Origin of the sequence: Helcococcus ovis, from assembly GCF_004524775.2 — a bacterium.
GTDB lineage: Bacteria > Bacillota > Clostridia > Tissierellales > Peptoniphilaceae > Helcococcus > Helcococcus ovis.
On record NZ_CP119081.1, the window covers coordinates 519,043 to 576,713 of the forward strand.

Genomic DNA, 57,671 nt, shown 5'->3' on the forward strand with positions numbered 1-57,671 from the left:
CAGGATAAAAATATCTATATGTGTCGATGAATCCTGCATTTAACAATTCGGTAAATTTATTTCTTTCCTCATCTGTAAAACCGGCATTTTTACGATTAGATTTTGGATTTGCAAGGTCGATTTCTTTATGAGCAACATTTAAATCACCGCATAAAATAACGGGTTTAGTTTTGTTAAGATTTAATAAATATTCCCTAAAATCATCTTCCCATTTTTGTCTGTAATCTAATCTGAGTAATCCTCTTTTTGAATTTGGTGTGTAACAGGTTACCATATAAAAATCCTCAAATTCTAAAGTGATAACTCTACCCTCTTTATCGTGTTCTTCGATACCTATACCATATGATTCACTTAAAGGTTTTTCTTTTGTGAATATTGCTGTACCGGAATATCCTTTTTTTTCTGCATAGTTGTAGTATTCAAAATATTCTGGTAGGTCCAGTTTTAATTGACCTTCAGACATTTTTATTTCCTGCAAACAAAGAATATCTGGATTTTCTTGATTTACATAATCCATAAATCCTTTGTTCATAACAGCTCTCAGTCCATTAACATTCCATGAAATTAACTTCATTTATTCTCCTTACGTTTTTTTTCAATAGCTTTTTGATATATATCTAATAATATCTTAGCCTGATTTAAATGATCATTTTCTATAGAATATTTTAACACATTTTGTTTTAATTTTTCAGCTTCTTCATTACTTAAACTTAAAATTTTGTTAAAAATTTTATTGAAATCTTCATAGCTATCCCATTGATACCCATTAATACCTTTTTTTATTTGATCTTTATTAGGTTTATCAAGTTTAATAATTGCAGGTAGTCCACAGGCCATTGCCTCAAGCATTGAAATTGAGTGCATCTCTGAAAGTGAAGCTGTTGTATAGTAATCCATTGCATGCAAATATTTAGAAATTTCAGTATTTGGCACCGAACCAACTAAAATAATTTTATTTTCAAAATTATTTTTTATAATTTGTTTTTGTATTTCTTCAAATTGTGGTCCATTACCAATGATAAATAATTTAGCTTTTTCTTCCGGGAAATCAGATTTTATCCAATTATTTATTAATTCCTTAATATTTTTTTCATCACCAATTCTACCTACAAATACAAATGCTTTTGCATCATCATTTAGATTATATTTTTCTCTAAATTTTACTCTAAAATTCTTTGTTTCTTCAGTTTCCCTAAAATTCTCAAACTCTACTGCATTATCAATAACTACTACTTTTTTGTTAATACCTTGTCTATCCATATAGCATTGAGCTTTAGGAGATGGACTCGTAACAACGTCAGCTTTTTTATAAAATTTTCTAAAATACTTATCAGATATTTTTTTTGAAAATTCTTCAAAATATTTTAATCCAACGTAGAATAAAAATCTGTCATATTCTGTATGTAAAGTATAAATTGCAGGAATATTGAGCTTTTTTGCAACTCTTAAACCAGTAGCTCCAATTGCGAATTCATTTTGAATATGGACTACATCCGGCTTAAATTCTTTAGCTATTTTTATTCTTGAAAAATGTATAGGTAATGCAATTCTATAATTATATATTTTCTTTAGCATAATACCTGGTACATAAACAACATTATCCTTAAATTCAATTTTAGTTTGTTTTTCTGAACCTACGGTAATTACCATTACTTCGTGCCCCAATTTTTCGTATGTGTCTTTTAAGATTTTCGTTTGTGTTGCCACACCGTTTATATACGGTGGATAAGTTTCTGTGAAAATTGCTATTTTCATACATACCTCCATGTTTAATTTAGATTATATCACATAATTGCAATTAGCGAATTATATTTCTATTTTGTAACATTGTAGTATATAATAAAATAAAAACATTTAGGAGAAATAATATGATTTTAGAAATCAAAAATAACTTTAATATTGCTGAAATTGACACGTTTGGTTCATATCTAAATCTATTAAAATTTGATGAAATAGATATCATATTTCCAAAGCAAGAAATTTTGGAAGGAAATGATAAAAAAATTAGAGGCGGGTCACACGTTTGTTTACCACATTTTGGAGCAAGTGATAAAGTAGGAATGGATAGACATGGTTTTGGAAGAAGCTCGGAATGGGAAGTAGTAGAATTAAGAGAAAATTATTTAAAACTTCAATTGGTAAAAAATATAAAACAATGGGAAAATTTAATTTCTACAATGGAGTATATACTTTTGGATAATTTTTTAGAAATCAGATTAGTAGTTAAAAATATCGGAAAAGAATCCTTATTTGTAAGTCCTGCATTTCATCCATATTTTAAGTATGAATCCGAAAATGAAATTTACATTAACGGGGAAAAATTTGATTTTAATTTAGAAAAATTACAAAACACTATATTTTATGGTAAAGTTAATACCTTAAAAACATCAAATTATGAAATAGTATTTGAAGATAAAAAACTTTCAAAATATGTTTTATGGACAAATGGAACTGATAAATACTTATGTGTAGAACCAACATTTAATTTTCAAGCTTTAGCAGACGATAAAGAATTATGTGAAATTAAACCTGAATCCGAAACTGAATTTTTATTTAAGATAATTAAACGATAATAAGATATTTTCTATTATACTTATTTTGTATAAACGAAAAATTGATTGCTTTTAAAATGAAAATTCAATTATTGTAACTCATTTTGCTTAAACGAAAAATTGATTGATTTTGACTGTATAATTTTGGGTATAACCATTTAATATATGCTGTTAAAATGTAATTTTATGTGTCCAGCTTATAGGTAGTAGTTTATATAAAAAAATAAAGAGCAGCACTTAGATATATCTTTAAACCAAAAAGGTGCCCGAGAATACTTGTTCTAAGTGAGTGTCTCTTTATTTTTTATTAATATTTGTATATGTTCAGTAATATAAATATGTTTATTTTACTAACATCTTTGCTAAAACGTGAGGATTACCACAACCTGTTGTTAAAACTAAATCATTATCAGTTATTTCTGATTGTAAATATTCTTTCGCAGATTCAAAATCCGGAATATATTTTGCGTTAACACCATTTTTCAATAATTTTTCGACTAAATCTTTTGAATGTATTGTTGGGTCAAATTCTTCTCTAGCCGGGAATATATCTGTGACGATTACTTCTTTTGAATTATAGAATGAATCGGCAAATTCATCTAATAGTGCTTTAGTTCTTGAAAAAGTATGCGGTTGAAAAACTGTAATTATATTTTTTTCAGAGAATGCATCTATTGTTTTTAGTGTTGTTTGGATTTCGACCGGATGGTGACCGTAATCAGTCATGATAATAGCTCCATTGTATGTCCCAATGGTTTCCATTCTTCTATGAAGTGATTTATATTTTTTTATACCATCTTTAACGTCTGAAAGTTTTACATTGTTTTCATATGAAGCTATTATGGCGGCGATTGCGTTGTAAATATTATGAATCCCGGAAACATTAAGTTCAAATTCTTCAATTGAACCATCTTTCATATTTAGTTTAAATTTGGAATGACCAATCTCATTGTATTCAACGTGTTCTAAATAATAATCAGCTGATTTATTGTGTAGACCAAAAGTAATTACCTGTCCTTTCACGTGTTCTAGAAGTCTATGTGTATTTTCATCATCTATATTTATAATTGCTTTAGAATTTTCGTCTAGGTTTTTCATATATCCGATAAATGTTTCTACAATATGATTTAAATCTTTATAGTAGTCCAAATGGTCTTCATCTATATTTAAAATTACAACAGTTGATGGGTAATAATTTAAAATATTTCCTTTAAATTCACACGCTTCTGAAAGTAAAATATCACTATTTCCAATTTTTACATTTCCTTCAATTTCATCTAGTATGCCACCTAATAAAATTGACGCATCGTTATCTGAATTTACAAGGATTTTTGCAATCATAGATGTTGTTGTAGATTTTCCATGAGATCCTGAAATTGCAATTGATCTTTTATAGTTACGCATCAACGCACCTAAAAATACACCTCTGGAAATGACTTCTTTACCGGTATTTTTTGCAGCGATAAGTTCTTCATTATATTGAGGAATTGCATCAGTATATATGAATAAATCTTGGTTAGTTATATTTTCTTTTTTTTGTCCAATGAAAATTTTAATATTATTTTCTCTTAAAGTCTTTAAATAATCGGAATTATCTCTATCAGAACCACTTATATCATAACCTTTTATTTTTAGAAGTAGAGCTATACCACTCATACTTACTCCACCAATTCCGATAAAATGTATTTTTTTATATTTTTTTTCTTCTAAATTAAAATTAAACATAATATCCCTTCTTTCAATTATTTAATTATAGCATATTTGTTATTTATTTAAAAATTTTATGTATATTTAATTTTAATTATGATAAATATTGTGTATAATAGAGTTATTAGAAATTGCAAAAAAAATTTAAGAGGAGTATTATGGATAAAGTCATAATAATGGCAGCTGGTGAAGGTACGAGAATGAAATCAAATATTTCAAAAGTGCTTCATAAGTTATGCAATAAAACATTATTATCTTATGTTATTGAGTCGTCTCAAGAAGCAGGGATAGACGATATAATAGTTATTGTAGGAAATAATGAAGATGCTGTTAAAGAAATTTTTGGAGATAGTGTAAAATATGTAAGACAATACATTGGAGAAAACTATCCATATGGTACGGGATATGCAGTTAAATTAGCAGAGCAATATATCAATGAAGGAGATAATATATTAGTTCTTTCAGGTGATGCACCTTTGATTAAATCGGAAACTATACGAAATTTAATTGATTTTCATAATGAATCAAAAAATGATGCGACAGTTTTAACTGCTATTTTTGAAAATCCATTTGGATATGGTAGAATAGTTACTGATAAAAATGGTAAATTATTGAAAATTGTAGAACATAAAGATGCTAACGATAATGAAATTTTAATTAATGAAATTAATTCGGGAATTTATTTATTTAATGGAGATAAGCTAAGATACGCATTAAATAAACTAGACACAAATAATTCTCAAAAAGAATTATATTTAACTGATGTTTTTGAGATTCTAAAAAAAGAAAAATTAAATATTTCAACATTTAAGGTAAAGGATACTGAAGAAATAAAAGGTATAAATACTAAAATCCAATTATCTGAAGTAGAAAAGATAATGAGAAGGCGTATAAATGAAGAATATATGTTAAATGGAGTTATTTTAGAAAATCCTGAAACAATTACAATTCAAAAAGGTATTAGAATTGGACGAGATACGGTTATTGAATCAAATGTTAAAATTTTAGGTGACACAATAATTGGAGAAAATTGTTTAATAGGAATGAATTCTAGAATTGAAGACTCAAAAATAGCTGATGATGTAAAAATTTTATCTTCAGTTATTGAAAAAGCCATTGTAGAAAAAGGTGCTGATGTAGGACCATTTTCAAGATTAAGACCAAAAGCACACTTAAAAGAAAGAGTTCATATCGGAAACTTTGTTGAAGTGAAAAATGCTGTTGTTGGAGAGGGGACAAAAGCTGGACATTTAACTTATATAGGGGATGCTGATTTAGGTAAAAATATAAATGTGAGTTGTGGAGTTATTTTTGCAAATTATGATGGCAAAAACAAATTTAGATCAACTGTTGGAGATAGTGCATTTATTGGATCAAATGTAAATATAGTTTCTCCGGTTAACATTGAAGAAAAAGCATTTTTAGCTGCAGGATCAACAATAACAAGAGAAGTAAAAGCAGGACAATTATCAATAGAAAGAGCTGAACAAAAAAATATAGATGGATATTATAAAAGAAAATTTGAAAAATAAAAAATTTAAGAATTATTAATGAAATATATTGGAGGAAAAATGCTTATTTCAGAAAATGAAGTTAAATTATTTAGTGGTACATCAAATAGACCACTTGCAGAAAAAATTTCTAAAGAATTAGGGTTACCTTTAGGAAATTTACATATCAGTCATTTTGCTGATGGTGAAATTGCTGTTAAAATAAATGAAATTGTAAGAGGTAGGGATGTATTTCTAATTCAGCCAACTTCAAAACCTGTAAACGATAATTTGATGGAAGCATTAATAATTATTGATGCATTGAAAAGAGCTTCAGCTCATAAAATAAACTTAGTTATGCCATATTATGGTTATGCCAGACAAGATAGAAAATCATCAGGAAGAGAGCCTATAACAGCTAAATTAGTTACAGATTTAATTCAAGCTGCCGGAGCAGATAGAGTTGTATGTGTTGACTTACATGCTGATCAAATTCAAGGATTTTTTAATATCCCTCTTGATCATTTAACAGCTAGACCGGTTATTGCTGAATATTTTGAAAAAGTAATAGCAGAAAGTGGAAAAGATAATTGGACAGTTGTTTCTCCTGATTTAGGTGGAGTTACAAGAGCTCGTAGATTAGCTGATGTACTTGGGTTACCAATTGCTATTATTGAAAAATCAAGACCAAGACCAAATGAATCAGAAATCTTAAATGTAATAGGTGAGTTTAAGGGAAAAAATTGTATTATAGTTGATGATATGATTGATACAGCTGGTACAATTGTTAACGCATCTGAAACATTGAAAAAAGAAGGAGCTGAGGAAGTATATATCACAGCATCACATGGTGTATTATCAGGACCCGCAATTGATAGAATTAAAAATTCATGTGTAAAGCAATGTGTTATTACTGATACAATAGATCATCCCGAACTTGAAGATATCGAAAATATAACTATTTTATCAATGGCACCTATGTTAACAGAAACAATTAAAGCAATTGCTACATACAAATCTGTTTCTGATATTATGAAAGAAAAGAAGTAATGTATTTAATTGTTGGATTAGGAAATCCCGGAAGAAAATATGATGGTACAAGACACAATGTGGGATATGCTGTTATAGATTCTTTAGCAAAATATTTAGGGGTTGAATTAGATAAGTTAAAATTTAAGGGAATTTTCACAAAGACTAATTATAAAAATGAAAAAATAATTTTACTGAAACCAGAGACGTATATGAATGCCTCTGGTGATTCAGTTCAACCGTTCATAGATTATTTTGGAATTGATATAAAAAATGTAATAGTCATTGTTGATGATATTGATATAAAATTTGGTACAGTAAGAATAAGAAAGAATGGTTCGGCAGGTACTCATAATGGTCTAAAATCTATAGTTCAAAGAACTGGAAAAACAGATTTTCCAAGGATAAAAGTGGCTGTAAATCAAAAACCTTCATATATGGATTTGGCTGATTTTATTTTATCTAAATTTAGTACATCTGAGCAAAAAGTTATTTCTAAAGAGATTGAAATTGCAAGAGATGCTATATTAGAAATAATTGAAAAAGATATAGATTCATCTATGAATAAGTACAATCCAATTATAGTGGAATAAAAGTATGATAGAAAAAGCTTATGATAGCTTATTTAAGGCTATTAATGAAAATTACAATTTAATATATTCTTATGGAATAATAGAACAATCTACAGGTCATTTTATTTATGAGTTAAGTAATAACTCAAATAGACCTGTTTTTGTGCTGTGTGAAAATGATGTAATCGCTAGAAAACTTTTTGAAAATTTGCAAAACAACAATCTTAAAGTAGACTATTTTCCTGATATAGAATTAAATTATCAAAATATTGAAGATTTGGATTATACAAATAAAGCATTTAGGCTTAAAACGATTATAAATTTAGTTAATGGAGAAAAAAATATTATCGTTTCAAGCATATCAGCTGTGACTAGAAAAGTATATTCTAAAGAGAATTTTATAAAAAATAGTTTTGAAATAACTATTAATTCTGAAGTTGATATTAATGAATTATCAAAAAGATTAATTAAATTAGGATATAAAAGAAGAAATATTATTCAGTCAAAAGGCGAATTTGCAATTAGAGGGGATATAATAGATATATTTCAAATTTCTGATGAATATCCAACAAGATTAGAATTATTTGATGTTGATGTTGATTCTATTAGAAAATTTAATGTAAATACTCAAATGTCTATAAAAGATATTGAAAATTTTACAATATATCCTATTCAGGAAAATTACTTTGATATTGATGATATAGATAAAATTATAAAAGAAATAGATAAAGATCTTCAAAAAACAAATAAGAACTTTGACATTGAAATTTCACAAAAAGTAAATGCTAAATTTGAAAAAATAAAGGAACAACTTGAATACCAACATGATATAGATAATATTGATTTAATTATACCGTATATGAATGATAAAAGTGGCGATCTTTTTGATTATATATCAGACAATTATTTAATTTTATTGAATGATTACACTTATATTAATAATAATTTTAGGAAATCAGAAAAGTTTAGAATTGAAGATATTCAGTCAAGAATTGAAAGGGGTGAACTTTTATATAAACACCAAAATATTTTCTATACCTTATCTTATATTGAAAATAAATTAAAAAATTATAAAATTATAAATATTTCAGGTTTATTAAAAAATATCGGAAATCTTCAACCTGATAAAATAATAGAATTTAAGGTAAGACAAAATCAGTCATATCATGGGCATTTTGATGATTTTATTCATGACTTAAAATTTTCATTATCAAATGGATATACAATAAAAATATTTACACCAAATATTGATGATGCTAATAGTTTAAAGATTAAATTATCTGAATTTGACTTGAATTCAGATATTATTGAAAATATAAAAATATCAAATAAAAAAATTAAAATAATTATTGGTTATTTAGAAAGTGGATTTGATTATTTTGAAGAAAAAGAAAAATTTATAGCGTATTCACAAATTTTCAGGAAAGTAAAAAAACAAAAATCAAAGACTGTAAAAAACAAGGATATTATAAACTATTCCGATTTAGTCCATGGAGATTTATTAGTTCATGATAATTATGGTATTGGTAAATTTGTTGGGATAAAAAATATAGAGATAAATAATATAAGAAGTGATTATATCGAATTGCATTTTAAGGATGATGCAAAATTATTTATTCCAACTACAGATATGAGTATGGTTTCTAAATTTGTTGGTAATGGTGATAAAAAGCCGGCACTTTCAAAATTGGGAGGAACAGATTGGAAAAAAGCTAAAAATAAAGCAAAAAAAGCTATTGAAGCAATTGCGGAAGATTTAGTAAAATTGTATGCGAAAAGAGCTGAAATTAAGGGCTTTGAATACTCTAAAGATACTCCATGGCAAAGAGAGTTTGAGGATTCCTTTCCATATCAAGAAACTGATGCACAATTAAGATCAATTTCAGAGATTAAAGAAGATATGGAATCTGATAAAGTAATGGATAGATTATTATGTGGTGATGTAGGGTATGGTAAAACAGAGGTTGCATTAAGAGCTGCATTTAAGGCTGTTATGGATGGTAAGCAAGTTGTAATGCTTGCACCGACAACAATTCTTGTAAATCAACATTTTCATACAATGAAGTCCAGATTTGAAGATTTTCCTGTAAATATAGATTATTTATCTAGATTTAAGACACCGGCACAAAAGAAAAAAGTGCTTGAAGATTTAAGAAAGGGAAATATCGATTTTATAGTTGGTACACATGCCATACTTTCTGATAATGTAGAGTTTAAAAATTTAGGATTATTGATTGTAGATGAGGAGCAAAGATTTGGTGTAAAGCATAAAGAAAAAATAAAAAAAATAAGTGAAAATATTGATGTTTTAACTTTGTCAGCTACACCTATTCCTAGAACACTTCAAATGTCTTTGTCCGGTATTAGAGATTTATCATTATTAGATGAATATCCGGCAAATAGATTACCTGTAAATACTTATGTAATTGAATATGATGAAGAGTATATCAGAGAAGCTATTTTAAGAGAAATGGCGAGAAATGGACAAGTGTATTTTGTATATAATGAAGTTAAAACTATACATAAAATGTATGAAAAGCTTAAAGAAATTGTACCTGAGGCTAGTATTGTGATTTCTCATGGACAAATGAGTACAAGAGAACTTGAAAATATTTTGGATGATTTTACAAATAATAAATATGATATTTTACTTACGACTACTATTATTGAAACCGGTATGGATATACATAATGTAAACACAATTATAATATATAATGCTGACAAGATGGGTTTGTCACAGTTATATCAATTGAAAGGTAGAGTTGGTAGATCTGATAGAAATTCATTTGCCTATTTTACTTATAAGCAAGGTAAAATAATGACTGAAATAGCAGAAAAAAGACTTAAAGCTATAAAGGATTTTTCTGAATTGGGTTGCGGTTATAAAGTTGCAATGAGAGATCTTGAACTTAGAGGAGCAGGCAATTTACTTGGAGAAAGTCAAAGTGGGCACATAGAATCCGTAGGTTATGACTTATATGTAAGAATGCTTAAGGAAACAATTGACGAAATAAAGGGTATTGAAGTTAAAAATATTGATAGACAAATAAAAATTGATTTAAATATTGATGTATATATTCCGTCTGAATACATAAAAGATGAAAATGAAAAAATTAATATATATAAGAAAATTTCATTTATTGAAACATCCCAAGATCACTATAATATAATTGATGAGTTAACTGATAGATTTGGGGATATTCCTCAGCCTGTTCAAAACATTGTTGACATATCGTATATTAGATCATTAATGTTATCTAATAATATTGATGAATTAATAGAGGTTGATTCTGAAGTAATGATGAGGTATACTGAGTTAGATGTTTTTGATTTTGAAAAATTAAAAATTTTGTCACAAGCATACAAAGGCACTATGAGATTTAGTTTAATAAATAGTCCAAGCATATATATACCTAAAGAAAAGGGATATATGATAAAATTAATAGAACTATTTGAATTAATAAATAATATAAATAAAGGAGAAAATTATGAAAAAAATTAAATTATTAAGTATAATTTTAGCAGCAACTGTGTTTATTGCGGGATGTCAAGCAAAAACGGGGAAAAATGGAAGTGAAAAATCTGATGTATCAAAAACTAAAGATGTAAAAAGCTCAGATTTAAGTAAAGTAAAAATAACAAATTTAAGAGAAAATAAAAATGTTTTTATGGATATAAATGGTCAAAAGGTTACTTTTGATAATTTTTATAAATATTATGATTTGTATTCAGGAATTTTGGCAATGCAAAGAAATTTAACTGGAGAATTATCAAATTTATTGGTAAGAGATAAAATTATTAAAGATGAATTAAAAGCGAAAAATATTACTGTTTCAGATGATGAAGTAAAAAAAGAAATAGATCTATATGTTAAAAATTTAGGTGGTGAAAAAGAATTTGGTAAATATTTGAGTGTTTTGGGTATTAAATTGGATACTTTTATAGAAAATATAAAAAATAGTTTATCAAATAAAAAGCATTTAGAAAATTTTAAGAAAGAAAATAAAGCGACAGATGATGAAATAAAAAAATATTATGAAGCAAATAAAAATTCTTTAGATAATGTAGATGCTAAACATATTTTAGTAGATGATGAAAAAAAAGCTAACGAAATTTCTAAAAAACTAAAAAAAGGTGAAGATTTTGAGAAATTATCAAATGAAAATTCAAAAGATAAAGCAGCTAACGCAAAAGGTGGACAATTGGGAAAAGTTACTAAAGCAGCGTTCGAAGCTAATTTTGTAGAAGCAGCATTTAAGCTTAAAGATAATGAAGTATCTGCACCGGTAAAAACTAAATATGGTTATCATGTAATAGTAGTAAATAAAAATAATGTAGGTTTAGATAAAAACAAAGAAAAAATAAATGATATTTTAAGTGGTCAAAAGTATAATAAATATGTAGAACAAAAAGTGAAATCTACAAAAATAGATTTCTATGATTTTAATGGTAAAAAAATTGAAAATAAAAACTAAAAAATTACAAAAAAAGTAATAAAAGTATTGAAAACACTTGATATTGTAGTTTTATATGTTATAATTAAAGTACAGTTTTATATGACTGAAATATTAGGAGGAAAAAATGAATAAATCAGATTTAGTAGCAAAAATTGCTGAAAAAAGTGGATTAACAAAAGTTGATTCAACAAAAGCATTAGACGCATTTTTAGAAACAGTAACAGAATCATTAAAGAAACAAGAAAAAGTACAATTAGTTGGTTTTGGTACATTTGAAGTTAGAGAAAGAAAAGAAAGAGAAGGAAGAAATCCAAGAAATCCTGAAGAAAAAATTCATATTCCAGCTTCAAAAGCTCCAGTATTCAAAGCTGGTAAAACATTAAAAGAAGTTGTAAATAAATAATTTATTTATATATTAATTGACATTGGTTTATCCAATGTCTTTTTTTATATTTAATAAAGGGTATAATATAGATATAGTAGTGAAAAAATTTTAATTTTTAGGAGTTTATATGAAAAAAATAACTAAAATTTTAATAAAAAAAAATAAAATTGTTATATTAATTTTTTCTGTTATTACAATTGTAATGGCAATTATGGCTTTAGGAGTTAAAATAAATTTTTCACTATCAAAATATTTACCAAATAACTCAAATTCTGTTATATCAATGAATGAAATGGCTAAAGAATATGTTGAGCCTATACCAAACTTAAGAGTTATGTTAAAAAATGTAACTGTAAAGGAAGTTTTAGAATATAAAAATAAGTTAATTAATTTACCGGAAGTAAAATTAGTTATTTGGTTGGATAAATTTGAAAATACATCTAAGCCAATTGAGTTAATGGATAAAAATTTATTGAATAAATACTATAAAGATGGTAATGCATTGTTACAAGTTTCAGTGAAATCAAACAACTCTAAAGAATCTCTTGATAAAATTAAATCGTTATTAAAATTCGACACATCATATGATGGAGAATTAGTTTCTGAGTCAGCAGCACAAAACTCAACAAAAGATGAAATTTCAAAGATTACACTTTTTGTGTTACCAGCATCACTTTTAATATTATTGTTAGCAGTTAAATCCTGGTTTGAGCCAATTATTATCATGATAGCAATTGGTGTAGCTATTATAATAAATATGGGAACAAATATATTTTTAAGAGAGGTTTCATTTATAACTCAAGCAGTTAGTGGAATACTGCAATTTGCTGTTTCTTTAGATTACGGTGTATTTTTATTACATGAATTTAAGCATCAAAAAACTTTAGTTAAAGATGCTGATATTGCTTTAGAAAATGCAGTAGTAAAATCTTCATCAGCTGTTATTTCATCTGCACTTACAACAATTTTTGGATTTATTGTTTTAGTATTTATGAAGTTTGGGATAGGTATAGATTTAGGTTTAGTTTTAGCTAAGGGTGTAATTTTTAGTCTAATTTCTGTAATATTCTTACTTCCAGCATTAATAAAACTATTTAGTAAATTAATTGACAAAACTCAACATAGAGATTTTTTACCAAATTTCAAAGGTTTATCAAAATTTGTACTAAATTTAAAATGGATTATTATTTTTATTATTTTAATTGTGCCAATAGCATTTTTAGGACAACAAAAAAATGATTTTACATATGGTATGGGTGAATATAGAGAAGATTCTATTGAGGGAAAAGATCAAAAAAGTATAGAAAAATATTTTGGAAAAGATGTACCTATAGTATTGTTAGTTCCTAATGGTGAAATTTCTAAAGAATTAAAAATGATTGATGAATTAAAAGAATTGAAATTAATAAAGAATGTACAATCATATACTGAATATGTTGGTAATGCTATTCCGTTAAAAATACCACCTGAAGTACAAATAAAATCTTTGATAAGCAAAAACTATTCAAGAATTATACTTAATACAACAAGTGAAAATGAAGGTGAAAAAGCATTTAATCTTATCTATAAGATTAAAAAAATTGCAAATAAATATTATTCAAATTATGAAATTCTAGGAAAGAGTGTTGTTTTGCAAGATATGAGTAAAATAATAAAAAAAGATAATTCTTTAGTAAATTTGCTCGCAATAGTTTCAGTTGCAATGGTAATATTAATAAATTTTAAATCTTTAATTTTGCCAATTATACTGGTGTTTACTATAGAAGCATCAATATGGATAAATTTATCAATTCCATATTTTACAAATACAAAGTTAAGTTTTATAGGTTATCTGGTTATTTCATCTATACAATTAGGAGCTACTGTTGATTATGCTATATTATATACAAATAACTATCTTGAAAATAGAAAAAAAATGAATAAGAAAGAATCATTAATTAAAGCTGGACAAAAGGTATACGGTTCAATAATTCCACCGGCATTAATACTTATTACCTCAGGATATGTATTATCATTGATATCATCAATTGGACTTGTAAGTGAACTTGGAAAAGTTTTAGGAAGAGGAGGAATATTTTCACTGACATTAGTAATATTTTTACTACCGATATTATTATATTTTTTTGATTTTATTATTGAAAAAACAACATTAAATGCTAATTTTAGGAAATGAGGAGGAGTAAAATGAATTTTAAAAAAATTATATCAGTAATTTTATCATTTGTTGTATTTTTTTCTGTACCATTAAATTTGTATGCAGCAAATAACACGAAAAAAGATGAAATAGTTTATATATCAGTTTCTCCTAATGGTGAAAAAAAGGGGGTATATGTTGTAAATGGATTTAGTTTAGAAAAAGACGGGATAATAACGGATTTTGGTAAATATGAAAATATTAAAAATCTTTCAACACTTGATGAAGTCAAAAATGTAGGGGATCAAATAACAGTTACTACAAAAAAGGGAAAATTTTTCTATCAAGGAGATAATCCTAATAAGGAAATACCGTGGAATGTGCAATTAAAATACTATTTAGATAACAAAGAATTATCAACAAAAGATATATTAGGAAAAAAGGGTTTAATAACTATAAAAGGTAGCATATTGAAAAATCTAAAAGCTGATAAATTTTATTCTAGTTACTATATTGGACAATTACAACTAAGTATTGATTCAAAACATACAATAGTAAAAGAGGCTAAAGATGCAACATTTGCATTTAATGGTGGAATACAGCTGTTAAATTATACAGTTTTGCCGGAAAAAGAATTAAATTTTGAAGTAAAACTTGAGAGTACTGATTTTCAAATGAATTCATTTACATTTTCTGCTGTACCTTTTAATATGAATTTTGATATGCCTGATATTAATCAATTTACTGATAATTTATATCAATTAGAAAGAGCTATATCTCAAATTGGAAATGGCTCAACTAGACTATTAAGTGGGGCAAATCAATTAAATAATAACAGTAAATTATTATTTAATTCTCTTTATGAAATATATAAAGGGATTGATAGTACTAAAATTGGACAAAATCAGTTAAAAGATGGAGTCTCTCAATTTAATGGAGGATTACAAAAATATTCACAGGGAATAGATGAATTAGTCTCAAAAATAGGACAATTAGGTTTTGGTATGGACCAATTGAAATTTGGGCTAGGTGAAGTGTACAAAGGCACAAATCAATTAAATGAAGGCTTAAAGAAATATTCTGATGGTATTACTAAATATACTAATGGGGTTTTAAATTTAGATTTAGGATTTGAAAAGTATATTATGGGAATAGAAACTATGGGTTTAGAATCTAAAAAATTAATTGATGGAGGGAAAAAACTTGTAGATGGTTCTTCTCAAATTTTAGATGGGTTGTCATTTTTTGATAAATTACAGTTTTTAAATGAATTATCGGAAAATGATATGAAAAATTTAAAAAATATTATAAATGAAATACTTAATTTTTGGACGGATATTCAATCTAAAATTGAAAATTTATCATATGAAGATTTGAAAAAATCATTAAACAAAATAAAAGATGATATTAATAATTTGATTATAGAATTTGATGCACAAAATATTTCTACTGATAAAGAAGATTTAATTAAAAAGTTAGACATAAAAGATAAGGAAAATGAAGATGTAAAAAAACTTTTAGATGAAGCAATAAGACTGGGAAATATTATTAAAAAGCTTAAGGAAAAGTTTAGTATAATAAGTAATTCAATAAATAATATTATAATCACTGACGATCAGATTTATAAATTAGTAATGCTTATAAAAGAATATAATTTTGAATTAAATAAAAAATTATTACCTTTGAAAAAAGCACTTATAGAATTTGATGAAGTAAAGTCATTAGAAAAACTTAAAAAATTAGCTGGTTTTAAGACACAATATCAAAAATTTCATAATGGTTTAGTTGAATATACTAATGGAACAAATGAATTAGTTAATGGAATAAACGACAAATTAATTCCTGGGGGTAAAGAAATTGGTGATGGAATTAATAAATTAAATTCAAATGGTTTAGAACTTGTAAGTGGAATAATAGGGCTAAAAGATGGATCTTCAAAATTAAATGATGTAATTAAAAGTATACTAGATAGATTAAATTTTGGAGAAGATTTATCACAAGTTAGTCAATTAAAGACTGGTATGGATTTATTAGTTGAAAATCATAATAAAATTTTACAAGGTGAGACAGATTTATCATTAGGATTAAATAGGCTTTCTTCAGGAGTTCTTCAATATTACAATGGTTTTGGACAGTACAATAACGGTTTTAGTCAATTTATAGATGGACTTAGCGAATTTGAAAATGGCACATCAAAATTAAAAAATATGACTGATGGTATGACTGAAAAAGCTAAAAAAGAGATTGATGAGAAATTAAAACTGTTTAGTAAAGAAGGTTTTAAGCTAAAAAGTTTTGTAAATGACAAAAATGAAAACTTAAGATTGGTACAATTTGTTTATGTATCTAATGCTATTGAAAAGACATTAAAAAATGAAGAAAAAATAATTGAAAAGACTCCTACATTTTTTGAAAAACTTTGGGATATAATTACATTTTGGAAGTAAAAATATGGGCTGATACGTATTTCGTAGCAGCCCATATTTTTAGTTTCGGGTTATTTCATTAATGAATGAAGAATTTTTAACCTCATTTATAAAGAGTTTTTTTGGATAAAGCAGGGTTAAATTATATTTTGCTCTTGTAATTCCAACATAAAATAACCTTCTTTCCTCTTCTAAAATTCCTAATTCTTCATTTACCGATTCGGAATAAGATGAAGGAAATTCTTTATCAACTAAATCTATTATAAACACATTATCAAATTCTAAGCCTTTTGAACCATGTATAGTTGAAAGTGTTAAATTTGAAGAATTGATGCCGTGATTTTTTTGTTTCTCGATTAAATTTCTGACTTTATTTTCAAATTCTGAAACAGATTTAATGTCTTTAGAAATATTAATCAAAGTATCTATAATTCTATCATAGGAAATCATGGATCCTGTTGTTCGTCTAGAAAGTTCTTTTACATATTCATAATAATCCATACTTCTTAAAACAAATATTACAGCATCTGAAAAATTTAATGAAGATAATTTATCCATGTAATATGAAAGTAAGTATATTTTCTCTAGGAAAAAATTATTTATTCCTTCAACGTTTTTTAATCGTTCTATGACATCATCACTTTCATCCATGAATTCCAATTGTTTTACAAATTCCTTTTTTATAAATAAATTTAATTTATAATAAATTTTTTTAAATAAATTTAAGTCATATTGATCCTTAGAGAAATTTATAATATCAATAATATCATTAATTATTTGATGTGAATAAAAAGCGTTAGTACTATCTTTTATATAAAAATCAACATTATCTGGAATATAATTAATAAAAGATATTGCCGAAATATTATTTCTGTATAATATTGCAACTGTTTCATTTAAGCAAAGTTTTTTTAATGCCTTATCAATAATATATTCAATTTGCTGCTTTGTATTTTTAGTAGAAATTATATTTACATTATTGCCTTCAGAATTATTTGATTTTATAACTTTTAAATATCTTTGTTTGTTATTTTTTATTAATTTATTTGAAAATTTTATTATATTTTGAGTAGATCTATAATTATTTTCCATATAAAAAATTTTAGCATCCGGATAAACATTAGGAAAATCAAGTAATTGTTTAGAATTAGCACCTCTAAATCCATATATTGATTGATCATCATCTGCTACAATAAATAAATTATTATTTTTTTGTGATACCAAGCTGATGATTTTCAATTGTACGTATGATGTATCCTGACCTTCATCAATTTGTACATAATGAAATTTATTTTGAAGAAAATCTAGTGCTTGTTTATTAGTTTGAAGTATTTTCAAGGCTTCAATAAGTATATCATCAAAATCAAGTAAATTTTTATCTTTTTTGAATTTTTCATATATAGTGTATACTTTTTCAAAACCATTAAATATAGCGGAATACATCTTTTTATATTCATTATAATCCATTAATGTATTTTTTAAAAAGCTAGATACTCTAAAAAAACTTTCCAATTGTTCATCATTCATATATTTTTTTCTAACATGTAAAAATATTTGCTGGACAATAGAGTATTTATTATATTCTTTTGATGATTCTATAATCATAAAATTTGATAATTTATTTGAAAATTTTTTTATTATACCGTATGCAAAAGAATGAATAGTTGAAAAATGAATGTTTTGATCACCGTAGATTTTTTTATATCTAATTTCCATATCTTTAGCTTGAGTCTTAGAAAATGTCATTGCCAAAATATTTTCAGGATTAATTCCATTGTTTATTAAATTATTTATTCTTGCTAATAATACTGTAGTTTTACCGGAACCGGGGACTGCCAATACTAATGCTGGACCTTTTTTATGATTTATTACTTTTAATTGATTTTCTGAAAATTTCATAATAACTCCTCAAAATAATATTAATATATAAAACAAAAAAAATAAAATATTAATTTTTTGTAATAACAGATAAGATTTTATCATTAAAAAAATTTTTATGTGAATTAATTACATCAATTAAATTGAAAATCTAAATATGGAGATAAAAAATATTTTTAATTAGTTTTATTATATAGTTAAAAAGGCTAACTCAATTAAGAGAAAGCCTGTTTGATTAATTACATATTTTAAATTTTATTTTGAAAATTATCTTTAACGATAACATCATGTGCTCCACCTTCAACAATAGAAGTGGATGAAACAAGAGTAATCTTTGCCTTTTCTTGTAATTCTTTAATGCTCAAAGCACCGCAATTACACATGGTTGCTTTAATTTTATTGATTGTTAAGTTTACATTATCGTGTAATGATCCTGCATAAGGAACGTATGAATCAACACCTTCTTCGAATTTTAGATTTGAAGCTCCACCAAGATCATATCTTTGCCAGTTTCTAGCTCTATTTGAGCCTTCACCCCAATATTCTTTAACAAAATTACCATTTATATTTATTTTATTTGTAGGTGATTCATCAAATCTGGCAAAATATCTACCAAGCATTATAAAATCAGCACCCATTGCAAGTGCAAGAGTCATATGATAATCGTGAACAATTCCACCGTCCGAACAAACAGGAACGTAAATACCGGTTTTTTCAAAATATTCATCTCTAGCTTTAGCAACTTCTATAACCGCAGATGCCTGCCCACGACCAATACCTTTTTGTTCTCTTGTAATGCAGATAGAACCACCACCAATTCCGATTTTAATAAAATCAGCACCGGCATTTGCAAGGAAATCAAAGCCCTCTTTATCTACCACATTTCCAGCACCAACTTTTACACTGTCACCATATTTTTCCCTAATCCATTTAATAGTGTCTTTTTGCCACTCACTAAAGCCCTCGGATGAATCTATGCATAAAACATCACATCCGGCTTCAACTAGAGCAGGTACTCTTTCCATATAATCTCTTGTATTGATACCGGCACCCACGATGAAGCTTTTATTAGAATCTAAAAGTTCATTTGGGTTTGATTTGTGCATGTCATAATCTTTTCTAAATACAAAGAATTGTAAATTTTGATTATCATCAACTATTGGTAAAACATTTAATTTATGTTCCCAAAGTATATCATTAGCTTGACTTAGAGTTAGACCAACATTAGCATATATTAAATTTTCAAATTTTGTCATAAACTCTGTAACTTTAATATCAGTAGTCATTCTCGAAATTCTATAATCTCTACTTGTTACAAGTCCCAAAAGTTTACCTTTACTTGTACCATCTTCAGTTATAGCTATTGTTGAATATCCATTTTTTTCTTTTAGCTCAAGTACATCAGCTAAAGTTGCATCGGGAGATAAATTACTATCACTTACTACAAATCCCGATTTATATGATTTAACTTTTTTAATCATATTTGCTTGAGATTCAATGGATTGAGAGCCAAAAATAAAAGAAATTCCACCTTCTCTAGCTAAACTAACAGCCATTTTATCATCTGATACGGCTTGCATTATTGCTGATACAAGTGGAATATTCGCACTAATTTTAGGTGTTTCACCCTTTTTAAATTTTGTAATAGGTGTTTTTAAACTAACATTTGATACCATGTGTTGTTTCGATGAATAACCAGGTACTAATAAGTATTCACTAAATGTTCTTGATGGTTCGCTAAAATAAAATGCCATAAAATATCCTTTCTTATTTACTAAATATTTCCAAAATTAAAATTTAATATATTTAAATTTGTGATTAATTTTATCATTTATGTTTGTTAAAGTCAAAGGGATATTTTTTATATATCATTTATTTTCATTTTTTGAATTATTTTATCCGTTCTAAGCATTACAGATTGTAATTATTTACATTAATAGTTATAATTATTTTAAGGAGGAATTATGGATTTTGAAAATCGTAAAATTTTAGTAAAAAAAAGTAGAATTAATAAAAATAAAATTGTTAAAAATATTTTATATATTATATTTTTTATTATAATGGCATTACTAGCTAAAAATTATATTTTTAAACAAAAAATAAATTCTGAAATTGTTTATGTTTTTGATAAATCAAACAATAATGTTATATTTGAAAAAAATAAAAATAAAAAAATATCTCCTGCAAGTCTATCAAAATTATTTTTGACAGATTATATTATAGAAAATTATAATTTAGATACTGTAATTTCACCTTCTGATGGAATATTAGAATATGTACCTAAAAATTCATCTTTAGCTAATATTGAATATAAAGAATATACATTAAGAAATTTAGTTGCAGGATTATTAGTTCCTTCAGGTAATGATGCTGCATATGTTTTGGCTGATTTTTGTGGGAAAAATTTAGATAAAAGTTTAAGAGATATAAAAACTAGGTTGGACTTATTTCAAGAAAAATTCAATATATTTTTGAGAGATAGAGGATATGAAAATACTAAAATATACAATCCATCTGGTTTTGATTATGAATCATATACTACTTGTGAGGATTTAAATAATGTTGTTAATAATATTATTCAATATAAGTTTATAAGAGAAGTTATATCAAGTTATGAATATATTGCTAGTTTACCTGATGACACCGATATTGCTTGGATAAATACAAATAAATTTTTAGATCCTAATTTTAAATATTTTAGTAAAAAAATTAAAGGAACTAAAACCGGTTCATTAGATGGGATAAATAATTTGATTTTATTGTATAATAAAGGTGATAGAGAATATATCATTCATATATTAGGTTCAAAAACTGATAAACAAAGATATGAAGAAGCCAATGAAATTATAAAAAGAATTATTGAAAAATAAAAAATAGTCATGTTCTAATTCAATTTTTTGTAAAAGGGCATGACTATTTTTCATTTAATTTTATTCAACTGAGTAATTATCAAAGTAACCTTTAATGTAAATTACAGGAGTACCTTTATCTCCTGAACCCGACATTAAATCACATAATGAGCCGACAAGGTCTGTAAGTTGTCGAGGAGTTGTGCCTAATTTTGCATTTTGTGTAACATCATTATCATCTTTGGTTTTGATTTTTTCTTTCATTGCTTTAATTGCTTCTTCACCTGACAAATCTGCCAAATCATTATCTGCAAGATATTTTATTTTAACTTCATTTGGTCTACCGATTAAACCATCAGTAAATCCGGGAGATACAACAGGATCAGCTAATTCCCATATTCCACCAATAGGATCCTTAAATGCACCATCACCATATACTAAAACTTCAATTTTTTTACCCGTTCTTTTCATTATTTCTGCTTGAACATCATCAACGAATTTTTTAGCATCTCTAGGGAATAATTTTAGTGAATCATCGCTAGCTGCGTTTGAACCATATAGTCCATAGTGTTCGTTATATCCGGAATTGTTTATTGGACTTGACATAATATCAGCAAGTGTATACACAGAATTAATACCATGTTCCTTGAAATATTCTTTCATGTATTCTCTATCATGTATATTTGCTACAAGTATAGATTTTGAGTTTTTTGCAATATCTTCTAGATTGTTTGAGTATAAGATTTCTACTTGACCTTTTTGAAATACTGATTTATATATTTCAACATAATCAAGTCCTGTGAATGGGTGAAGGTATTTTTTACCTAAGATATTTAGATAGTCCTCTTCGGTTAGAGTATCTTTGTAGATGTTTACATTTTTTTTCATTATTTCATATTTATCCATAAGTAGATTTCCTACTTCATCACTTGGATATGAAAGATAAATTTTAACTTTTTTATTTGTATTTGCGATAGCTTTTAGAATATTTAAAAATCTGTTTCTGCTTAAAATTGGATGCACTAAGCTTATTTCATCATTATACTTACTGTTTAAGTCTTCAGTAATGTATGATAATTTTACATAGTTTCCCTGTGTCCTTGCCAATAAAGATTCAGTAATACCAATGATGTCAGTATTTGAAACCTCGATTTTTTGTTGCTCTATAACTTCTGTAAAACAATCACTCACGATTTTTACTAAATCATCACCTTGTTTTACAATTGGTAGCCTTATTCCTAATGAACTTGTACCTATTAATCTACTCATTTATGCTCCTTATTTGTTTAATACTAATTTGTGTAATTCCAATGGTAGGATATATTCACCATTTTTGTAAACTCTCATGTTTCCACCTGAAATTTCGTCTATAAGAATAATATTTTGATTTTCATCAATACCAAATTCTAATTTAATATCATATAAATCTAAACCTTTTTCTTTTAGAATTTCAAATATTTCATCGGAAATTAATTTAGTTTGTTCTACAATTACATCATATTGTTCAAAAGTCGCAATATTTAATAAATTTAGAGTTTCTTTTGTAATAATTGGATCTTGAGCTTTATCGTCTTTTATTGTAATTTCGACAAGTCCACCCAAATCCTGAGCTTCTTTAACATATTTTCCATATCTTTTGAAGAATGATCCAACAGCCTTGTATCTGCAAATAAATTCTAAACCATGACCAAATACTTTGGCTTTTCTAACTTCCATAGTATTTTCTTCAATATTTGAATCTACATAATGAGTTACAATTCCTTTTTCCTTTAATTTTTCAAAGAAAAATTTTGTTAGTTCTAATCCTGCTTTTCCTGACCCTTCGATCGAAAGTCCAATTTGATTTTCACCTGGATCGAATACGCCATCTTTACCTGTTACATCATCCTTAAACTTTAATAAAATGTTACCATTTTCAAGTTCAAAGAGTGTCTTAGTCTTACCTTGATAAATTAATTTCATAATTTTCTCCTTTTTGACAAAACTTTTACAAGAGAATACTACATTAAATTTGTTTAAATTTCAACTAAAATTTAAATAAAATTATTTTGTAAAAAATAATTGCAAATAAAAAAATATTTGATATACTAGTCTTGTAATTGTAAAAAATAAAAAAATAAGGAGCAAATAATGCCTAAAGTTGCTGTTGTTATGGGATCTTCTTCTGATTTTGAGACAATGAAAGAGACTTGTCAGCTATTAGAAGAGTTTGGTATAGAATACGATAAAAAAGTTGTTAGTGCACATAGAACACCTGATTTGTTAATAGACTTTGCAAAAAACGCAAAAAATAACGGGTTTAGTGTAATTATTGCAGCAGCAGGTGGAGCCGCACATTTACCGGGCATGATTGCATCTATGACTATTTTACCTGTTATAGGTGTACCTATAAAATCAAGCACATTAAATGGTATTGACTCGCTTTTATCAATTGTTCAGATGCCTTATGGGGTTCCTGTACATACTATGGCTATAGGTGTAGCTGGAGCTAAAAATGCAGCTATAAGTGCATTATCAATTCTTGCAATTGAAAATGATGAGTACGCTCAAAAATATGAAAAATTTAAAACTGAATTAGAAAATATAGTAAAGGATATGAAGATATGATGAGTACTATATTACCTAAAAGCACTATTGGAATAATCGGTGGTGGTCAACTAGGAAGAATGTTAGCTATGTCTGCAAAAGAGATGGGATATAAAATAGCTATATTAGATCCAAGTGAAGACGCCTGTGCAAGAAAATTTGCAGATTTTTTTATACATAGTGCTTTTAGTGATTTTAAAGGCATAGAAAAGCTATGCGAATTAAGTGATGTAATCACATTTGAATTTGAAAATATTGATTTGGATGTATACAGGCAAATTGAGAACAAATACAATGTTGTTCAATCATCAAAAATTTTAGAAATATCACAGCATAGACTTAAAGAAAAAGAATATGCAAAAAAATTAAATATTCCTACAGTTGAATATTTTAGTTCTGATGATAAAAATATTAAACTTGATGGAAAATATATTATGAAAACATTGAGATTTGGATATGATGGCAAAGGGCAATCATTGATAAACTCAATATCTGAAATACAAGAAAATACTATTTTAGAAAAATTTATTTCATTGGAAAAAGAAATTTCTGTAGTTGCTTGCAAGGATATTCAAGGCGTAAATATCGTAGCAGTAGTAGAAAATGAACATAGAAATAATATTTTATATAGATCTAAAATTCCTGCAAATATAAGTAAAGAACAGTATGAAACAGCTGTGGAATACACAAATAGGATTTTGTCAGGCATAGAATATTACGGTGTTTTAACTGTAGAATTTTTTATAAGTAATGGAAAGGTAATTTTTAATGAAATTGCTCCAAGAGTTCATAATTCAGGCCATATAACGATGCAATCTGCAAATAAATCGCAGTTTAGAGCTCATATTGAGGCAATTTGTGGATTATCGGTAGGAAAAATAACAAATAAGGAAACGACTTTATACAATATTTTAGGTCAGAATGAAAAATATTTTATAAATTTAGTTAAAGATAGACAATGTTATTTGCATTTGTACGAAAAAGAAGCCCGTAACAATAGAAAAATAGGACATATTAATTTTGAGGGAAATGTTTTTTTGGAGGATAGTTTTGAATAAAAGAATTTTTGTAAAGAAAAAAAATAAATATGATGTACAATCAAAAAATTTAATGAATTTACTAAATTTAGAGTTTGGAATATCAATATCAAAATTAGAAAAATACGTAATTTATGATATTTTTGATATTGATGATGAAATTTTTGAAAAATCAAAAAAACTTGTATTTTCTGAAGTTATGATAGATGAGGTATATGATAATATTAATTTAGAAAAAAATAAATATATTGCATATGAAACTTTGCCGGCACAGTATGATCAGCGTTCAGATAGTGCTATGCAATGCTTAAAATTAATAGACAATAAAAATAAATCTGTTATAAGAACAGGTACATTAATTGTATTTGATAAGGAATTAAACGAAATACAATTACAAAAAATTAAAAACTTTTTAATCAATCCAATTGAATCTCAAGAAAAAAATCTAAATAAATTAGAATTTATTATCAATCAAGAATCTAAAAAAATGTTAGATTTAACAGGATTTAGAATATTTAATAATCAAAAATTAGAAGAAATCAAGGAAAAATTATCTTTAGCACTTGATTTAGAAGACTTAAATTTTATTCAAAAATATTTTGTGAAAGAAGATAGAGATCCTACAGAAACAGAATTGTACGTTCTCGACGTGTTTTGGTCAGATCACTGTAGACATACTACTTTTGAAACAAGTCTAGATGAAATATCAATTAATTCAAAATTATTCCAAGAGGAAATGCAAGAAGCATTTAATTATTACATAAAAATTAGAGAGGAATTAGGCATTACAAAACCAATAAGGCTTATGGATATGGCATCTATTATTGGAAAATATCATACAAAGATATTAGGCGATAAAAATATAGAAATAAGTGAGGAAATAAATGCCTGTTCATTTTTTACTGAAATAGAAAATAAAGGACAAAAGGAAAAATGGTTAATTCAATTTAAAAATGAAACTCATAATCATCCCTCAGAAATTGAGCCATTTGGTGGGGCTTCCACATGTATAGGTGGAGCGATTAGAGATCCATTGTCAGGGAGAAGTTATGTTTACCAAGCAATGAGAGTATCAGGTTCAGGTAATATTTTGCAAAATAGAGGATATACATTAAAAAATAAATTACCTCAAGTTGATATCTCGAAAGGTACTGCACAAGGCAACAGTGCATACGGTAATCAAATAGGATTGGCAACTACATTTGTGAAAGAAATTTATGATGATTCATATGTTGCAAAAACAATGGAAGTAGGAGCTGTAGTAGGAGCGGTTAAGGTTGATAATTATAAAAGAGAAACCTTAGTTCCCGGGGATATTGTTGTTATGATTGGTGGGAGAACTGGTCGTGACGGTATACAAGGTGCTTCGGGTTCATCAATAGAGCATAATGATAAATCTCTTGTGAATGCATCAAGTCAAGTTCAAAAGGGGAATCCGGTTGAAGAAAGGAAAATTCAAAGATTATTTAGAAAACCGGAAGTTACAAAATTAATAAAAAAATGCAATGATTTTGGTGCTGGTGGGGTTTCGGTTGCTATTGGAGAATTGTCAGAAGGAATTGAAATTTTTCTAGATAGAGTTCTTACAAAATATAAGGGATTGAACCCTACAGAAATTGCAATCAGCGAATCTCAAGAAAGAATGGCTGTCGGGATTTCCAAAGATGATTACGAAAATTTTGTAGCAGAATGTGAAAAAGAAAATCTTGAATATGTTCATGTTGCAAACATAACTGATAGAAATAGACTAGAAATGTATTATAATGGCGAATTAATTGTAGATTTCAAGTCAGAATTTTTGGAAACAGCCGGAGTTAGAAAGCATTCAAAAGCTGAATTAAGAGATAATGATTCAGAAAATCCATTTGTAAAAAGAGAATTTTCAAAAGATAAATTTTTAAAAGAACTTTCAGATTTAAATGTATCAAATCAAAAAGGAATGGTGTCTATGTTTGATTCTACAGTAGGTGCTATGACAGTAATGATGCCATTTGCAGGAAAGACAAAATTAACGCCTGTACAAGCTAGTGTAGCAGCTATTCCTACTTTGTATAGTACACCGGATACTGCAACTGTATTGACATATGGATTTATCCCTAAAATTTCAAAATATTCACCATTTTTATCAAGTATTTATGCTGTGCTGGAATCTTTGGCAAAAGTTTATGCAATTGGTGGGACTAAAGAAAGTTTATATTTTTCATTCCAGGAATATTTTGAAAAATTACTTGATAATCCTATAAAATGGGGAAAAGTTACACAATCTCTTTTGGGAAGTATTGTTGCTCAAAGGGAAATAGGAAGACCTTCTATTGGTGGCAAAGATTCAATGTCAGGTACATTTAATGATATAAATGTAGTTGAAACATTAATATCATTTGCATGTGCACCTGTAAAAATAAAGGATGTTATAACTCCTGAATTAAAAAAAGTGGGTAATAAACTCTATTTGATAGATATTGAAAAAACAGATAAAGGATATCCTAATATCAAAAAAACAGTTGAATTATTTGGGAAATTAAATCAATGCATAAAAGATGGAAAAGTTGTTTCTGCATATGTTCAAGAGTATGGTTCAATGGCATCATCATTATCAAAGATGGCAATAGGTAATAATCTAGGATTTACAGTAAATAGTGAAAAAGTATTTAATTTTAATCCTGCATCCATTGTTGTAGAAACTACTGAAAAACTTGATTTTGAATTAATAGGAGAAGTTACAGAAAATATTTCAATAAATGGTGTGGAAATAAGTAAAGAAGAGATATATCAAGCATATATGAATACATTAGAAGAAATTTATCCAACTTATTATAATTTGGATAAAGATAAAGTGGAAAATATTTCTAATGCTTGTGAAACTAAGAAATATTATAAAGAAAAATTAGATAAGGTAAGAGTAGTAATTCCGGTATTTCCAGGTACAAATTCAGAATATGATACTCAAAAAGCATTTGAAGAGGCTGGAGCATTAGTTTCGCAGGTTGTAATTAGAAATACAAAAGCAAATGATATTCAAAATTCTATAGATGAATTCGTAGAAATGATTGAAAAATCTGAAATTATTGCGTTTCCGGGAGGATTTTCCGCCGGAGATGAGCCTGATGGTAGTGCAAAATTTATTGTAAATATTTTGAAAAATGAAAAAGTTAAAAATGCAATTCATAAACATTTAGCCGACAAAAAATTAATTTTAGGTATATGTAACGGATTTCAAGCATTAATAAAATCAGGATTATTGCCATATGGAGAAATAAAAGACTTAGGTAGTGACGATTTAACATTGTTTAGAAATGAAGGATTAAGACATATTTCTGATACTGCAATAACTAGAGTTGCCAACACAAATTCACCATGGACTCAGAATTTTGAAATTGGACAGAAACATGAATTAGTCTTTAGTCATGGAGAAGGTAGACTGACGGGAAAATTAATTGAAAAATTTAAGCATTTAGCTGCATTTCAATATATTGATGAGGATGGAGATGCAACATTGAATGGTAAATATAATGTTAATGGATCACTTTATGCTATTGAAGGGATGATTAGTGAAAATGGTCTTATTTTAGGTAAAATGGGTCATAGTGAAAGATCAGGACATAATTTATATAAAACAAACACTATAAAAGAAAGACAAGATATATTTTCTAATGGGGTTAAATATTTTACAAGGGGTTAAGTAAATGTTTGGAATTTGGAATAACAAAAATGCGGTAAATTTGACATATCTAGCATTACACAGTATGCAGCATAGAGGACAGGAAGGAGCAGGCATTGTTTCTAGCGATAGAAATAGAATAAAAGGATATAGAAACATAGGTTTATTGAATGAAGTTTTTAAAAATAGAAATGTTTTAGAAAATTTAACCGGAGATTGTGCTTTAGGTTCGGTATGGTATTCAAGCCATGATACAAATAATATTCAAAATATTGAGCCTTTATTATTTAAATTTTATGATGAACATATTGGTATATCTTTTTCCGGAAATATATTAAACGCTAAATCACTTAGAAAAAAACTGGAAGAAGAGGGAGCGGTATTTCATTCATCATCAAATGCAGAATTAATTGTTCATTTGATAAGAAGAAGTTTAAAAAAAGAATTTGAAGAAAGATTAAAAGAAGCTCTATTAAAACTTAAGGGAGCATTTTCGATAATTATATTATTAAATAATGCGATGTATGGAATTGTAGATAAGCATTCAAGAAGGCCTTTAGTTTTGGGAAAATTAAATAATTCTCTAATGATTGCATCTGAAACTTGTGCCTTAAATGTTATTGGTGCAAAATTTGTTGATAATATTAGTGCTGGTCAAATTTTTAAGATAACTGATGAAGGGTATGAAAAATGTAATTTTACAAAAGCTGAAGAGATTACAATCGAAGCAATGGAGTTTATATATTTTGCCAGACCGGACTCAACAATTTTAGGAAAAAATGTTCATATGGTTAGAAAAAATTCCGGGAAAATTTTAGCTAAGGAAAGTCCTGTAGATGCAGATATTGTAGTCGGGGTACCGAATTCCTCATTGTCTTTGGCTAGTGGTTATGCAGAAGAAATAGATTTACCTTATGAAATGGGATTAATTAAAAATCAATATATGGGGAGGACATTTATTCAACCAACTCAAGATTTAAGAGACTTAGGGGTGAAAATGAAATTATCAGCACTAAGTGATGTAGTAAAAGATAAAAGAGTGGTATTATTGGATGATTCAATAGTTAGGGGAACAACATCCAGAAGAATTGTAGATTTATTAAAAGATGCGGGGGCTAAAGAAGTTCATTTGAGAATCGGTTCTCCAATGATACTATTTCCAAGTTATACGGGAATTGATATGCAATCATCAAAAAATTTGATAGGGGCAAATAAAAGTAAGGAAGAAATATGTAAAGAAATAGGAGCGGACTCACTAGAATATTTAACTTTAGAAGGATTGCAAAAGGCGGTTGGATTTGAGCTTGATTCTAAATTTAACGGAATTACAAGCGATATTTTTAATGGACAATATACGGATGATTTGTGTGATTATGAAAAAATATTTAATGAAGAACTAACAGAAATTGAAAAAGTGTTTTTAAATCAAGGAAGGTTAAAATGAGTCAAAAATATAAAGAGTCGGGAGTTAGTTTAGATAATGGATATGAATCTGTAGAAAGAATAAAAAAGCATGTTCAAAGAACTAAAAATAAAGGAATGATGTCGATGATTGGAGGTTTTGGAGGAGTTTTTGATCTTTCAAAATATAATTTTAAGAATCCTGTGCTTGTAAGTGGAACTGATGGAGTTGGTACAAAATTGAAATTAGCATTTGAGTTAAATAAGCATGATACTATAGGAATTGATGTAGTAGCAATGTGTGTAAATGATATTTTAGCACAAGGAGCAATACCTTTATTTTTCCTTGATTATTTAGCAGTTGGAAAAAATAATCCAAAGCAAATAGAAGAAATTGTTAAAGGTGTTTCTGATGGATGTGTAGAATCAAATATTGCATTAATAGGTGGAGAAACAGCTGAAATGCCGGGATTTTACAAAGAAGACGAATATGATATTGCAGGATTTTGTGTTGGAGCACAAGAAAAAGAATTGTTAATATCTAAAGAAAATACAAAAGTAGGGCAAATTGTTATAGGTATTAAGTCTTCGGGATTTCATTCAAACGGATTTTCATTAGTTAGAAAAATTTTAAGTGACAATAAAATTGAATTATCAGAAAAATTTGAGGATACTACAATTGGTGAAAAGCTTCTAACTCCAACTAAAATTTATGCAAAGGAAGTATTAAGTTTAATTGAAAATGTAAAAATAGCAGGGATTTCTCATATAACCGGTGGAGGATTTTATGAAAACTTACCAAGATGCTTAAAATCAGGATTGGGAATGAAAATCAAAAAAGATTCTTATGAAGTTCCATCTATATTTAGATATATTCAAGAAAAAGGGAATATTGAAGACGATGAAATGTATCAAGTATTTAATATGGGAGTTGGATTAGCTGTAGTAGTAAATAGAGAAGATGTTTCTAAAGTATTTGAAATTATCCCTGAAAGTTTTAAATTGGGAGAAGTAATAGATGAAGAGGGAATTAAATTAATATGATAGATGTAGCAATATTTGCATCCGGGACAGGTTCAAATTTCTATAATTTGGCAATTAATCCGGAGTTGAAAAATTTAATTAATATTAGATGTTTAGTTTGTGACAATCCAAAAGCAAGTGTAATTGAAAAAGCTAAATTGCTAAATATTGAAACACTTATAGTTAATCCTAAAAATTTTGATTCAAAAATAGATTATGAGAAATACATTTTGGAAAATATTGAAGATGTAAAATATATATTTCTAGCAGGGTATATGAGGATAATTTCGCCATATTTTTTGGGGAAATTTAAAGGTAAAATAGTTAACATTCATCCTTCTTTGCTTCCTTTATACAAAGGAAAAGATTCTATAAAAAGAGCTTTTGAAGATAAAGTGGAATTTATAGGTATAAGTATTCATTATGTAAATGAAGAGGTTGATGGAGGACAAATTTTAGCACAAGATAAATTTAGGGTTGATTATAAATTAAGTTTAGATGAAGTTACTCAAAAAGTCCATGAATTAGAGCATAGACTTTATCCGAAAACCATTATAAAGATTTTAACTGATAATTAATTAGGAGGAATATTTGAAAAAGGCATTAATTAGTGTAAGTGATAAAACTGGCGTTTTAGAGTTTGCAAGGTCATTAAAAGAAAATAATTTTGAGATAATTTCAACAGGTGGGACACTTAAACATTTAGTTGAAAATGGAGTTGAATGTATTGGAATAGAATATTATACAGGATTTCCAGAAATTTTAGAAGGTAGAGTTAAAACACTTCATCCTAAAGTTCATGGTGGGTTATTGGCAAAAAGAGATAGTGAATTACATATAAAAGAAGCAAAAAATAATGAAATTGATTTTATTGATTTAGTTTGTGTAAATTTATATCCATTTGAAGAAACATTAAAAAAAGACGGAGTTTCTGATGTTGAAATAATTGAAAATATTGATATCGGAGGCCCTAGCATGTTAAGATCAGCTGCAAAAAATTTCAAGTTTGTTACAGTTGTTACAGATTATAAAGATTATAATATGATTATTGATGAAATATCTGAAATTGGAGAAACTAAATTTGAGACAAGAGCATATTTAGCAGCGAAAGTTTTTAATAAAACAGCAAGTTATGATTCAGTAATAGCAAATTATTTTAATAATAAATTTAACTTCACTCCTGAAAAATTAACATTAACATATAAATTAGAAGATGAATTAAGATACGGTGAAAATCCACATCAGAAAGCTGTACATTACACAAATAATGAAGCTTGCTCATATAAATTGCAAGATTGTGAGCAATTACACGGAAAGAAAATGTCGTATAATAATCTTCAGGATGCAAGTGCTGCATTAGATATTTTACAAGAATTTGATGAAATTGTATGTGTTGCATTAAAACATATGAATCCATGTGGAGTTGCAATAGGAAATACTGTTTTAGAAGCATATACAAGGGCTTATGAGTCTGATCCAATTTCGATATTTGGAGGAATAGTTGCTATTAACGGTAAAGTTGATATTGAAACTGCAACAATGATGAATAAGCTATTTTTAGAAATAATTCTAGCTGAAGATTATGATGAAGATGCTTTGGAAAAACTAAAAACAAAGAAGAATTTAAGAATTTATAAAATACCTAAGAGAATATCAAAAAATTCTAAACTTATAAAGTCAGTCAGAGGTGGAATATTAGTTCAAGATTATGACGAAAAATTATACGATGAAATAAATGTTGTTACTGAAAAGAAAGCATCTAACAAAGAAATGAAAGATTTGTTATTTGGATATAAAATTGTAAAGCACGTAAAATCAAATGCAATAGTAGTTGTGAAAAATCAACAAACATTGGGAATAGGTGCAGGTCAAATGAACAGAGTAGGTGCCTGTGAAATTGCATTAAAACAAGCTGGTGACAAGGCTGATGGTGCTGTAATTGCCTCGGATGCATTTTTCCCAATGAGAGACAGTGTTGACATGGCTGGTGAATATAATATTTCTGCTATAATTCAACCAGGAGGATCTATTAAAGATCAAGATTCAATTGACGCATGTAATGAGCATGGAATTTCTATGATTTTTGCAAAATTACGTCACTTTAAGCATTGATGGCTAGAGTATTAATTTTAGGAAATGGTGGAAGAGAGCATGCCATTTCATATAAATTATTTAATGAAGGTCATGAAATATTTATGCTTGGACTAAATCCGGGTGTTGCAAAGTTTGGTACTTGTATAGAAATATGCGAGAATCAAATAGCAGAATTTTGCAAAAATAATATGATTGATTTAGTATTTGTCGGACCTGAAAAATATTTAGTAGACGGTATAGTTGACAAATTAGAAAATGAAGGAATTCGTGTATTCGGGCCAAATAAAAGAGCCGCTATACTAGAGGGAAGTAAATCTTTTTCTAAAAATTTAATGAAAAAATATAACATTCCTACTGCAAGTTATGAAGTTTTTGAAGAATTTGAAACTGCTAAAGAATATCTTAAAAATTCAAATTTTCCAATTGTAATTAAAGCTGATGGGATTGCAGCCGGAAAGGGTGTTATTATTGCGGAAAGTTATGAAACATCAATTTCTGATTTGGAAGAAATTATGATTAATAATAAATTTAATGCTGCTGGTAAAAAGGTTGTAATTGAAGAATTTTTAATAGGGGAAGAGTTTTCATTAATGTGTTTTGTAAGTGGAAATAAAGTGTATCCCATGAAAATAGCTCAAGATCACAAAAGAGCTTTTGATAATGATGAGGGGTTAAATACAGGGGGAATGGGAGCATACTTGCCTATAAAACACATAACTGAAGAGGACGTTAAAGAAGCAGTTGATAATATTATTATTCCTACAGCAAATGCTATGATTTTAGAAAATAGAGAGTTTAAGGGAGTATTGTTTGCCGGACTGATGAAAACAAAAGATGGGATTAAGACTATTGAATATAATGTAAGGTTCGGTGATCCTGAATCAGAGATAATTTTACAAAGTATGACATCCAGTTTATATGATATTGCAAATGATATAATTGATGGTAATGAGATTGATTTGAGATGGAATGAGGAGTCTCATGTTGGAGTTGTTTTAGCATCTAAAGGATATCCCGAAGATTATAAAAATGGGTATGAAATTTTAGGATTAGAAAAGGTTAAATCTCAAATATTTCATATGGGAACTAAGGATTTAAATGGTAAAATAGTTACAAATGGTGGACGAGTTTTAATTGTGTGTGCATCTGCTCATACATTAGAGGAGGCTATTGAAAAAGCATATAAAGACATTGAAAAAATAGAATGTGATAATTTATATTATAGGAAAGATATAGGGCATTTATCATTAAAGTGAGGTTAAATGAAGACAGATTACGAAATTTCATTAGAAGCTAATAAAAAAAACATTGAAAAAGTTGCTTCAAAAATAAATATATCTCAAAAAGATTTAAATAAATATGGAGAATATAAGGCAAAAGTTAATATTCCAAGTTTTGATAATTTATCAGAAAATTTAATTTTGGTTACATCTATAAATCCTACTTCAACAGGAGAAGGAAAATCTACAGTTACAGTTGGATTATGTGATGGTATGAATTTAATAGGTAAAAAAACTTCAGTTGCACTTAGAGAGCCATCATTAGGACCTGTTTTAGGGAGAAAAGGAGGTGCTACAGGGGGAGGTTATGCTCAAGTAGTTCCAATGGATGAAATAAATCTTCATTTTACAGGAGATTTTCATGCAATTACATCTGCACATAATGCAATAATGGCTTTAATAAATAATCATATTTTTCAAGGAAATAAATTAAATTTTGATAAAATAGAATTTAATTATGTAATGGATATGAATGAAAGAGCACTTAGAAGTGTTGAAATTTACAGTAATGGCAAATTAAGTAGTCCAAAATCAAGTTCATTTGATATAACTGTAGCTAGTGAGATTATGGCTATATTATGTTTATCAGAAAATATTTTTGATTTAAAAAAAAGAGTTTCAAATATAATATTGGGATATACAAGAGAATCTAAGCCTATATATTTAAGAGAATTAAAAATTGAAGGAGTTATTGTTGCGTTGTTGAAAGATGCTATACGACCTAATTTAGTTCAAACGCTTGAAAATAACCCTGCATTTATACATGGAGGACCATTTGCAAATATTGCTCATGGATGTAATTCAGTTATAGCTACAAAAACAGCACTTAAATACAGCGATTATGTAATTACAGAAGCAGGATTTGGAGCTGATTTAGGTGCAGAGAAATTCTTTAATATAAAATGTAGAAGTGCAAAATTAAAACCTAAAGCTGTTGTAATTGTAGCAACTATAAAAGCAATTAAATTACATGGTGGAGTTTTGGAAAAAGATTTAGCACAAGAAAATTTAGAAGTATTGAAAATAGGTATTAAAAATTTAGAAAAACATGTTGAGAATATTAGGAAATTTAATCTTCCGATTGTAATTGCATTAAATGAATTTACAACAGATACGGATAGAGAAAAAGAGTTTTTATTGAAATGGGCTAAATCTCATGATGTTGAAATTTCACTTACTCAAGTGTGGTCGAAAGGTGGAGAGGGTGCTATTGATTTATCAAAAAAATTGGTTAATTTAATTGAAAAAAATAATAAAGAATTTAATCTATTATATAAAGATGAAGATTTAATAGAAGATAAAATTAATATAATAGCTAAGCAAATTTATGGAGCAACATCGGTTAAATTTACAGATTCTGCTAGAGAAAAACTTAAATTAATCAATGATTTGGGATATAGTAATTTACCTGTATGTATGGCAAAAACACCAAATTCTCTTTCTGATAATCCAAAGTTATTAGGCAGACCGGAAAATTTTCAAATAACAATTTCAGATTTGAAAATAAATAGTGGTGCAGGTTTTATTGTTGCATATTTGAATAAAGTCCTTACAATGCCCGGGTTACCTAAAATACCAAATGCAATTAGTATAGATATTGATGAAAATGAAAATATAATTAATCTTTTTTAGAAAAATGAATATTAAAATAATATAATTTTTAGAATAGGTAATAAATCTTAAATTATAAAAAATTTAATAAAACACATATATAAGCCTTGGATTTTGAAATGAATCCAAAAAGTTGGACTTTATACCGGAGACATTTAGAAATATTTGTCTCTGGCTTTTTGTGTTCTAAATATTTTTTATGATATTTTAACAACATTCATATTATTGTATGAATCCTTTTTATTTTTATTAAATTGCCAATTTTTTTTAGGTGGTTTATTTTGATATCTAGTGCCTGTTTTCGATATAATTTTTATATTGTTGTTTAGTATAACACCATCACTTTTATATTGCGGTATAAAAAAATATATATTGTTATATATTTTATGGTATTATAAAATGTAAAATTAAGGAGGCCTTATAAAAAATGAAAAAAATATTTTACATAATTTTAGGATTAATTGGATTATTTTTAGGCACATTGGGAATATTTTTGCCTATATTACCCACTACACCATTTTTACTATTAGCACTTATTTGTTTTGCTAAAGGTTCGACTAGATTACATAATTGGTTTATAAAAAGTAAAATATATGAAAAAAATTTAAAGTCATTTGTTGAAAAAAATGAAATGCCAATTTCTGTAAAAATAAGAGTCATGTGTTTCATTACATTATTGATGGGAGTCGGTTTCTTTATGATGTTTAGAAAAAGCTTATACATTCCATGTTTAATACTTTTTATTGTATGGATATTTCATATAATATATTTTATATTTAGGATTAAAACTAAAAAAAAGGAGAAAATATGTTAAAAAAGTTATTTTGTATTGAAAAAAAATATAGAAAATTTGCAATACTGAATACATTTATGGATTGGATGAATATTATAATTTTTATTCAAATTGCAAATATAATTTTACTTACAATTAATAACCAAAAAGTATCAAAATTATTCTATATAATGTTAATATTTACATTTATATTTCAATTATCATATTATACAATATGGGGCAAAAATTATATAAATATTTGGTCAAATAAATCTAAATTACACCTAAAAAAAATGTATTTTAAGAGTGTATTACAAGATTATAATCACTATAATGTTGTAGATATTATCCAGGGGGATATGATAAATTTAGAACGTTTGGATAATATTTATGAAATAATATTTCCTGCTTTTTTTAGAATAATTTTTGGACTTATTTTCATTTTATTATTTTCAATACTTTTTAAATCCATCAACTTTTTGGTATATATTTTGTATTTTTTTGTTATGGGTGGAAGTATTATGTTATTTATGAAGTCAATCAATACTGTAAATAGGGTTCACATGAATACATTTTTAAATATTGGAAAAAGGTTTTTAAATGATTTAAATGGGATAAATACTTTAATAATGTATGGTCAAGATAAAGTTTTTTTTGATGATTTTAAGAAAGATTCTGAAAATTTTAGACAGAAAACAATGGATTTGTTATACGCACAGTTACAGACTCTATTTATACTTAATTTTTACGTTTTTTTATTTTCAATTTTGGGGGTTATTTATAATATTATACAAATAAAGTTAGGTAATATTAGCAATATCCAAGGTATAATATTAAGCATGATATTAATAAATCTTTTGTTATTTACAAGGGAAATAGGGTTTTACATGCACGTTGTTAAATCTGCAATTAAGCCAATTACAATAGCATATTCTAAAATTAAATTTAAAAATGATGACAAAATAAATTTCAATGAAAAAATTAATACAATTAAAATAGAAAATGTAGATTTTTCTTATGATTCACAAAATACTTTACTAAAAAATATAAATTTTGAATTTAAGACAGGAAATGTTTATAAGATAGTCGGGGAGAATGGAAAGGGAAAATCAACCATTACAAAATTAATATCAGGGGTAATATCTCCAGATTCAGGAAAAATTTTATTAAATAATAAAGATATAAATGAATTAAATTATTATGAAAAATTAAAAAAAATTGGTACATTAGGTACTTCAAGTTATTTATTTAATACTACTATAAGAGAAAATTTACAAATTAACGATGAAATAGACATTTACGAAAGTATGAAAAAATATGATTTATTAGATTTTGTAAATAATCTTGAACTAAAATTAGATACCTTGGTTGGCGAAAATGGAAAAATGTTATCGCCGGGACAAAAACAGCAAATATCTTTATTAAGGCTTATAATGTCAAGAAAGGACATCTATATATTTGATGAAATAACTTCGAGTATTGATAAAAATAATTCAGAAAAAATAAATAAGGCAGTTAATAAATTAAAAAAAGAAAGTATTGTAATTATAATTACTCATAATCTTAAGGAAATAGATGATGATGAAAATATAATTTTTATTGATAATAATACAATTCAATGCAATAAACATAAAGAATTATTAAAAAACAACAAAAATTATTTTAATTTATATAATGCCAAAATAGGAGAAAATAATGATTAAAAGACTTTTATCCTACATAAATCACTTAACAAAATATTTATTTATAAGTTATATATTTGCATTTATTGCAAGTTTTGGGACAATTTTAGAATTAGGATATTTATTTTATATATTATTTAATTTAGAAATTAATTATATTTATATTGGAATATTTGTAATTTCAATAATTTTAATTTCTGCATTTAGATTTTTGGAACAATATTTTGGGCATTTAGTAGCATTTAAGCTTTTGTCAGATTTTCGTATAAGAGTTTATGACAAATTGAGAAAAATAGCACCTGCAAAGATGGATAATAAGGAAAGTACAATGGTCTTGTCCATAATACATACAGATATTGAACTTGTAGAAGTATTTTTTGCACATACGATAGTACCTGTTATTACAGCTATTTCTATGACGTTATTAATGGGAGTGCTTATGATATATCAATTTGGATTAACTGGTATTGTAGCTCCAATTACTTATATTATAGTTGGATTTATATATCCGTTTTTCATGAAAAATACAATTTCTAAAAATTCTAATATTTTAAACATAGAAAAATTAAATTTAAGTAAATTAGTATCAGATATTATGAATGGAAAAAAGGAAATTTTAGAATTTAATTTAGTTAATAAAGAATTAAATAAAATTGAGAAAAAAATAAATAGAGAGATAAAAATTTCTAATAGAAATGCTGTTATATTTATTAACAAAAGATACATAATAAGTATAACTATTTTAATTTCATGGTTTGTTTTATTTTTATTAAATTATTCAAGTATGACAAATTTAGATAAAATTTATTTATTAGTTTATCCTTTTACATTTGATACACAAATAGCATTAACTAATTTATCACTATCACTTTCAAAAACATTAAAGTCATCTAAGAATTTAATTTCATTTTTAGATGAAGAAAGTTTAGTTACAGATGGTAATGAGAATATTGAAAACATAAATTCTATAGAAATTAAAAACTTAAGCTTCTCATATCCAAATACAAATAAAAAGGTATTGGAAGATATAAATTTAAATTTTGATTCTGATAACATTATTGGAATTGTTGGGAAAAGCGGTGAAGGTAAAACAACTTTAGTTAAGATTATTATGAAGTGGTATCAAACGAGTATAGGAGATATTTTAATTAATTCAAAGGATATAAAGAGAATTTCAAATAGCTCGATCAGGTCAAATATAAATTATGTGCCTCAAAAAACATATATTTTTAATGGAACACTGAGAGAAAATTTAACATTAAGAAAAAACATTCCTGATAATAAAATTATAGAAAAAATAAAACAGGTTTATTTATATGATAAATTTACTACATTGAAAGATGGGCTTGATACAGAAATGAGCAGCGAAAAAATACCATTTTCATCTGGAGAACTTCAACGAATTGAATTAATTAGAGCTTTATTAAGTGAATCATCAGTAATGATTTTAGATGAGCCTACAAGTAACCTAGATTTGCAAAATGAAAAAATATTTTTAGAAATTTTAACAAATATAAAAAATACTAAAATTTTTATTATTTCTCATAGAAAAGCACCTATTGATGTATGCGATAAGGTATATGAAGTTAATAATGGAAATATTAGACAAATTAAGTAGATTAAGAATATTGCCATAAGTTTTATTTAGGATATTTTGGCAATATTTTTTTTATTACATACTAATTTTATTCATAGTATTTTAATATGGAATGTAATTAAAATTAAGCATACCGAATAAAATAATTAGTTTTATATTGACAATGTTTGTAATCGATATTAAAATTATTTGGTGAGCCTAAAATAGAGAGGATTTTATTATGAAAAAAAGAGTTTATATTTGTACATTAATATTTTTAATTTCAATAGTGAATTTAAGTGAAATGGTTTTTGCAGAATCAGGAAAAGTATTTACGGTTAATGTAAATCCAAGTTATAAACACCCGATTACAGGTGAAATTGAAGATTCTGGCGGAGAAAAATCAGTTGAGATTGGACAAGGTATGGTTGAAGGAGCTGTTTATAAGAAAGGGCTATTAGAGGTTTTAGATTCGGGCGAAATGTATTTAACAATTAAAATGGCATTGTTTGATTATACCGGTAATCACAAATTTTTAGTAGATGAAAATGATTCGGAACATGAATTTACGGGAAGTGGAAGTGATGATAATGGTGAAACTAAAGATATAAGAATTAAGATTATAAATAAAAACTCGATAATAAAGGGCAATATGTATGTAGAGCCTATGGGAAGAAATGTTATTTGGTTTATGCATATTTCAGATGTTGTTCAGGGAAATAATACAGATATTGCTCAAAAATTAGTTAGTTCAAATTCTATAGAAAAAGAAAAAAAAGAAGAAAAAGAAGAAAAAGAAGAAAAAGAATCTAAATTAGAAAAAAATAAAAAAGAATCTAAATTAGAAAAAAATAAAAGTAAAAATACAAATAAAGAAACTAAGAAAGAAACAAGTTCTGAAAAAAACGATACAAAAAATGAAAAGTTAATATCAAATTATAATCATGAAAATAAATTAAAAAAAGAAGGATTAATTTTATCTACTGAAAGTACAGTGAAAAATGCTTCCTCTCTGAAATCTAAAGGAATTAACAACACAAGTAAGTTCATAATTTTTGGTGTTATTTCTTTAGGGATTTTATTTATAATTTTTAAGGCTTTATTGTACATAAAAAAAAGAGGTAATAGAAAATGATTAAGAAATTTAATTTTGTAGTTATTTTATTATTATCAATATTTCTAACAGGGTGTGTTAATCAGCATCCTGATAAAAAAAAAGAACATAATGTAAGTAGTCCTACTAAAAAAAGCGTTGGTGAAAATCATAAACTTGGAGTTATTGATGCAAAAAAAATAGTTGAGAATAGTAAATCAAAGCCGAAAATAATTGCTACATCGCCATCTATAGCGGATATATGTGATAAGTTAAATTTAGAATTGGTAGGAATTTCTAATTCTAATATATATAAATTGCCTAAAAAATATAAAAATGTTGAAAAAATTGGATTAGCAATGAATCCTGATTTAGAAAAAATTTCAAAGTTAAATCCGGATTGGATATTGTCCCCAAATTCATTAATTGATGATTTGAAACCAAAATATGAAACAATTAAATCTGATTGGGCATTTCTAAATCTCAATAGTGTAGGTGGTATGTATCAGTCTATTAAAGAACTGGGATATATTTTTGGTAAAGAAAAAGAAGCTAATAAATTAATTTTAGAATTTAATAAATTTTATGAGGAATATAAAAGAAATATAAACTTTACAAATAAACCAAAGGTAATGATTTTGATGGGATTACCAGGGTCTTATCTAATAGCGACAAATAATTCATACATAGGAGACCTTGTTAATTTAGCAGGTGGAGAAAATGTTTATCATCATGAATATAAGCAATTCTTAAATGTCAATACAGAAGATATGAAAACTAAAAATCCGGATATAATTTTAAGAGCAGCACATGCATTGCCGAAAAATGTAAAAAAAATGTTTGATGATGATTTTAATAAAAATGATATTTGGAAACATTTTAGTGCGGTAAAAAATAATAAAGTTTTTGATTTATCATATGATAAATTCGGTATGAGTGCAAGGTTTAATTATCAGGATGCATTAAAAGAACTATCATTAATTCTATTTAATGAGGAGAAAAAAAATGAAAAAAATTAATCCTAGAAAATTTGATTTAGTATACTTTCTGATTTTTGCAATTTTATTGTTATTTTTAATATTTTTATCCATTAATTTAGGTAGTATTAAAGTAGATTTAAAACAGTTAATAAGAGGATTATTTTTTGAATATGATGAAAGTGTATCCATTGTTTATGATTTAAGATTTCCAAGAATAATTATTTCAGTAATGGCAGGTGCAGGGATAGCCGTTTCCGGAGTTTTATTTCAATCTGTCTTAAAAAATCCATTAGCTGATCCGGGAATTATAGGAATTAATTCTTCATCAAGTTTTTTCGCTGTAATGATTGCGGCATTTTTTCCGAAATTATATCTAATGACACCTATATTTGCTTCAATAGGAGGTATAATTGCATTTTTTATAGTTTATTTATTATCATGGAAATTTTCATTTAGTCCGATTTCTATTGTTTTAATTGGGGTAGCAATAAGTACAATGTTTTCAGGATTATCATCGGCAATAAATTTTGCGACAGGTTCATCGATGAATGGTGTTGCATCAATTGTAAATGGAAATATAACAATGAAAACATGGGATGATGTAAATATTCTTATTCCATATATATTTATTGGAATATTTCTTGCAATATTTTGTTCGAAAATTTGCAACTTAATGTTTTTAGAAGATAAAGTAATTAGAAGTTTAGGTATAAATGTAAGTCTTAATAGAATAATGATTTCTGTCATAGCAACTATACTTGCTTCATCATCTACTGCAATAGTTGGAAGTATAGGATTTTTAGGGTTGATAGTTCCACATATTTCAAAAATTTTTATTGGAGAAGATCATAGAAAATTAATTCCTTTTTCAATGATACTAGGTGCAATAACATTTTTATTAGCCGATACCTTAGGGAGGACAATATTTTATCCATATGAAATCCCCGCCTCAGTGATTATGGGGATAGTAGGAGGTCCATTCTTTATTTTTATTTTGAGAAAGGGGATAAATTATGAATGAGAAAAAAGATAAAATAATTGTTCAAAATTTAAGTTTTTCATATGAAAATGATTTAATTATTGATAATGTTAATTTTTCTATAAAAGAAGGACAAATCACCACTTTTTTAGGTGGAAATGGATGCGGGAAATCTACTTTATTTTATTTGATGACAAAAGAATTGATACCAAATTCAGGAAAAATTTTTTTAGAAAACAAAAATATTTCAGATATATCTATAAAAAATTTTGCTAAAAATGTTTCAATAGTTCAACAATTAAATGATGTCAAAACATCAATAAGTGTGGAAAATTTAGTTAGTCTAGGAAGAACTCCTCATAAAAAATTATTTAATATTAATTCTGACGAGGATGAAAAAATTATAGATTGGGCATTGAGAGTTACATCTATCGAAAAATATAGAAAATGTAAATTATCAAATTTATCCGGTGGACAAAGACAAAGAGCGTGGATCGCAATGGCATTGGCACAAGAAACGGAAGTTTTATTTTTAGATGAGCCGACAACATTTTTAGATATTAGATATCAAATAGAGATATTGGATTTAATAAAAAAAATTAACAAAGAGTTTAACATAACTATAATCATGGTACTTCATGATATTAATCAGGCAATAAGATATTCAGATAAAATTATCGGATTAAAAAAAGGGAAAATTGAGATGGAAGGAGGACCAAGTGAAGTTATAACTGAAGAAAATATTAAAAAAATATATGGCATTAATTTAAAAATAAAGGAAATAGAAGGACAAAAATACATATTAAGCATTTAGAACTTAACAAAAGGAGTTTGTTATGAATAATAAAAATTACATAAATAAAGAATTAATAATTAATTGCAGTAAAAGATTAATGGCAGGAGCATTAGCTTTTTCGTTAACATTTACAAATTTGCCCGGAATAGCAGTGAAATCAGCTTTTGCATCAAATGAAACTAGTAAGTTAACTGTAACCAAAGGTATTGCAGAGGATTTTATAATTAGTAAACCAGAGGTAAATGCTAAAACAGTTACATTTAGTGTAGAAGATAAAAAAGGTGAATCAATTTTTAATAAATATTGGAAAAATATAAAGGATTTAAAAATAGATGATAGAAGTTATAAAGTAAATACTGATCAATCCTATGATTCAAAAGGATTTATACTATTTAATAATGAGATTACAGTTACTGTCCCAAATTTTTATGAGATATTTTCTAAAAATACTAAACATAAAATAGAATTTTATTTTAATGATGGTTCAATTGCAAAATATGAAGAAGATGGATATGTAAAAAATGATGATGTAATTAATTATCAAAATATTCAATATGATGTTGCAAATGAGTATTTAATAAAAAAAGTTTTTAAGACACAAAATTATGAAAATAAAGAATTAGTTTCTATAAATATAGATAATATTTCATCAAAAGATACTAAATTTAGAGAATCAGTAAAAAAATTTATATTTAATGGAAATGATTTAACCCAAAAATTAAAAGATAATAATGTGTTTTTAACAAGTATGTCTTATGATTTATATACTCACGATTCAGAAGTTATAAAATTATTTAAAGAAAAAAATGAAGTTGAAATAGAATTTAATGATGGAAGTAAGTCTGTATTTCCAAATGATGGAAATGTTATAAAATCTGATATTATCAAAAATAATGCACAAAATACATTGTTAGATAAAAAAACAAAGAAAAATAAGGGAACTCCAATTAAGGACTTAAAAAATTTGTCAAATGGGGAATATACTATCGGATTTAATGCACTTTATGCAGATGGGAGAAAGGGTTCCTCCATGTTAGAGGGATTCTTTGACAAAAATATAAAATTAGTAGTAAAAGATGGTAAATATACAATAACTATGTTAAATACATTGTTTGCATATTCATTAATAGATTTTGGAATTGAAAATAAAAATAATTGGAGTTCTGCTATAAAAAAAGATTATGGCAACACAAATAGTGCCGGACAATATGATAGAGCAACATTTTCTATGGATATTGATGACTTAACAAAGGAACATATGGCAGGTGTACTTGTAGGGTATATGGGCGGTTTACCAAGCCAAAAAAGTAATTTTGACAAATATACTAAAGTTAAAATAAAATTTGCTAATGAAGTGTACAAGGGCTGGGATGATTTTGCAGTTATTGAAGAAGAAAAGATTGCTAGAGCAAAAAGTGATGAGATTTTGCAAAAGAAACTTATAGCAAATGGAGTTGATAAAAATAAAGATGGTAAGGTTACTCCTGAAGAACTAATGGATTTTGAAGGTGATATAAATATAGGTTCCATAGAAATAAACGGAGCAATTGATAAAGGTGCAATTTATGATATATCTTTATTAAAAAATATGGGACCAAAGGTTAAATCATTCAAATCAGACAGTAATAAATTCGGTGAATTACCAAAAGATTTATTTGCAAAAGCTGTTAATATACAAGAAGTAATATTATCAGGTAATAATATTACTAATATTCCGAAAGAATTATTTAAGAATAATTCAAAAATTACTAAGTTATATTTAAGCTCAAATAAGTTGGGGCAATTACCGGAAGGAGTATTTGATAGTTTAACGGAATTAAAGGATTTAAGTTTAGACAATACATGGTTATCAAGTATTCCGGAATCATTATTTTCGAAAATGAAAAAACTTGAAATACTTGGATTACAAGATAACAAGTTAAAAAATTTACCTGATAAGCTTTTTGAACAAAATAAAAATATTAATATATTAACTTTAGGAAATAATGAATTAAAAACTATACCAAAAAGTATAGGAAATCTTGAAAAATTAAATAATTTATCTCTACCAAATAATAATTTAGAAATAATTCCAAAAGAAGTTGGAAACTTAAAATTGTTAAAAGAATTTAATGCAAGCAATAATAATTTAAGTGAATTACCAGAACAACTATGGGCTAATTTAGCTAAAAATAATGCCATAGTTAGATTAGATGGCAATAAATTCAGCAAGTTACCTGATCAAGTTATAAAGAAATCAGGACAACTACAAACATTAGATATAGCATTTAATTATCTAAGTAAAACTATAAAATATGATGAGGATTCACAAAAGAAATTGGGAATACATCCAAGCAGTGTTTTAGGATATTATCCTCAAAGAACATCTTCAAATTTAATTTTGGAAGCTAAAGATGGGGTTGTTACTTCAAAATACGAAAATGATAAGATGACAATTTTAAATTTATTACATTGGAAATATGATGGAAGTTCATATTATGGTGGTAAAGAAGTTATACAAGGATATGATGAATATATTAAATTTATGGATGAATTATCATCAAAAGGTAAAAGTGTAATAAATCGATTAGAGGGTAAAAATTGGGAAATCACAACAAAATTAGAAAGATTTAGAAATGGAAATGTTAAAGAAATCATTAGCAGTACAACAAAAAATGAAAATGATATAACAAATAAATTTAATGATCCTGATATGAAAAAGGGAGATAGGTATAAAGTAACTAAAACTATATATGAGTATAATTCATCAACAGGAAATAATAAAGTAACAGAAATATCTCAATTTGTTGATGCAAATGTTTCTAAAGAATTTAGTAATGTAGAGTCTGAAATTTATGAAGTACCTGTATTTTTAAAAAATGCAAGTAGTGAAGAGGCATCTATGGGTAATGCTGCATTAAATTCGCTTGCAAGAGTAATTAAGAGTAAAAAGGGAATTAATATTATTATTAGTTTGAAGAGCTTATATTTAAAAAGCTTTGATAAAACAGGACATGTTACAAAATTAGGATATTATCCAAGTTTGGAAGATATGAAAGCTGATAAGAATCTTAAGGATACAGATGTATTTTCAACATATGAAGAAAATGGAATAAAATATCCTAAGGAAATTATAATTCCATTGAAGGATATGAAAACTAAATTTGTTGGTTTAAAAATATGGGTTGATGCAATGGATGATATTGCAAAATTATCAGGAAAGAAAGAAGGACCACAACCTGCAGTTTTAGTAATTGATTGGGCTAAATCCAAATTTATTTCTAAGGGAAATGATTTTAATATAAATTCAAGTTCAAGAAATAATGTAAAAAATTATAATCTTTATAACGAAGAATATAAAATTCCAAAATTATCATCACTGAAAGATTTATACAAATTAAGAGATGGTAAGTATTTAGTAGATATAAAATTAATAAAAATCAATAGAAAAGAAGACTCCATGGCAAATGGTGCAATATTGCCTACAGCAATATTAGAAAAAAATGGAGGAGATATTTATATTACACTTGAATTTAAAGGGATGAAAATAGGTAAGAAGGTTGGATATTTGGGAAAATTAAGTTATTATGATAATTTCACATATGATGAAAACTTGAAACCTGTAGGAAGATTATTAAATGGAGAAGTTTTAGAATACCAATCAGATGGGAAATCTCCAAAAATTGTTAGAATTCCTTTAGTGAAATCTGCATTGAATGATAAATCAGGATTCATACCTCTTCATGTATTTGTAGATGTTATGGAAAAAATAGGACTTGTTTCAGGTAGAAAAGGAATGGGTGAGCAAGATGTACTATTGAAATTGAATTTAAATACTGTGAGAAATTTCGATAAAAATAATAGATTAAAATCTCCAAATACTGGCGATAGTTTTAATGTCAATAATCATACATTTTTAATAATAGCAAGTGGAATCACATTTATATTCATTGCTATTAGAAGAAGAAAAGATATTATATAAAACCTTAATTAAAAAATAAAAAGTAAGCTTTAAGCTATTTTGTGATTATGCTAATCTTAAAATTATGATTTAATAAATAATTTTTTGGTAAGTTTGATTCAAAATAGCTTTTTTTATCAAAATTTTATATTTGCAGTTTATACTTTTTTGGGGGATTTCATTAGATAATATTCAGATTTATATTTAATATTAACTAAAATAGTTTAATTATTCTCAAAATTAGTGTACAATTTAAACTAGATATTTTAAAAATAGAAAGGTTAATTATGGAAATATTTGATTTATATGATATTAATAGAAGAAAAACAAAAAGAACCATGATTAGGGGGAAAAAGACTCCAAAAAATTTCTATAGAACGATTATTCATGTATGTATTTTCAATTCTAAAAATGAAATGTTAATTCAACAAAGACAAAAAACAAAACGTGGTTGGGCAAATTTATGGGATTTTAGTGTTAGTGGAAGTGTTAAAAAAGGAGAAACATCCCAAATAGCTGCAAGAAGAGAAGTAAATGAAGAATTAGGCATTGATCTTGATTTTAGAGGAGTTAGACCTGATTTTACAATTAATTTTAAACAAGGATTTGACGATTTTTACACATTTATGGAAGAAATAGATATAAAAGATGTTGTTATTCAAGAAGAAGAAGTTCAGGACTGCAAGTGGGCAACAAAAGAGGAAATTTATAAACTAATTGATGAAAATAAATTTATTCCCTATACAAAATCATTAATTGAAATGCTTTATTTTACTAAAGAAAAACGAGGCATTCACACAAATAGTAAAGCGTTTGATAATGGTAAAAAGGTTAGAAATTTTAATAGAAATAATAATTCTCATTATTATTCTAAGAATAAATTTTAATAGAAATAATAATACCTTTTCTACGAAAAACAAATGGAGAATTAAAACACAAATAATAAAAATAACATTAAAGGAGAAATTACAATTTGTATTATTCATTGCGATAATCATAGCATTATACTTATTATTTAAATAGGAAGGATATATGTCAAAAAGAGAATCTGTATATATAATCCACAAGCAGATAAAAAATGGTATGAAAGTAATAAAGAACATAAACAATATTTAAATTATCGAAGTATATCAAGAAGTTTTATAAGAAATAAAGCAACTTTAGAAGATTTGGAAGAATTAGAAAATTTAATAGAACAAAGAAAAAAAGAGTTGGATTGATATTGTAAAAGCCGTGAAAATTATTCGTGGCTTTTATTTTTGCAAAAAAAAAGGAGATAGATTTTCTCTATCCCCGTGTTCATACACTCTTTATACATTTTCGACTAAAACAGTCTTTAAACAAATTATGTCCTAAATAAAACATATTTTTGAATAATCATTTTAAATGTCCTGTTATTTCCTTTAATGTCCTCTTATGTCTATGAATATTTTTAAGTGGTGCCGGTAGAGGGAGTCGAACCCCCACGCCCGTGAAGGCACCAGATTTTGAGTCTGACGTGTCTGCCAATTCCACCATACCGGCTTACTTATATATATTAACATTTTCATAAAATATTTTCAAGTTAAAATTTATTACATTTGACTGTATAACTTTTGGTGTTACCATTTAATATATACTGTCAAAATGTAATTGTATATGTCTAGCTTATAGGTAGTAGTTTATATCTATATTTTTTCAAAGTAGCCCCTTCTTTTTTCCACTTACTTATTTTGATGGGGCTATTTTTATCTATATTTTTACAGAGTAGCCCCTTCTTTTTTATACTTACTTATTTTGCTAGGGCTACACTTGCTTCATTTCTACTAAATCTGACCCCTCCTTTTTTCCACTTACTTATTTTGCTAGGGCTATTTTTATCTATATTTTTTCAAAGTAGCCCCAGCTTTTTTCCATTTTAATATTATGCAGGGGCAATTTGAAAATTTTCTTCCTAAATTTAGCCCCAGCTTTTTTCCATTTTAATATTATGCAGGGGAAATTTCAAATATTTTTACACTTAATTATGTTAATGTCAACATAAAAATGTACAAATTTGATTATATAATTTAAGTTTATCAAACGTATATGACAAGAAAGAAATTTTTCAAAAGGCATAATTGTAATTTTCAAACTATTGAAGCTTTTTTTTGTGTAATTAAAATTTTTCATCACACAGCAAAATTTATTTAGTGCTATTTGTGCATGCATTTGATATACTTTAATATATAAATAATTAATACATAATGAAAATATTCTAGGAGGAAATTTGGAAAAAATATTATTGATTGATGGATCTAGTTTGATTTTTAGAGCATTTTATGCGATAAGAAATTTATCAACAAGGGAAGGTATACCGACCGGAGCAGTTTATGGATTTATAAATATGTATAATGCTGCGATTGAAAAAATAAATCCTGATTATGTTTTGGTTGCATTTGATAAATCAGGTCCAACATTTAGGACATTGGAATATGCAGAATATAAGGGAAATAGGCAAAAAACTCCTGATGAATTATTGACACAATTTGGAATAGTAAAAGATTTATTAGATTCATATAATATTAAACATATTGCAATGGATGAATATGAAGCTGATGATATTATTGGTACAGTGTCTAAATTATCAAATAAAAAAAATATTCAATCATATATGCTTACTGGGGATAGAGATTATTTCCAATTGGTAGATGAAATGTCTAATGTCTTATATACAAAAAAAGGTATTTCACTTTTAGAGATATATGATGTAGAAAAAGTAAAAGAAAAATATGAATTAAGTCCTGAAAAATTAGTTGAAGTTAAGGGGTTGATGGGAGATGCATCAGATAATATACCCGGTATTCCCGGAGTCGGTGAAAAGACAGCGATTAAATTAGTTAAAGAGTATGGGAATCTTGAAGCAATTTATGAGAATCTAGATAAAATTTCCGGTAAGGTATTATCACAAAAATTGGTTGAAAATAGAGAGATGGCATTTTTATCAAGAAAATTAGGTAAAATATTTACAAGTGTTCCACTAAATTTTGATATTGAAAATTTAAGAGTTAAAGAACCGAATAGAGATGAACTTTATGAAAAATATAAACTATTAGAATTTAATACATTAACAACACAGTTTGCACCTAAGGGCAATGAAAGGTTTAATTTTGATTATAAAATTATTGGAATTAATAGAATTGGCGATGTATATGCACATGTGTTAAAAAATAAAAAGTTTATTTTTGAATTTATAGTAGATGGTGACTATTTATTTGAAAATGCTAAATATATTGGAATTAAAGATGATAAAAATAAAATATTAGTTGTAGATTTAGAAAAAGATAAGGATTTATTTGTCTCAAAATTTAAGGAAATTTTTGAAAATCAGGAAATACAAAAAATTGGATTTGATTTAAAAAAACAATATGTTCAATTAAATAAATTAGGAATAGAATTGAGTGACAACTATATTGATTTGATGTTAGTTAGCTATTTGATTAATCCAAAAGGCGATTATTCTATAAAAGATATTGCATTTTCTGAATTAGAGGCAGATATTAAATCACTTGATGAATATTTAGGAAGTGGTAAGTCCAGAAAAACTATAAATGATTTGGAAATTATTTATGTTGAAGAATACTTATCGAATAATTTATTTATTATAGAAAAGACTTTTAATAAACTAATTGAGAAGTTGGAAAATTTAGAAATGGAGCATTTGCTTTATGACATTGAGCTACCACTGGTAAAAGTTCTTGGAGATATGGAAATATTTGGTGTTAAAGTTGAAAGAAAAGAAATTGATAAGCTAGATATTGAAATTTCAGCAAGAATAGAAGATATAACAAAAAAAATATTTGATTTAGCTGATGGAGAATTTAATTTGAATTCACCAAAACAGTTGGGAGAAGTCCTATTTGACAAGTTGAAATTACCTGTAATTAAAAAGACAAAGACTGGATATTCTACAAATGTAGATGTTTTATATAAATTGAGAAGTGAACATGAAATTATTCCACTGATTGAAGAATATAGACAACTTTCAAAATTGAAGAGCACATATATTGATGGATTGATTCCGGTGATTAAGGAAGATGGAAGAATTCATTCTAAATTTAACCAAACTGTTGCGGTAACAGGAAGACTTAGTTCAACAGAACCGAATTTACAAAATATTCCTATAAAAACAGAAGAAGGAAGAATGATTAGAAAGGCATTTGTTGCAGGTGAAAATAAAAAGCTTGTTTCAGCCGACTATTCTCAAATAGAACTCAGAGTATTGGCTTCATTGTCAAAAGATGAAACAATGATAGATGCATTTAAGCATAATATAGATATTCATACTAAGACTGCATCAGAGGTTTTTGGAGTAGCGATTGATGAGGTTACAAAGTTACAAAGGTCAAATGCCAAAGCTGTCAATTTTGGAATAGTTTATGGAATTTCTGACTATAGTTTATCTCAAGATTTAGACATACCTAGAAAAGAAGCAAAGTCATATATTGATGGATATTTAAGAACATATCCCAATATAGCCAAATATATGGATAAAATAATAGAACAAGCTAAAGAACAGGGATATGTAGATACATTATTTCATAGAATAAGATATATTCCTGAATTAAAAAGTTCTAATTTTAATGTTAGAAGTTTTGGAGAGAGAATAGCATTAAATACTCCAATTCAAGGAACAGCGGCAGATATTATAAAGATTGCGATGGTTAATGTTTATAATAGAATTAAATCTGAAAAGTTGAAATCAAAATTGATATTACAAATTCACGATGAACTTATTATTGAAACATCTAATGATGAAATTGATATAATAGAGAATATTTTAAAAGAAGAAATGGAAAGAGCTGTAAAATTGGAAGTTGATATTTCAGTTGATGTTGAGATTGGAAATAATTGGTATGAAGTCTAAAATTATTGGAATAACGGGTTCAATAGCAACCGGAAAATCTAAGGTATCTAATATATTGAAAAGTAAGGGATATACAGTTTTTGATTTAGATAAAACTGCTCATGAATTAATGAAAAAGGGTGAAAAAAATTATATTAATATTTTGAATTATTTTGGGAGTGAAATATTAGATGAGAATAATGAAATTGATAGATGTAAGTTGGGAAAAATTGTTTTTGAAGATAATGAAAAATTAAAGGAATTAAATAATTTGACTCATCCAAATATTTTTCATACAATATTAGAGAATATTAATTTATTTAAAGAAAAATTAATTTTTATTGATAATCCTTTACTTATTGAATTAATTAAAAATGGAAATTTTTATATAAATTATGATGAAATTTGGTTGATTTATGTTCCGAAAAACATTCAGATTGAAAGATTGAAGTCAAGAAACAAATTGAATGACGAGGAAGCATTTAAAAAAATTAATTCACAAATAAGCATTGATGAAAAAATAAAATATGCAGATTTTATTATTGATAATTCTAAAGATGAAAAATTTTTACTTAAACAAATTAATGAAAGATTGGAAAATTTATGAAAGTACTAAAAAGACTAATAATAATACTTATTATTTTGGCATTGATTATATTTTCTGGTATATACTTTTATGTATATTTAATGATAAATGATAATCATGTGCCGTATATAAAATATATAGAAAAATATTCTGAACAATATAAAATTGATAAAAAGCTTGTAACTGCTGTGGTAAAAGTGGAAAGTTCTTTTAATGAAAAAGCACATTCTCATGCAAATGCTAAAGGCTTGATGCAGTTATTACCTGAAACAGGTGAATGGATTGCAAATAGATTGGGTGAAGGTTTTAAGGAAGAAAATTTATTAAATCCTGAATTAAATATAAAATATGGAACATATTATTTGAAATATTTATTTGATCTATTTAAAAATGTAGACTATGCTATCATGGCATACAATGGGGGACCAAGTAATGTTCAAAAGTGGATAGATGCCGGTATTTTAAATGGAAATGATAAAAATTATGATAAAATACCGATAGCAGAAACAAAACATTATATATATAAAGTAAAAAAACAGTATAATTTAAATAAAAAAATATATGATGTTTATTATAAAAATAATACAGAATCAAAATTTAAAAAAGCGTTTAAAATTTTGATTTCGTTAGGTTAAGATAATAAAATGTATTAAATAATTTTTAATATATTTTTATATTAAAAAAGAAAAATATTGATTTTTTATATTTAATATGATATATATACTTATAAGTATACAATATATATTACATTTATTATGAAAGGAAAGTTAATATGAAGTCAGTAAAAAAATATTTATTTTAGTTATGTCGATTATTTTTTTTAGTACATCAGTGTATGCTAGTGGAAGAATTATAGATAATAGTAATATTCAGCCATATGGTGTTATTATACAAGAATTCTATAATCATAAAGAAAAAATATACTTATATGGTTCACATACAATTAGTAATAGAATATGGCGTAGAATATATGTATCTGATGGAAAACATAAGGAAGGATATTATCAAGGATATATTTTCTTAAAAACAATACAAGATGGAATAGCTTACTTTGAAGGTACATTAGATTACGCTGGGAATTCAGCTTTAAGAATATAGGTTATTATAAATAAGAATTAAATTTTCCCATAAAGTTTTATTATTAAATTTGACTTTATGGGAAATTTTTTTATAAAAAAATAACATGAAATAGAGGTTGTAATGATATCTTTTGAAATAAAAAAAATATATAAAAGTAAGTTATTTTTAATATTAATATTATTATCTATTTTAGTTTCTGCATATAATCTATATATTACTAAAGTTACAAATATATCTATTAGAAATGAAAAATCATTAAATGGTAGTTTGTTTTTAGGATTAAATCACAAAAGTGAAATAATAAAAAATTTGAATGATGATGATAAAAATAAAATTGTCAAAGAATATTCAGAATATACAATTAATTTTGAATATCCATGGGATGATAGTAAGATAAATGATGAAAAATATGCTAATGATATGACTAGGGCATATTATAAAAATTTTCTATTTAATGATTTCTTATTAAAAAAATATAATATTAGTTTAAACCTTGAACAAAAGAAAATTTGGGATTGGGAAATGTTTGAAAGTAACTACATGATTAATACAAATACACCTGTTAGTACACAATTAATGTCTAATATTTCTTCAAATCCAATTAGAACTTTAATTTATAATGATAATATTACGTTTGGGGTATCCATAGTAGTTTTTCTAACATTTATTTTTTCAGGGATAATTTCTGATGAAAAACTATCAAATACAATTAATTTAGCAAAAACTCAACCTATTTCAAAGTTTAAAATTATTTTATCAAAATGGATAAGTATTATAATTTATGGTATAACTTTTATATTTTTAACAATTATATTTACAGCTATTATATTTAAGCTAAATGGTTATAATTGGCACAATGGTCACTTAGAAATATATAGAATATTTTCTGATAAAAATATTGATTACACAATAGCTTATATATTATTAATAAAAATTATTTTATCTAGCATAATTATGATAACATTTTTTGCAGGACTTATAATTTTGCTTAGCACCATATTTAAGAATAAGTATTTACCGGCAATATTAATATCATTTGGATTAATAATTAGTACAATTATTACAAATAAATTTGATTTGTTAAGAAATGTTTATAATCCTTTTTATTTATTAAACTTTAAGAATATATTAAATGGATTTATAAGTATAGATGTTGAATTAAATGTAATAAATTCTTTTCGTGTTAAACCAATAGGATTTAATATTTATTTGATATATTTATCTTTAAGTTTTATTTTAGTTCTATTGTCAGTGTATTTATTAAATCGAAATTTTTTATATTATAGCTTTAAATGTAATAAAAAAATTAAGTCAATTTTTAATTTTGAATATTTTAAGATTATAAGAGACAAAACATTTTTATTTATGTTTTCAGGCGTTTTAGCTATTTTAATAATACTTTTTATCAATGTGTACATTAAAGATATTAAATCAGAAAGTGTATTAAAATCATCAGATCTTACTCCTTTAATGACTTATTATAAGATATCAGAAACAGAACAATTAGAAAATGAAATCACAAATTTTAGTATGATGAAAGAAGATTATATTAAATTACATGGAAAGAAGGCTTTTGAAGAAGAATTTAATAGATTAGAAAAGAAATTATTAGAAAGGGAAAAAAGAATAGAAAAATATAGAATAGAATCTGAATATTATGATAAAAAAGATGGAAAGAATTTTTATAAATTAAGAATTGATCAAATAAATGATATATTACAAAATGACAAGATAATAACAACCGTAAAATTAAAAAATTTTTTATATTCTCCATCATCATACAATGAAACTTTATCTTTATATAAATATTTATCTGAAAAAAATATAGAACCTAAAGTTTTAGCTTGGCCAATTTTTTCTTCAGAGTATGAAGAAAGAGAAATATCAAATGAAATAGAAGACTTTGATAATATATTTGATCACTCTGCATCCTATATACATAGAAAATTATTCAAAACTTATCCTTTGGATTTATTTATTTTAGCCATTGTAAGTTTCATGGTTATAGGTGGATACACATTTGACAAAGAAAATGGAAGACAAATTGATTTAATAAACACACAACCATTAAATAAAAGAAAAATATATTTATTTAAATTATTTTCTACATTTTTGATTGCAATAATATTAACTATTTTAATGTTTTTATTTATTAGTTTTTTAGGATTTATTACAAAAGGTATAGGAGATTTAAATTTTCCTATAGTTCAATATGATAGACTATTAAATATTTCATCAATAAGCTTAAATTCTAAAAATTATTTTTCATTTATTCCTATATGGGTATACAACTTGAAAATATTTATTTTGTTAATTTTACAATTATACATGATAATTTCTATTTCGAACTTTATTTCGATGTTTACAAAACGTAGATTAACTTTAATTTTTACAACTTTAATTATACTAGCCTCCGGATTATTAATAAATTTTAAATTACCAAATTATTTAAAAATTTATTCACCGTTTAGCTACATGAGTGCCAGATATATAGCTAATGGAGCAATAAAAATTAAACTTAATTCGCAAGATGCAAATATTTTATTAATGTTTATTGTTATTTTAATTTTTACAACAGTTATTAATATTATGGGAATGATTTTATCTAATAAAATAGAACAGTAGATATAGAAATTGATATTAGATATTTTAAGAAATTTGTGAACTTATTTTATTTTCAATATGATAATATCATTAGTATGATATAATAAAAATAATTGATAAAATTAGTTAAAGGGAGATAACAAATGGTATTTAAAAATACATTTAAACATGGATTTCATATTCAGGGTAAAAAAGAATTAAGTCGAGGTGATAAGTACATAGAAATACCTGCACCGTACATAGTGAAGATTCCTCTTTTGCAACATATTGGTACACCAAGCGAGCCGGTAGTTAAAGTGGGAGATTATGTAAAAGTCGGTCAATTGATTGCGAAAAAGGTGGGAACAATTTCGGCAAATATACATTCAAGTGTATCAGGTAAAGTTTCCAAAATTGAGTATTCAACTGCGACAAGAGGAAATCATGTGAAGTGTATTTTTATTGAAAATGATTATAAAAATGAGTTAGGATACGAATTAATGAATAGAGATTATACTAGGTTGTCTTCAGAAGAAATTATTAAGATTGTTGAAGATGCAGGTATTACAGG

41 protein-coding genes and 1 tRNA gene (2 of these 42 only partly in view) are annotated in these 57,671 nt (G+C 26.0%); 34 read left to right on the top strand and 8 right to left on the bottom strand.

Annotated elements, in window-relative coordinates; translation table 11 throughout:
- Window positions 1-574: the 5' portion of an exodeoxyribonuclease III gene (locus tag EQF90_RS02460; RefSeq protein ID WP_134710568.1), read on the bottom strand. It extends 179 nt beyond the left edge of the window; the window shows 574 of its 753 coding nt (coding positions 1-574); its start codon is at window positions 572-574; the stop codon falls past the left edge of the window.
- Complete coding sequence (locus EQF90_RS02465; protein ID WP_134710570.1) at window positions 571-1,755, bottom strand: glycosyltransferase; 1,185 nt, start codon at window positions 1,753-1,755, stop codon at window positions 571-573. The genes EQF90_RS02460 and EQF90_RS02465 overlap by 4 nt, the downstream gene beginning before the upstream one ends.
- Before the next feature lie 113 nt (window positions 1,756-1,868).
- Here EQF90_RS02465 and EQF90_RS02470 point away from each other — a divergent pair, with 113 nt between their 5' ends.
- Window positions 1,869-2,573, top strand: a complete 705-nt coding sequence (locus EQF90_RS02470; protein ID WP_134710572.1) for an aldose epimerase family protein — start codon at window positions 1,869-1,871, stop codon at window positions 2,571-2,573.
- Window positions 2,574-2,894: 321 nt separating this feature from the next.
- Here the strand turns inward: EQF90_RS02470 and murC are convergent, their stop codons facing one another.
- The gene (murC, locus tag EQF90_RS02475; RefSeq protein ID WP_134710574.1) at window positions 2,895-4,277 is read right to left on the bottom strand and encodes a UDP-N-acetylmuramate--L-alanine ligase; all 1,383 of its coding nucleotides are present in this window, start codon (window positions 4,275-4,277) and stop codon (window positions 2,895-2,897) included.
- A 140-nt stretch (window positions 4,278-4,417) separates the two neighbouring features.
- Here murC and glmU point away from each other — a divergent pair, with 140 nt between their 5' ends.
- The 8 genes from glmU (at window position 4,418) to EQF90_RS02515 (ending at window position 16,773) form a co-directional block, all read left to right on the top strand.
- Window positions 4,418-5,791, top strand: coding sequence for a bifunctional UDP-N-acetylglucosamine diphosphorylase/glucosamine-1-phosphate N-acetyltransferase GlmU (gene glmU / locus EQF90_RS02480; protein WP_134744883.1), 1,374 nt, complete (start codon window positions 4,418-4,420; stop codon window positions 5,789-5,791).
- Between the two features lie 39 nt (window positions 5,792-5,830).
- Window positions 5,831-6,799, top strand: coding sequence for a ribose-phosphate diphosphokinase (locus EQF90_RS02485; protein ID WP_134712027.1), 969 nt, complete (start codon window positions 5,831-5,833; stop codon window positions 6,797-6,799).
- Window positions 6,799-7,371 (top strand): aminoacyl-tRNA hydrolase, encoded by a 573-nt coding sequence (gene pth / locus EQF90_RS02490; protein ID WP_134712028.1) that lies wholly within the window; start codon window positions 6,799-6,801, stop codon window positions 7,369-7,371. Before EQF90_RS02485 ends, pth begins: the two co-directional genes overlap by 1 nt.
- Window positions 7,372-7,375: 4 nt before the next feature.
- Entirely contained in the window at window positions 7,376-10,852 is a 3,477-nt protein-coding gene (mfd, locus tag EQF90_RS02495) for a transcription-repair coupling factor (RefSeq protein WP_134712029.1), read from the top strand.
- Window positions 10,839-11,825 (top strand): peptidylprolyl isomerase, encoded by a 987-nt coding sequence (locus EQF90_RS02500; protein ID WP_134712030.1) that lies wholly within the window; start codon window positions 10,839-10,841, stop codon window positions 11,823-11,825. The genes mfd and EQF90_RS02500 overlap by 14 nt, the downstream gene beginning before the upstream one ends.
- Before the next feature lie 106 nt (window positions 11,826-11,931).
- Window positions 11,932-12,210 carry an HU family DNA-binding protein gene (locus EQF90_RS02505; RefSeq protein WP_134712031.1) on the top strand — a complete coding sequence of 93 codons (279 nt, stop codon included), beginning with the start codon at window positions 11,932-11,934 and terminating at the stop codon, window positions 12,208-12,210.
- 109 nt (window positions 12,211-12,319) lie between these two features.
- Entirely contained in the window at window positions 12,320-14,365 is a 2,046-nt protein-coding gene (locus tag EQF90_RS02510; protein WP_134712032.1) for an efflux RND transporter permease subunit, read from the top strand.
- A gap of 11 nt (window positions 14,366-14,376) precedes the next feature.
- Window positions 14,377-16,773, top strand: a complete 2,397-nt coding sequence (locus tag EQF90_RS02515; RefSeq protein ID WP_134712033.1) for a hypothetical protein — start codon at window positions 14,377-14,379, stop codon at window positions 16,771-16,773.
- A gap of 39 nt (window positions 16,774-16,812) precedes the next feature.
- Here the strand turns inward: EQF90_RS02515 and EQF90_RS02520 are convergent, their stop codons facing one another.
- Together EQF90_RS02520 and EQF90_RS02525 are read right to left on the bottom strand one after the other, a co-directional pair.
- Entirely contained in the window at window positions 16,813-18,651 is a 1,839-nt protein-coding gene (locus tag EQF90_RS02520) for an ATP-dependent helicase (RefSeq protein ID WP_134712034.1), read from the bottom strand.
- A 227-nt stretch (window positions 18,652-18,878) separates the two neighbouring features.
- Window positions 18,879-20,384 carry an IMP dehydrogenase gene (locus tag EQF90_RS02525; protein ID WP_134712035.1) on the bottom strand — a complete coding sequence of 502 codons (1,506 nt, stop codon included), beginning with the start codon at window positions 20,382-20,384 and terminating at the stop codon, window positions 18,879-18,881.
- A gap of 210 nt (window positions 20,385-20,594) precedes the next feature.
- Here EQF90_RS02525 and EQF90_RS02530 point away from each other — a divergent pair, with 210 nt between their 5' ends.
- The gene (locus EQF90_RS02530; RefSeq protein ID WP_134712036.1) at window positions 20,595-21,500 is read left to right on the top strand and encodes a D-alanyl-D-alanine carboxypeptidase family protein; all 906 of its coding nucleotides are present in this window, start codon (window positions 20,595-20,597) and stop codon (window positions 21,498-21,500) included.
- 60 nt (window positions 21,501-21,560) lie between these two features.
- On the opposite strand, the gene EQF90_RS02535 is transcribed toward EQF90_RS02530, so the two are convergent.
- On the bottom strand, window positions 21,561-22,748 hold the full coding sequence (locus EQF90_RS02535; protein ID WP_134744283.1) for a coenzyme F420-0:L-glutamate ligase: 1,188 nt from the start codon (window positions 22,746-22,748) through the stop codon (window positions 21,561-21,563).
- Between the two features lie 9 nt (window positions 22,749-22,757).
- Window positions 22,758-23,441: a phosphoribosylaminoimidazolesuccinocarboxamide synthase gene (locus EQF90_RS02540; protein ID WP_134711968.1), complete on the bottom strand. Its 684-nt coding sequence runs from the start codon at window positions 23,439-23,441 to the stop codon at window positions 22,758-22,760.
- Window positions 23,442-23,609: 168 nt separating this feature from the next.
- Between EQF90_RS02540 and purE the strand changes: the two genes are divergently transcribed.
- From purE to EQF90_RS02630, 18 genes are all read left to right on the top strand, one after another.
- Window positions 23,610-24,086 (top strand): 5-(carboxyamino)imidazole ribonucleotide mutase, encoded by a 477-nt coding sequence (gene purE / locus EQF90_RS02545; RefSeq protein WP_134711967.1) that lies wholly within the window; start codon window positions 23,610-23,612, stop codon window positions 24,084-24,086.
- Complete coding sequence (locus EQF90_RS02550; protein ID WP_245151216.1) at window positions 24,086-25,123, top strand: 5-(carboxyamino)imidazole ribonucleotide synthase; 1,038 nt, start codon at window positions 24,086-24,088, stop codon at window positions 25,121-25,123. Before purE ends, EQF90_RS02550 begins: the two co-directional genes overlap by 1 nt.
- A complete protein-coding gene (locus EQF90_RS02555) occupies window positions 25,116-28,781 on the top strand; it encodes a phosphoribosylformylglycinamidine synthase (protein WP_245152918.1) in 3,666 nt (1,221 codons plus the stop codon). The genes EQF90_RS02550 and EQF90_RS02555 overlap by 8 nt, the downstream gene beginning before the upstream one ends.
- A gap of 4 nt (window positions 28,782-28,785) precedes the next feature.
- Window positions 28,786-30,204: an amidophosphoribosyltransferase gene (purF, locus tag EQF90_RS02560; RefSeq protein WP_134711964.1), complete on the top strand. Its 1,419-nt coding sequence runs from the start codon at window positions 28,786-28,788 to the stop codon at window positions 30,202-30,204.
- Window positions 30,201-31,205, top strand: a complete 1,005-nt coding sequence (purM, locus tag EQF90_RS02565) for a phosphoribosylformylglycinamidine cyclo-ligase (RefSeq protein ID WP_134711963.1) — start codon at window positions 30,201-30,203, stop codon at window positions 31,203-31,205. Before purF ends, purM begins: the two co-directional genes overlap by 4 nt.
- The gene (gene purN, locus EQF90_RS02570) at window positions 31,202-31,762 is read left to right on the top strand and encodes a phosphoribosylglycinamide formyltransferase (RefSeq protein WP_134711962.1); all 561 of its coding nucleotides are present in this window, start codon (window positions 31,202-31,204) and stop codon (window positions 31,760-31,762) included. The genes purM and purN overlap by 4 nt, the downstream gene beginning before the upstream one ends.
- Before the next feature lie 13 nt (window positions 31,763-31,775).
- Window positions 31,776-33,296 carry a bifunctional phosphoribosylaminoimidazolecarboxamide formyltransferase/IMP cyclohydrolase gene (purH, locus tag EQF90_RS02575; protein ID WP_134711961.1) on the top strand — a complete coding sequence of 507 codons (1,521 nt, stop codon included), beginning with the start codon at window positions 31,776-31,778 and terminating at the stop codon, window positions 33,294-33,296.
- A complete protein-coding gene (purD, locus tag EQF90_RS02580; protein WP_134711960.1) occupies window positions 33,296-34,534 on the top strand; it encodes a phosphoribosylamine--glycine ligase in 1,239 nt (412 codons plus the stop codon). The genes purH and purD overlap by 1 nt, the downstream gene beginning before the upstream one ends.
- Window positions 34,535-34,540: 6 nt before the next feature.
- Window positions 34,541-36,190 (top strand): formate--tetrahydrofolate ligase, encoded by a 1,650-nt coding sequence (locus EQF90_RS02585; RefSeq protein WP_134711959.1) that lies wholly within the window; start codon window positions 34,541-34,543, stop codon window positions 36,188-36,190.
- 406 nt (window positions 36,191-36,596) lie between these two features.
- A complete protein-coding gene (locus EQF90_RS02590) occupies window positions 36,597-36,983 on the top strand; it encodes a YbaN family protein (RefSeq protein ID WP_134711958.1) in 387 nt (128 codons plus the stop codon).
- On the top strand, window positions 36,977-38,644 hold the full coding sequence (locus EQF90_RS02595) for an ATP-binding cassette domain-containing protein (protein ID WP_134711957.1): 1,668 nt from the start codon (window positions 36,977-36,979) through the stop codon (window positions 38,642-38,644). The genes EQF90_RS02590 and EQF90_RS02595 overlap by 7 nt, the downstream gene beginning before the upstream one ends.
- The gene (locus EQF90_RS02600) at window positions 38,637-40,241 is read left to right on the top strand and encodes an ATP-binding cassette domain-containing protein (RefSeq protein WP_134711956.1); all 1,605 of its coding nucleotides are present in this window, start codon (window positions 38,637-38,639) and stop codon (window positions 40,239-40,241) included. Before EQF90_RS02595 ends, EQF90_RS02600 begins: the two co-directional genes overlap by 8 nt.
- A gap of 199 nt (window positions 40,242-40,440) precedes the next feature.
- Window positions 40,441-41,334, top strand: coding sequence for a heme-binding Shp domain-containing protein (locus EQF90_RS02605; protein WP_167554060.1), 894 nt, complete (start codon window positions 40,441-40,443; stop codon window positions 41,332-41,334).
- Window positions 41,331-42,311 carry a heme ABC transporter substrate-binding protein IsdE gene (gene isdE / locus EQF90_RS02610; RefSeq protein WP_134711955.1) on the top strand — a complete coding sequence of 327 codons (981 nt, stop codon included), beginning with the start codon at window positions 41,331-41,333 and terminating at the stop codon, window positions 42,309-42,311. The genes EQF90_RS02605 and isdE overlap by 4 nt, the downstream gene beginning before the upstream one ends.
- A complete protein-coding gene (locus tag EQF90_RS02615; RefSeq protein WP_209021429.1) occupies window positions 42,298-43,293 on the top strand; it encodes a FecCD family ABC transporter permease in 996 nt (331 codons plus the stop codon). Before isdE ends, EQF90_RS02615 begins: the two co-directional genes overlap by 14 nt.
- Window positions 43,286-44,065 (top strand): ABC transporter ATP-binding protein, encoded by a 780-nt coding sequence (locus tag EQF90_RS02620; RefSeq protein ID WP_245151214.1) that lies wholly within the window; start codon window positions 43,286-43,288, stop codon window positions 44,063-44,065. Before EQF90_RS02615 ends, EQF90_RS02620 begins: the two co-directional genes overlap by 8 nt.
- Window positions 44,066-44,087: 22 nt before the next feature.
- Window positions 44,088-48,008 carry an NEAT domain-containing protein gene (locus EQF90_RS02625; protein WP_134711953.1) on the top strand — a complete coding sequence of 1,307 codons (3,921 nt, stop codon included), beginning with the start codon at window positions 44,088-44,090 and terminating at the stop codon, window positions 48,006-48,008.
- Between the two features lie 266 nt (window positions 48,009-48,274).
- The gene (locus EQF90_RS02630) at window positions 48,275-48,874 is read left to right on the top strand and encodes an NUDIX hydrolase (protein ID WP_134711952.1); all 600 of its coding nucleotides are present in this window, start codon (window positions 48,275-48,277) and stop codon (window positions 48,872-48,874) included.
- A gap of 550 nt (window positions 48,875-49,424) precedes the next feature.
- Here the strand turns inward: EQF90_RS02630 and EQF90_RS02635 are convergent.
- Window positions 49,425-49,511 (bottom strand) — tRNA-Leu (locus EQF90_RS02635).
- A gap of 724 nt (window positions 49,512-50,235) precedes the next feature.
- On the opposite strand from EQF90_RS02635, the gene polA reads away from it, so the two are divergent.
- From polA to rsxC, 6 genes are all read left to right on the top strand, one after another.
- A complete protein-coding gene (gene polA / locus EQF90_RS02640; RefSeq protein ID WP_134711951.1) occupies window positions 50,236-52,872 on the top strand; it encodes a DNA polymerase I in 2,637 nt (878 codons plus the stop codon).
- On the top strand, window positions 52,838-53,458 hold the full coding sequence (coaE, locus tag EQF90_RS02645) for a dephospho-CoA kinase (protein WP_330167161.1): 621 nt from the start codon (window positions 52,838-52,840) through the stop codon (window positions 53,456-53,458). Before polA ends, coaE begins: the two co-directional genes overlap by 35 nt.
- A complete protein-coding gene (locus tag EQF90_RS02650; RefSeq protein ID WP_134711950.1) occupies window positions 53,455-54,072 on the top strand; it encodes a lytic transglycosylase domain-containing protein in 618 nt (205 codons plus the stop codon). Before coaE ends, EQF90_RS02650 begins: the two co-directional genes overlap by 4 nt.
- 169 nt (window positions 54,073-54,241) lie before the next feature.
- Window positions 54,242-54,535 (top strand): hypothetical protein, encoded by a 294-nt coding sequence (locus tag EQF90_RS02655; protein ID WP_134711949.1) that lies wholly within the window; start codon window positions 54,242-54,244, stop codon window positions 54,533-54,535.
- Between the two features lie 102 nt (window positions 54,536-54,637).
- Complete coding sequence (locus tag EQF90_RS02660; protein WP_134711948.1) at window positions 54,638-57,142, top strand: ABC transporter permease subunit; 2,505 nt, start codon at window positions 54,638-54,640, stop codon at window positions 57,140-57,142.
- A gap of 122 nt (window positions 57,143-57,264) precedes the next feature.
- Window positions 57,265-57,671 carry the 5' portion of an electron transport complex subunit RsxC gene (rsxC, locus tag EQF90_RS02665; RefSeq protein WP_134711947.1) on the top strand. It continues 904 nt past the right edge of the window, so only the first 407 of its 1,311 coding nucleotides appear in the window; its start codon is at window positions 57,265-57,267; its stop codon lies off the right edge, out of view.

Coding starts and splice junctions, on each gene's coding strand:
- EQF90_RS02465 (WP_134710570.1), bottom strand. CDS start 1,755: ATGAAAATAGCAATTTTCACAGAAACTTATCCACCGTATATAAACGGT.
- EQF90_RS02470 (WP_134710572.1), top strand. CDS start 1,869: ATGATTTTAGAAATCAAAAATAACTTTAATATTGCTGAAATTGACACG.
- murC (WP_134710574.1), bottom strand. CDS start 4,277: ATGTTTAATTTTAATTTAGAAGAAAAAAAATATAAAAAAATACATTTT.
- glmU (WP_134744883.1), top strand. CDS start 4,418: ATGGATAAAGTCATAATAATGGCAGCTGGTGAAGGTACGAGAATGAAA.
- EQF90_RS02485 (WP_134712027.1), top strand. CDS start 5,831: ATGCTTATTTCAGAAAATGAAGTTAAATTATTTAGTGGTACATCAAAT.
- pth (WP_134712028.1), top strand. CDS start 6,799: ATGTATTTAATTGTTGGATTAGGAAATCCCGGAAGAAAATATGATGGT.
- mfd (WP_134712029.1), top strand. CDS start 7,376: ATGATAGAAAAAGCTTATGATAGCTTATTTAAGGCTATTAATGAAAAT.
- EQF90_RS02500 (WP_134712030.1), top strand. CDS start 10,839: ATGAAAAAAATTAAATTATTAAGTATAATTTTAGCAGCAACTGTGTTT.
- EQF90_RS02505 (WP_134712031.1), top strand. CDS start 11,932: ATGAATAAATCAGATTTAGTAGCAAAAATTGCTGAAAAAAGTGGATTA.
- EQF90_RS02510 (WP_134712032.1), top strand. CDS start 12,320: ATGAAAAAAATAACTAAAATTTTAATAAAAAAAAATAAAATTGTTATA.
- EQF90_RS02515 (WP_134712033.1), top strand. CDS start 14,377: ATGAATTTTAAAAAAATTATATCAGTAATTTTATCATTTGTTGTATTT.
- EQF90_RS02520 (WP_134712034.1), bottom strand. CDS start 18,651: ATGAAATTTTCAGAAAATCAATTAAAAGTAATAAATCATAAAAAAGGT.
- EQF90_RS02525 (WP_134712035.1), bottom strand. CDS start 20,384: ATGGCATTTTATTTTAGCGAACCATCAAGAACATTTAGTGAATACTTA.
- EQF90_RS02530 (WP_134712036.1), top strand. CDS start 20,595: ATGGATTTTGAAAATCGTAAAATTTTAGTAAAAAAAAGTAGAATTAAT.
- EQF90_RS02535 (WP_134744283.1), bottom strand. CDS start 22,748: ATGAGTAGATTAATAGGTACAAGTTCATTAGGAATAAGGCTACCAATT.
- EQF90_RS02540 (WP_134711968.1), bottom strand. CDS start 23,441: ATGAAATTAATTTATCAAGGTAAGACTAAGACACTCTTTGAACTTGAA.
- purE (WP_134711967.1), top strand. CDS start 23,610: ATGCCTAAAGTTGCTGTTGTTATGGGATCTTCTTCTGATTTTGAGACA.
- EQF90_RS02550 (WP_245151216.1), top strand. CDS start 24,086: ATGAGTACTATATTACCTAAAAGCACTATTGGAATAATCGGTGGTGGT.
- purF (WP_134711964.1), top strand. CDS start 28,786: ATGTTTGGAATTTGGAATAACAAAAATGCGGTAAATTTGACATATCTA.
- purM (WP_134711963.1), top strand. CDS start 30,201: ATGAGTCAAAAATATAAAGAGTCGGGAGTTAGTTTAGATAATGGATAT.
- purN (WP_134711962.1), top strand. CDS start 31,202: ATGATAGATGTAGCAATATTTGCATCCGGGACAGGTTCAAATTTCTAT.
- purD (WP_134711960.1), top strand. CDS start 33,296: ATGGCTAGAGTATTAATTTTAGGAAATGGTGGAAGAGAGCATGCCATT.
- EQF90_RS02585 (WP_134711959.1), top strand. CDS start 34,541: ATGAAGACAGATTACGAAATTTCATTAGAAGCTAATAAAAAAAACATT.
- EQF90_RS02590 (WP_134711958.1), top strand. CDS start 36,597: ATGAAAAAAATATTTTACATAATTTTAGGATTAATTGGATTATTTTTA.
- EQF90_RS02595 (WP_134711957.1), top strand. CDS start 36,977: ATGTTAAAAAAGTTATTTTGTATTGAAAAAAAATATAGAAAATTTGCA.
- EQF90_RS02600 (WP_134711956.1), top strand. CDS start 38,637: ATGATTAAAAGACTTTTATCCTACATAAATCACTTAACAAAATATTTA.
- EQF90_RS02605 (WP_167554060.1), top strand. CDS start 40,441: ATGAAAAAAAGAGTTTATATTTGTACATTAATATTTTTAATTTCAATA.
- isdE (WP_134711955.1), top strand. CDS start 41,331: ATGATTAAGAAATTTAATTTTGTAGTTATTTTATTATTATCAATATTT.
- EQF90_RS02615 (WP_209021429.1), top strand. CDS start 42,298: ATGAAAAAAATTAATCCTAGAAAATTTGATTTAGTATACTTTCTGATT.
- EQF90_RS02620 (WP_245151214.1), top strand. CDS start 43,286: ATGAATGAGAAAAAAGATAAAATAATTGTTCAAAATTTAAGTTTTTCA.
- EQF90_RS02625 (WP_134711953.1), top strand. CDS start 44,088: ATGAATAATAAAAATTACATAAATAAAGAATTAATAATTAATTGCAGT.
- EQF90_RS02630 (WP_134711952.1), top strand. CDS start 48,275: ATGGAAATATTTGATTTATATGATATTAATAGAAGAAAAACAAAAAGA.
- coaE (WP_330167161.1), top strand. CDS start 52,838: ATGTTGAGATTGGAAATAATTGGTATGAAGTCTAAAATTATTGGAATA.
- EQF90_RS02650 (WP_134711950.1), top strand. CDS start 53,455: ATGAAAGTACTAAAAAGACTAATAATAATACTTATTATTTTGGCATTG.
- EQF90_RS02655 (WP_134711949.1), top strand. CDS start 54,242: ATGTCGATTATTTTTTTTAGTACATCAGTGTATGCTAGTGGAAGAATT.
- EQF90_RS02660 (WP_134711948.1), top strand. CDS start 54,638: ATGATATCTTTTGAAATAAAAAAAATATATAAAAGTAAGTTATTTTTA.